At 71.7% G+C, this 56,201-nt stretch carries 52 protein-coding genes, 7 tRNA genes and 1 pseudogene (1 of these 60 only partly in view); 22 read left to right on the top strand and 38 right to left on the bottom strand.

The annotated features are described in order from the left end of the window. The first annotated feature begins 197 nt into the window (after window positions 1–197). Window positions 198–374: a hypothetical protein gene (locus tag TR49_RS43635; protein WP_160311555.1), complete on the top strand. Its 177-nt coding sequence runs from the start codon at window positions 198–200 to the stop codon at window positions 372–374. A gap of 326 nt (window positions 375–700) precedes the next feature. Here TR49_RS43635 and TR49_RS08530 read toward each other — a convergent pair whose 3' ends face one another. Continuing rightward, window positions 701–1,051: a metallopeptidase family protein gene (locus TR49_RS08530; protein WP_042378948.1), complete on the bottom strand. Its 351-nt coding sequence runs from the start codon at window positions 1,049–1,051 to the stop codon at window positions 701–703. Between the two features lie 114 nt (window positions 1,052–1,165). Between TR49_RS08530 and TR49_RS08525 the strand changes: the two genes are divergently transcribed. The 3 genes from TR49_RS08525 (at window position 1,166) to TR49_RS08515 (ending at window position 1,469) form a co-directional block, all read left to right on the top strand. Continuing rightward, window positions 1,166–1,238: transfer RNA gene (locus tag TR49_RS08525), tRNA-Glu, on the top strand. A gap of 56 nt (window positions 1,239–1,294) precedes the next feature. Continuing rightward, window positions 1,295–1,368, top strand: a tRNA-Asp gene (locus TR49_RS08520). Between the two features lie 27 nt (window positions 1,369–1,395). Then, window positions 1,396–1,469, top strand: a tRNA-Phe gene (locus TR49_RS08515). Between the two features lie 1,023 nt (window positions 1,470–2,492). On the opposite strand, the gene TR49_RS08510 is transcribed toward TR49_RS08515, so the two are convergent. The 3 genes from TR49_RS08510 to TR49_RS08500 all read right to left on the bottom strand — a co-directional run bounded on the left by TR49_RS08510 (window position 2,493) and on the right by TR49_RS08500 (window position 4,920). After that, window positions 2,493–3,479 (bottom strand): class I SAM-dependent methyltransferase, encoded by a 987-nt coding sequence (locus TR49_RS08510; RefSeq protein WP_042378946.1) that lies wholly within the window; start codon window positions 3,477–3,479, stop codon window positions 2,493–2,495. 253 nt (window positions 3,480–3,732) lie between these two features. Beyond that, window positions 3,733–4,056 (bottom strand): hypothetical protein, encoded by a 324-nt coding sequence (locus tag TR49_RS08505; protein ID WP_152627129.1) that lies wholly within the window; start codon window positions 4,054–4,056, stop codon window positions 3,733–3,735. A gap of 219 nt (window positions 4,057–4,275) precedes the next feature. Next, window positions 4,276–4,920 (bottom strand): TetR/AcrR family transcriptional regulator, encoded by a 645-nt coding sequence (locus TR49_RS08500; RefSeq protein ID WP_042378944.1) that lies wholly within the window; start codon window positions 4,918–4,920, stop codon window positions 4,276–4,278. Between the two features lie 74 nt (window positions 4,921–4,994). Between TR49_RS08500 and TR49_RS08495 the strand changes: the two genes are divergently transcribed. After that, the gene (locus TR49_RS08495) at window positions 4,995–5,687 is read left to right on the top strand and encodes an NAD(P)-dependent oxidoreductase (protein WP_042378942.1); all 693 of its coding nucleotides are present in this window, start codon (window positions 4,995–4,997) and stop codon (window positions 5,685–5,687) included. A 55-nt stretch (window positions 5,688–5,742) separates the two neighbouring features. Here TR49_RS08495 and TR49_RS08490 read toward each other — a convergent pair whose 3' ends face one another. Beyond that, a complete protein-coding gene (locus TR49_RS08490) occupies window positions 5,743–6,819 on the bottom strand; it encodes an alpha/beta hydrolase (protein ID WP_042378940.1) in 1,077 nt (358 codons plus the stop codon). Between the two features lie 164 nt (window positions 6,820–6,983). Then, window positions 6,984–7,712 (bottom strand): M23 family metallopeptidase, encoded by a 729-nt coding sequence (locus TR49_RS43630; RefSeq protein WP_084724681.1) that lies wholly within the window; start codon window positions 7,710–7,712, stop codon window positions 6,984–6,986. A 385-nt stretch (window positions 7,713–8,097) separates the two neighbouring features. Here TR49_RS43630 and TR49_RS08480 point away from each other — a divergent pair, with 385 nt between their 5' ends. Then, entirely contained in the window at window positions 8,098–8,835 is a 738-nt protein-coding gene (locus TR49_RS08480; protein WP_042378939.1) for a VIT1/CCC1 transporter family protein, read from the top strand. 96 nt (window positions 8,836–8,931) lie between these two features. Next, window positions 8,932–9,005 (top strand) — tRNA-Asp (locus tag TR49_RS08475). A 283-nt stretch (window positions 9,006–9,288) separates the two neighbouring features. Here the strand turns inward: TR49_RS08475 and bldC are convergent. Together bldC and TR49_RS08465 are read right to left on the bottom strand one after the other, a co-directional pair. Next, a complete protein-coding gene (bldC, locus tag TR49_RS08470; RefSeq protein WP_033321412.1) occupies window positions 9,289–9,495 on the bottom strand; it encodes a developmental transcriptional regulator BldC in 207 nt (68 codons plus the stop codon). Between the two features lie 675 nt (window positions 9,496–10,170). Then, window positions 10,171–11,193, bottom strand: a complete 1,023-nt coding sequence (locus TR49_RS08465; RefSeq protein ID WP_042378937.1) for a DUF8083 family protein — start codon at window positions 11,191–11,193, stop codon at window positions 10,171–10,173. A gap of 358 nt (window positions 11,194–11,551) precedes the next feature. Between TR49_RS08465 and TR49_RS08460 the strand changes: the two genes are divergently transcribed. Both TR49_RS08460 and TR49_RS08455 read left to right on the top strand, forming a co-directional pair. Continuing rightward, on the top strand, window positions 11,552–12,679 hold the full coding sequence (locus TR49_RS08460) for a Glu/Leu/Phe/Val dehydrogenase dimerization domain-containing protein (protein ID WP_042378932.1): 1,128 nt from the start codon (window positions 11,552–11,554) through the stop codon (window positions 12,677–12,679). A gap of 363 nt (window positions 12,680–13,042) precedes the next feature. Then, the gene (locus TR49_RS08455; RefSeq protein WP_042371685.1) at window positions 13,043–13,291 is read left to right on the top strand and encodes a DUF3073 domain-containing protein; all 249 of its coding nucleotides are present in this window, start codon (window positions 13,043–13,045) and stop codon (window positions 13,289–13,291) included. Window positions 13,292–13,455: 164 nt separating this feature from the next. Here TR49_RS08455 and purM read toward each other — a convergent pair whose 3' ends face one another. The 3 genes from purM to TR49_RS08440 form a co-directional block, all read right to left on the bottom strand. Next, a complete protein-coding gene (gene purM / locus TR49_RS08450; protein WP_042378931.1) occupies window positions 13,456–14,532 on the bottom strand; it encodes a phosphoribosylformylglycinamidine cyclo-ligase in 1,077 nt (358 codons plus the stop codon). Between the two features lie 48 nt (window positions 14,533–14,580). Continuing rightward, window positions 14,581–16,158, bottom strand: coding sequence for an amidophosphoribosyltransferase (gene purF, locus TR49_RS08445; RefSeq protein WP_042378929.1), 1,578 nt, complete (start codon window positions 16,156–16,158; stop codon window positions 14,581–14,583). A gap of 90 nt (window positions 16,159–16,248) precedes the next feature. Beyond that, entirely contained in the window at window positions 16,249–17,052 is an 804-nt protein-coding gene (locus TR49_RS08440) for a sterol carrier family protein (protein ID WP_042378926.1), read from the bottom strand. Window positions 17,053–17,201: 149 nt separating this feature from the next. On the opposite strand from TR49_RS08440, the gene TR49_RS08435 reads away from it, so the two are divergent. Continuing rightward, window positions 17,202–18,131, top strand: coding sequence for a DMT family transporter (locus tag TR49_RS08435; protein ID WP_063770045.1), 930 nt, complete (start codon window positions 17,202–17,204; stop codon window positions 18,129–18,131). A gap of 56 nt (window positions 18,132–18,187) precedes the next feature. Here TR49_RS08435 and TR49_RS08430 read toward each other — a convergent pair whose 3' ends face one another. The 5 genes from TR49_RS08430 to purS all read right to left on the bottom strand — a co-directional run bounded on the left by TR49_RS08430 (window position 18,188) and on the right by purS (window position 23,420). Further along, complete coding sequence (locus tag TR49_RS08430) at window positions 18,188–19,114, bottom strand: RNA polymerase sigma-70 factor (protein ID WP_042378925.1); 927 nt, start codon at window positions 19,112–19,114, stop codon at window positions 18,188–18,190. Beyond that, window positions 19,090–19,647, bottom strand: coding sequence for a carboxymuconolactone decarboxylase family protein (locus TR49_RS08425; RefSeq protein ID WP_042378921.1), 558 nt, complete (start codon window positions 19,645–19,647; stop codon window positions 19,090–19,092). The genes TR49_RS08430 and TR49_RS08425 overlap by 25 nt, the downstream gene beginning before the upstream one ends. Before the next feature lie 589 nt (window positions 19,648–20,236). Then, window positions 20,237–22,492: a phosphoribosylformylglycinamidine synthase subunit PurL gene (gene purL, locus TR49_RS08420; RefSeq protein ID WP_042378919.1), complete on the bottom strand. Its 2,256-nt coding sequence runs from the start codon at window positions 22,490–22,492 to the stop codon at window positions 20,237–20,239. Continuing rightward, window positions 22,492–23,172: a phosphoribosylformylglycinamidine synthase subunit PurQ gene (purQ, locus tag TR49_RS08415; RefSeq protein WP_042378916.1), complete on the bottom strand. Its 681-nt coding sequence runs from the start codon at window positions 23,170–23,172 to the stop codon at window positions 22,492–22,494. The genes purL and purQ overlap by 1 nt, the downstream gene beginning before the upstream one ends. Then, complete coding sequence (gene purS, locus TR49_RS08410) at window positions 23,169–23,420, bottom strand: phosphoribosylformylglycinamidine synthase subunit PurS (RefSeq protein WP_042378914.1); 252 nt, start codon at window positions 23,418–23,420, stop codon at window positions 23,169–23,171. The genes purQ and purS overlap by 4 nt, the downstream gene beginning before the upstream one ends. 352 nt (window positions 23,421–23,772) lie before the next feature. Between purS and TR49_RS08405 the strand changes: the two genes are divergently transcribed. The 4 genes from TR49_RS08405 to TR49_RS08390 all read left to right on the top strand — a co-directional run bounded on the left by TR49_RS08405 (window position 23,773) and on the right by TR49_RS08390 (window position 24,618). Beyond that, window positions 23,773–24,102: a histone-like nucleoid-structuring protein Lsr2 gene (locus TR49_RS08405; protein WP_042378912.1), complete on the top strand. Its 330-nt coding sequence runs from the start codon at window positions 23,773–23,775 to the stop codon at window positions 24,100–24,102. 155 nt (window positions 24,103–24,257) lie between these two features. Continuing rightward, window positions 24,258–24,329, top strand: a tRNA-Gly gene (locus tag TR49_RS08400). A gap of 96 nt (window positions 24,330–24,425) precedes the next feature. Then, window positions 24,426–24,501: transfer RNA gene (locus TR49_RS08395), tRNA-Gly, on the top strand. A 41-nt stretch (window positions 24,502–24,542) separates the two neighbouring features. After that, window positions 24,543–24,618 (top strand) — tRNA-Gly (locus TR49_RS08390). 116 nt (window positions 24,619–24,734) lie between these two features. On the opposite strand, the gene TR49_RS08385 is transcribed toward TR49_RS08390, so the two are convergent. From TR49_RS08385 to purD, 4 genes are all read right to left on the bottom strand, one after another. Further along, the gene (locus TR49_RS08385) at window positions 24,735–25,658 is read right to left on the bottom strand and encodes a phosphoribosylaminoimidazolesuccinocarboxamide synthase (RefSeq protein ID WP_042378910.1); all 924 of its coding nucleotides are present in this window, start codon (window positions 25,656–25,658) and stop codon (window positions 24,735–24,737) included. Between the two features lie 106 nt (window positions 25,659–25,764). After that, entirely contained in the window at window positions 25,765–27,261 is a 1,497-nt protein-coding gene (locus tag TR49_RS08380) for a N,N-dimethylformamidase beta subunit family domain-containing protein (RefSeq protein WP_042378908.1), read from the bottom strand. Window positions 27,262–27,546: 285 nt separating this feature from the next. Beyond that, on the bottom strand, window positions 27,547–29,085 hold the full coding sequence (locus TR49_RS08375; protein ID WP_042378907.1) for a hypothetical protein: 1,539 nt from the start codon (window positions 29,083–29,085) through the stop codon (window positions 27,547–27,549). Between the two features lie 608 nt (window positions 29,086–29,693). Further along, on the bottom strand, window positions 29,694–30,950 hold the full coding sequence (gene purD / locus TR49_RS08370; protein ID WP_042378905.1) for a phosphoribosylamine--glycine ligase: 1,257 nt from the start codon (window positions 30,948–30,950) through the stop codon (window positions 29,694–29,696). 365 nt (window positions 30,951–31,315) lie between these two features. On the opposite strand from purD, the gene TR49_RS08365 reads away from it, so the two are divergent. Beyond that, a complete protein-coding gene (locus TR49_RS08365; RefSeq protein WP_042378903.1) occupies window positions 31,316–32,107 on the top strand; it encodes an SLATT domain-containing protein in 792 nt (263 codons plus the stop codon). Between the two features lie 194 nt (window positions 32,108–32,301). On the opposite strand, the gene TR49_RS44450 is transcribed toward TR49_RS08365, so the two are convergent. The 6 genes from TR49_RS44450 to TR49_RS08335 all read right to left on the bottom strand — a co-directional run bounded on the left by TR49_RS44450 (window position 32,302) and on the right by TR49_RS08335 (window position 37,890). Then, window positions 32,302–32,949: a putative DNA-mimic protein gene (locus tag TR49_RS44450; protein ID WP_042378900.1), complete on the bottom strand. Its 648-nt coding sequence runs from the start codon at window positions 32,947–32,949 to the stop codon at window positions 32,302–32,304. Between the two features lie 68 nt (window positions 32,950–33,017). Further along, window positions 33,018–33,824: a GntR family transcriptional regulator gene (locus TR49_RS08355; protein ID WP_063770044.1), complete on the bottom strand. Its 807-nt coding sequence runs from the start codon at window positions 33,822–33,824 to the stop codon at window positions 33,018–33,020. A gap of 153 nt (window positions 33,825–33,977) precedes the next feature. Next, window positions 33,978–35,333, bottom strand: coding sequence for an aspartate aminotransferase family protein (locus TR49_RS08350; protein ID WP_042378898.1), 1,356 nt, complete (start codon window positions 35,331–35,333; stop codon window positions 33,978–33,980). Window positions 35,334–35,423: 90 nt separating this feature from the next. Then, window positions 35,424–35,870: a GNAT family N-acetyltransferase gene (locus tag TR49_RS08345; protein WP_042378895.1), complete on the bottom strand. Its 447-nt coding sequence runs from the start codon at window positions 35,868–35,870 to the stop codon at window positions 35,424–35,426. An 11-nt stretch (window positions 35,871–35,881) separates the two neighbouring features. Continuing rightward, window positions 35,882–36,478 (bottom strand): GNAT family N-acetyltransferase, encoded by a 597-nt coding sequence (locus tag TR49_RS08340; protein ID WP_042378893.1) that lies wholly within the window; start codon window positions 36,476–36,478, stop codon window positions 35,882–35,884. Window positions 36,479–36,606: 128 nt separating this feature from the next. Continuing rightward, a complete protein-coding gene (locus tag TR49_RS08335; protein ID WP_042378892.1) occupies window positions 36,607–37,890 on the bottom strand; it encodes an adenylosuccinate synthase in 1,284 nt (427 codons plus the stop codon). A gap of 132 nt (window positions 37,891–38,022) precedes the next feature. Here TR49_RS08335 and TR49_RS08330 point away from each other — a divergent pair, with 132 nt between their 5' ends. Beyond that, window positions 38,023–38,814 carry a hypothetical protein gene (locus TR49_RS08330; RefSeq protein ID WP_042378888.1) on the top strand — a complete coding sequence of 264 codons (792 nt, stop codon included), beginning with the start codon at window positions 38,023–38,025 and terminating at the stop codon, window positions 38,812–38,814. A 22-nt stretch (window positions 38,815–38,836) separates the two neighbouring features. On the opposite strand, the gene TR49_RS46995 is transcribed toward TR49_RS08330, so the two are convergent. From TR49_RS46995 to TR49_RS39750, 3 genes and pseudogenes are all read right to left on the bottom strand, one after another. Next, window positions 38,837–39,301, bottom strand: coding sequence for a Rieske (2Fe-2S) protein (locus TR49_RS46995; RefSeq protein WP_236653273.1), 465 nt, complete (start codon window positions 39,299–39,301; stop codon window positions 38,837–38,839). Between the two features lie 12 nt (window positions 39,302–39,313). Next, a pseudogene (locus TR49_RS46990) lies at window positions 39,314–39,901 on the bottom strand (DoxX family membrane protein); the annotation flags it as partial. Between the two features lie 25 nt (window positions 39,902–39,926). After that, window positions 39,927–41,024, bottom strand: coding sequence for a hypothetical protein (locus TR49_RS39750; RefSeq protein WP_052434112.1), 1,098 nt, complete (start codon window positions 41,022–41,024; stop codon window positions 39,927–39,929). A 140-nt stretch (window positions 41,025–41,164) separates the two neighbouring features. On the opposite strand from TR49_RS39750, the gene TR49_RS08315 reads away from it, so the two are divergent. Beyond that, on the top strand, window positions 41,165–41,584 hold the full coding sequence (locus TR49_RS08315) for a DUF3151 domain-containing protein (RefSeq protein ID WP_042378886.1): 420 nt from the start codon (window positions 41,165–41,167) through the stop codon (window positions 41,582–41,584). A gap of 83 nt (window positions 41,585–41,667) precedes the next feature. Here TR49_RS08315 and fbaA read toward each other — a convergent pair whose 3' ends face one another. Continuing rightward, window positions 41,668–42,690 carry a class II fructose-bisphosphate aldolase gene (gene fbaA, locus TR49_RS08310; RefSeq protein ID WP_042378884.1) on the bottom strand — a complete coding sequence of 341 codons (1,023 nt, stop codon included), beginning with the start codon at window positions 42,688–42,690 and terminating at the stop codon, window positions 41,668–41,670. A gap of 214 nt (window positions 42,691–42,904) precedes the next feature. On the opposite strand from fbaA, the gene TR49_RS08305 reads away from it, so the two are divergent. Further along, window positions 42,905–43,672 carry a DedA family protein gene (locus TR49_RS08305; protein WP_042378881.1) on the top strand — a complete coding sequence of 256 codons (768 nt, stop codon included), beginning with the start codon at window positions 42,905–42,907 and terminating at the stop codon, window positions 43,670–43,672. A gap of 19 nt (window positions 43,673–43,691) precedes the next feature. Here the strand turns inward: TR49_RS08305 and pyrE are convergent, their stop codons facing one another. The 5 genes from pyrE to TR49_RS08280 form a co-directional block, all read right to left on the bottom strand. Next, window positions 43,692–44,228 carry an orotate phosphoribosyltransferase gene (gene pyrE / locus TR49_RS08300; RefSeq protein WP_042378880.1) on the bottom strand — a complete coding sequence of 179 codons (537 nt, stop codon included), beginning with the start codon at window positions 44,226–44,228 and terminating at the stop codon, window positions 43,692–43,694. A gap of 11 nt (window positions 44,229–44,239) precedes the next feature. Then, entirely contained in the window at window positions 44,240–45,085 is an 846-nt protein-coding gene (locus tag TR49_RS08295) for an aldose epimerase family protein (protein ID WP_042378878.1), read from the bottom strand. A gap of 90 nt (window positions 45,086–45,175) precedes the next feature. Further along, window positions 45,176–46,084: an SRPBCC family protein gene (locus tag TR49_RS39745; protein WP_052434111.1), complete on the bottom strand. Its 909-nt coding sequence runs from the start codon at window positions 46,082–46,084 to the stop codon at window positions 45,176–45,178. Between the two features lie 92 nt (window positions 46,085–46,176). Next, window positions 46,177–47,667, bottom strand: a complete 1,491-nt coding sequence (locus tag TR49_RS08285) for a polyamine aminopropyltransferase (RefSeq protein ID WP_174501557.1) — start codon at window positions 47,665–47,667, stop codon at window positions 46,177–46,179. Window positions 47,668–47,780: 113 nt separating this feature from the next. Next, window positions 47,781–48,299 (bottom strand): DUF2617 family protein, encoded by a 519-nt coding sequence (locus TR49_RS08280; RefSeq protein ID WP_042378876.1) that lies wholly within the window; start codon window positions 48,297–48,299, stop codon window positions 47,781–47,783. A 484-nt stretch (window positions 48,300–48,783) separates the two neighbouring features. Here TR49_RS08280 and TR49_RS08275 point away from each other — a divergent pair, with 484 nt between their 5' ends. After that, the gene (locus tag TR49_RS08275; RefSeq protein WP_439654089.1) at window positions 48,784–49,452 is read left to right on the top strand and encodes an FHA domain-containing protein; all 669 of its coding nucleotides are present in this window, start codon (window positions 48,784–48,786) and stop codon (window positions 49,450–49,452) included. Here the strand turns inward: TR49_RS08275 and TR49_RS08270 are convergent. Continuing rightward, entirely contained in the window at window positions 49,376–50,458 is a 1,083-nt protein-coding gene (locus tag TR49_RS08270; RefSeq protein WP_042378870.1) for an Lrp/AsnC family transcriptional regulator, read from the bottom strand. The two genes, TR49_RS08275 and TR49_RS08270, sit on opposite strands and share 77 nt — an antisense overlap. A 222-nt stretch (window positions 50,459–50,680) precedes the next feature. Here TR49_RS08270 and TR49_RS08265 point away from each other — a divergent pair, with 222 nt between their 5' ends. Then, entirely contained in the window at window positions 50,681–52,114 is a 1,434-nt protein-coding gene (locus TR49_RS08265; RefSeq protein ID WP_042378866.1) for an MFS transporter, read from the top strand. 30 nt (window positions 52,115–52,144) lie between these two features. On the opposite strand, the gene TR49_RS08260 is transcribed toward TR49_RS08265, so the two are convergent. Then, the gene (locus TR49_RS08260) at window positions 52,145–53,311 is read right to left on the bottom strand and encodes a pyridoxal phosphate-dependent aminotransferase (protein WP_042378863.1); all 1,167 of its coding nucleotides are present in this window, start codon (window positions 53,309–53,311) and stop codon (window positions 52,145–52,147) included. 234 nt (window positions 53,312–53,545) lie between these two features. Here TR49_RS08260 and TR49_RS08255 point away from each other — a divergent pair, with 234 nt between their 5' ends. Further along, window positions 53,546–54,523 (top strand): zinc-binding dehydrogenase, encoded by a 978-nt coding sequence (locus TR49_RS08255; RefSeq protein WP_042378861.1) that lies wholly within the window; start codon window positions 53,546–53,548, stop codon window positions 54,521–54,523. 81 nt (window positions 54,524–54,604) lie between these two features. On the opposite strand, the gene TR49_RS08250 is transcribed toward TR49_RS08255, so the two are convergent. Then, entirely contained in the window at window positions 54,605–55,348 is a 744-nt protein-coding gene (locus TR49_RS08250) for a hypothetical protein (protein WP_152627127.1), read from the bottom strand. A gap of 213 nt (window positions 55,349–55,561) precedes the next feature. Here TR49_RS08250 and TR49_RS08245 point away from each other — a divergent pair, with 213 nt between their 5' ends. Beyond that, window positions 55,562–56,201, top strand: partial view of an N-6 DNA methylase gene (locus tag TR49_RS08245; RefSeq protein ID WP_042378855.1) — the start only. It continues 1,529 nt past the right edge of the window; the window shows 640 of its 2,169 coding nt (coding positions 1–640); it begins with the start codon at window positions 55,562–55,564; its stop codon lies beyond the right edge, outside the window.

The following is a 56,201-nucleotide window of genomic DNA, read 5'->3' as shown; positions in this document are numbered from 1 at the left end:
TACGGCGCCGGGCAAATTGAACACAACGATCTACCAAGATAGCGCAGCGAGGACACGACTGCCAAATGGTGCGCCAAAGGCGTCACATTACCCCGCCGGATCAGCCTGCGGAAGGGCTTGCCGACGGCGCGGGCGACGACGGGCTCGGGGACGCCGGTGGGCTCGTCACCACGGTGGGCGTGGGCGTGGGGTGTTCGGTGGGCCCACTGCTGGGCTGCGCCGGCGGAGTCGTCGGGCCCGCAGGCGTCGGCGTGCTCACGGGTGGGCTGACCACGACGGGCACCGGCACCGCCGCCGACGGCCCGGAGCTGGGTCGTGCCGCGCTCTCCCCCGCGCTCGGGCTCGCCCCGGCGTCGAGCCCCCCACCCGCGTAGTGCCGCAGACCCGCGTGGTGGCCGCCCGCGCCGTCCTGCGAGGTGCCACCCTCGCCTCCGGGGCCCACCGTCGCTCCGTCCGCGCCGACCGGCGCCGCGGCCGGCCCGACCTCCATGCACCCGGACAGCGCGCCGACCGCGGCCCCGGTCATCAGCGCCCACACCGCGACCCGACACGCCCCCGCTCCGACCTTGCCCATCGCGACCGGCCCCGCTTCCTCGCCTGACGTGCTGCTTCCCGCCCCCTCATCCCTCTCAACGCGACGGCCAGGCAAAGGACACGGCCGCACCGGACACGAACGTTCCGCCACCCAGGGACCCGGCGCTCACCCGTAGCCGAGCTCGTGCAGCCGCTCGTCCGGGATGCCGAAGTGGTGTCCGATCTCGTGCGCGACCGTCACCGCGACCTCCCGCACCACCTCGTCCTCGCTCGCACACATCCGCAGGGTCGGATACCGGTAGACGGTGATCCGGTCCGGCAGCACCCCGGCGTACCACTCACCGCGCTCGGTCAGCGGCGTTCCCTCGTACAGCCCGAGCAGCTCCGGACCGCCGCCGGGCGGCTCGTCCTCGACGAAGATCACCACGTTGTCCATCAAACGGGTGAGCTCGGTCGGAATCCGGTCCAGTGCGTCCCCGACCAGCTCTTCGAACCGTTCCCGGCCCATCCACAGCACGCCGTACCCCTGACCTCGTCGCCTGCCCGCGAAACCGATTTTGGTGTTCCCGCTCCCATCCCATATGCTTCTGAACGTCCCCGACGGCCGCAAGGAAGCCGGTACGGTCCACCAGCCCTCATCGTCTAGTGGCCCAGGACGCCGCCCTTTCAAGGCGGTAGCACGGGTTCGAATCCCGTTGGGGGCACGTAGTAACAGCAGTGCAAGCAGTACAGCAGGCCTACACACGCGGTTTGTGTGCATGGCCCCGTGGAGCAGTTGGTTAGCTCGCCACCCTGTCAAGGTGGAGGTCGCGGGTTCAAGTCCCGTCGGGGTCGCTCAGGCTCCCTCTCACGAGGGATCCTGGCCAGGTAGCTCAGTTGGTACGAGCGTCCGCCTGAAAAGCGGAAGGTCGCCGGTTCGACCCCGGCCCTGGCCACTCGTTTGACCAGCAGGAAGCCCCTAGCGGAGTAATCCGCCAGGGGCTTTTTCGTGTCCACCACGACAACCGGTTCGAGAACAGCTCAGCTCTGCGAGCGGCAGGACCGGGGCACCGTGCCTTGCCAGGAACAGGGCGGTGTCGATGAGTTGGGAGGCTGGCGTCGTGGACACCCCTTGCGGGACAGCGGATGGCGCTTCCCAGGGACCTGAAATCGGTGGCGGGGGCGGGCAGGCACGTGGAAGCGTGCGGCCCATGACGACATCTCTCGGGAGCGATGCCGCGTAGACGGCCTGCGGCCGTACGAGCCGCACTTCCTTTGCGCCCACGCCTGGGGCGGCGACTGTCAGTGATTGACGGCGTGTCCGCCCGCACGTTGGGCGAGATCCGCGCTTGGGAGCGCGCAGCGGGGTGCCCCGGCAAGGTCGAGCTGGACCTTCTCTGGTGGAGAGGGCAGGCCGCTCGGATGTGCAGCCGCCGTTGGCTCGGTCTGCCGGTGGGCACCTACGACGGCAGCTGTCTCACATGCCCATGCTGCGACGACGACCCCCCGGAGGGCCGCCTCGGCCTTGAAAGGGCGATGCACGCTCTCGGTCGGCGCAGCCGCCGTGAACTTGCCGCAGTCGTGGGAGCGATCGACGCGCGGGTCCTGGCCGCGACCTACGGCGAGGAACCTGCCAGTCCTGGATGGTGGGACCGACGGATGTGAGAGCGAGGTCCAGGCAGCGCGCCGCTGACCCGAGCCCCCCGGGGCTCGGGTCAGCGCCGGCCCGCCGTAACCGGCGCACGGGCGAGGCTTGAACTCGAAGCCGTGAGCGCGAGCCGCCAGTGGTCGACGGTCATGCTCTGTTGCCTGCCTGCGCCCGAACAGTCGCGACGCGCGACGGTACGGCGGGGCGACCGCGGGGTCGACCAGAGCCCCGTAGGAAGCCGGTGTCACGTGGAGGAGTAGCGCATCACCCCGGTGAAGCGATTTTGGCCGGCGTGAATCCCGGCGGGTTGGCCCGGCCCCAAGGACGGACGCTACGCCTGGGCACGGGACCGGGCGCGGGCGCGGAGTTTGCGCAGGGCACGGGCTGCCATCGGCGGGGTGAGGTCGGCGGCGAGGCGGCGGGCGCGGGCCGGGAGGCGCTGCTGGGCGGCGCGCTCGGCGCGCTTGCGCGCCTCCTGCTCGGCCTGGTGCTGGGCAAACCAGCGCGAGCGGGGCTGCTCCTGGGCCGGCAGTGCTCCCGCCCACAGACGCGGGACCTGCTCCTCGTAGACGACCTGCAGGTCGGGCGCCCGCGGATCGCGGCGGCGGCACTGCTCGATGAGTGCCTGCCGGGTGGACTCCGGATCGCCCCAGGTGCCGTAGAACTTCTGCGGCGTGAGCGCCACCGGCCGCAGCCCGTGCAACCGGACCGCCTCCCACGTCGCGGCGGCGACGCCGGGAGTGTGCTCGGAGCGGTAGTCGTCCAGGGCGACGATGCCGTCCTCGCGCAGCGCCTCGCGGGCGAACCGCAGGTCGGCGGCGACGTGCTCGTACAGGTGCGAGGCGTCGACGTGGATGAAGCGCTGGCTGCCCGGCGCGATCAGCTTCGTGTCGGCCAGCTCCTCGCTGGGGCCCTGGTGGATGCGCGGCAGCGTGTCGTGGAACGCGAGGTAGTTGGCCTCGAAGGCGCGACGCGTCAGCTTGCCCCGGTAACTGCCGCTCATCTCGGCCGAGTTCGCGCTGTCCGTGGCCTCGGATTCGAAGAGGTCGCAGACGGTGAAGGTCTCGCCCTCACGCATGTGCTGGCCCAGGAGGATGGCGCTGCGCCCGAGGTAGACGCCGATCTCCAGGATGTCGCCCGGGATCTTCCGCTCGCGCTGGTGCTCCAGCAGCCAGCAGAACAGACGGTGGTCGGTGACGGGGAACCACCCCGGTACGTCCTCAAGGGTGGCCGGACGGGGCGCGTCCGGATCGAGGACGGGATCGGCGGCGGCAGTGGAGGCGAGGGACGAGTCGTGGGCAGAGGCGGGGACGGCCATGGCGTGCTCCGGCGTGGCGGGACTGCGGACGGGCGACCGTAGGAGGCCGCCCTCGACCTGATCAACGCCAGGATGCGGCACGGGTCACTCATCCGTTCGGTTGACTCGCCGCACTACCGGTTAACGCCGCGGTCCCGTCGGCTCCCCGGAACCGACGGTGCCGGGCCGGTCACAGAACCCGCCGCCCCGGGAAATCCGCCACCGCGAGAACTCCGGCGACCGAGAACTCCGCCGACCACAGGACCCCGCGGGTTCAGCCGCGCCGTAGGGCCAGTCGCCCGCAGAGCGCCGCGATCGGCAGCTCCAGCAGCAGGGCCAGCACCCACGCCTGGGCCAGCTCCGCCCCGTGCGAGGTGGTGACGTCGAACCAGGCGTCGGTCAGCAGCAGCGCGGCCGTGGCCCCCGCCGTGGAGGCGGAGCGGGCATCCCCGCGACGCAACAGCAGACCGGTGCCGATCAGGCCCGTCGACTCCAGCACGTCGAGGCCCACCCACGGCCACTCCCCCTGTGAGGCCAGCAGGAGCATCCAGGGGATCAGCGCTATGCCCATGCCGACCAGCGCGACCGGCAAGGTCACCCGCCGAGCCCGAGCCCGGCCCCCCACGCCCGGACGGATCCGACCGTTCCGGTGCCCGGCTCCGGTCCAGGCCCCGCTGTGCAGTGCGAACGTGCTCGCCATGGCTCCCCCTGAGTCCCCGACTCTCCCCTGCCCGAGGCCTCTCGGGCACGGACTCAGCCTTCCGGGAAACGCTGGCCGAGTCGGTAGCTCCAACAGCCGAATCGGGGGTGGTGCCGACTACACCCCGGGGCGGGTGGCGCGTGCAGTACGGGGACCGCCGGCGGCCGGGGCGAGCGCCGCGCGCAGCGCCGGGGCGAGGGTCCGGCGGATCTCCTCGGAAGGGAGCGCCGCCGCCAGGGGCAGCGGGTTGAGGTAGCGGGTGAAGATCAGTCCGCCGATCAGCGTCACCGCGGCGAGCGCGCGCCGGGTCGCGTCGTGGCCGCCGAGATATTCGGCAAGGCGCGCCAGCACCTCCCCTTCCAGGTACTCGCGGAAGGCGCGCATCACCTCCTCGTTCTCCACCGCCAGGCGGTTCACCTCGGCCGCGTCCCAGAGCTCGGTGACGACGGCCAGCAGACGGTCGGCGAGGCCCTCGCGGCTGCCCGTGAACGCCCGCGTGAGGTCCAGCGCCCGGGCGCACTGGATCTGCGTGACTTCGCCGAACAGGCCGCGCTTGGACCCGAAGTGATAGCCGATCAGGGCCGAGTCGACCCCGGCCGCGGCCGCGACGGCGCGCAGGGTGGTGGCCCGGTAACCGTGTTCGAGGAAGAGCGGCTCGGCCGCGGCGACGATCCGGGCCTTGGTCTGCGGGTGCCCGTGCGGCCGTCCACGACGGCGGACGGCGCCCGTCGCCTGGCGCGCGGGGGTCTGGGTTTTATTCATCAGTGTTGAATATCTGCGCTCCGCGGTGCGACGGTCAAGCCCTCACCCGTTCGCCACGAACCAAGGGAGTCTCCGTGCATCTCGTCGTCCTCGGCGCCACCGGACCGACCGGCCGTGCCCTCACCGACCAGGCCCTCGCCGCAGGCCACCGCGTCACCGCCGTCGCCCGGCGCGCGGACACGCTGCCGGCGCGCCCGGGCCTCGCGACCGTCGCCGCCGACGCGACCCGCGAGGGCGTGCTCGACGCCGTCGTCGCGGACGCGGACGCGGTCCTGTCGGCGCTCGGCGTGCAGCCGAGCCGCGCGCCGGTCTCGCTCTACTCGACGGGAATCGCCAACGCCGTCGCCGCGATGGAGCGGCAGGGGGTCAAGCGCCTCCTGGCCGTCAGTTCCGCCGCGCTCGACCCGGCCTGGCGGCCCAGCGGCGAGTTCTTCTTCAACCACGTGCTCGACCCGTACGTGAACCGCGTCGTCGCGCGGAGCGCCCACGAGGACATGCGCCGGATGGAGGCCGTGCTCGCGGACAGCACCCTGGACTGGACCGTCGTCCGCCCCTCCGGACTCTTCGACCACGCCTCCGTCACCTCCTACCGGACTGCGCCCCGGAGCGCCGACGGCCTCTACACCGCTCGCGCCGACCTCGCCGCCGCGATGCTGCGCGAGACGGCGGAGAAGGCCCACCTGCGGGGCGCGATGGGTGTGGTCACCGTCGACGCCCGGCCCGGCTTCCTCAGGCTGCTGCGCGAGGAGGTCCTGCGGAAGCGCTGAACAGGGAGCGGCGGGGACGCGACGGCGACGGCAAGGCGACGACGGGCGGGGCTGGTCAGTTCAGCCGGGCTGAGAGCCAGAGCAGGGCGCCGGGCTGCATGGTGCGCCAGACGTTGGTCGTGTGTCCGCCGAACTGGACCGTCAGCAGCTGGTTGGGACCTCGGGTGTGCAGGACGGACAGCAGCTTCCTGGCCGCCGGGATCGTTCCCGGGTCCTGGGCGCTGCCGGCCATCAGCACGGCGATGTCGGGCTGGTGCTTCTCTCCCCGCAGGACCAGGTACGGGTCGTTGGCGTTCCTCAGCGCCGGGTTCCTGGCGACCAGCGGAGCCTCGGGGCCGTTGTATCCGGAGAGGCTCACGGCCGCGTGGAAGACGTCCGGGTGCTGGACAGTGAGGTTGACGGCGCAGTAGGCACCGGCCGAGTAACCCATGATCGCCCACTTGCGCGGGTTCTTCGCGGTACGGAAGTTGGCCGCGATCAGGCTCGGCACGTCCCGGTACAGCCACGTCGCCGTCCTGGCCCCGCCCGGAGCCGGTGTGTCCGCGCAGCCGGGGTCGACGCCGCCCGGGATGACGTTGAGCTTGGCTGCGACCAGGATCATCGGCTTGACCTTGCCCTGCGCCATCAGCTGGGCCATCTCGTCCTGCACCTTCATCGACCCGAACCACGCCTGCGGCGTGCCGGGCGTCCCGGGCAGCAGCTCCACGACGGGGAAGGCGGTGTTCGCATAGGCCGGGTCTTCGTACTGCGGCGGCAGCCAGACGTAGAGACTGCCGTCGATGCCGGACGCGGGCCCGTGGGCGACGGTCGTCCGCACGCCGGGCAGGTAGTTCGTGAACGTGAGCCTCTCGTGCGTCGCGCCGCCGGAGACGTCGGTCGCCGTGGCCGACTGGTTCGCGTCCCCGCCGAAGAGGTCCTGCCAGCTGTCGTAGAACGGCCCCATCGTGTTGTTCACGTAGACCAGCACCACGAGGACGGCGGTGATCTGACTGAGCATCGTCGCGCCCATCCGGCCCGCGTAGCGGACCGGCCGTGGCCCGGGTATTCGGTTCCAGACCAGGGCGAGCAGGGCCATGGCCCCGATCATCAGCGCCACGGTGAGGACGAAGAACGGCGTGCCGGTGAGGCTCATGGTCGGTCTGTGCTCCGTGGCTTCCGTGCGCTTTCGTTCATGTACGGGCGTGATGTGCCGTGTCCACGCCGAACGCAGCCTATCTGTGCGAATGCTGGGTGTTTCCTGCACGACCGGAAACTCTTGCCGACTTCTTCACCCACCCGGGTCCGGACCCGGGCGACTCATACCCGGCAGCCGTGGGCCCGCAGATACGGCAGCGGGTCGATGACCGCGCCGTAGTGGTTCTCGGTGCGGATCTCGAAGTGCAGATGCGGCCCGCGCGCGTTCCCCGACTCCCCGGAGAGCCCGAGCCGGCTGCCGGCCGCCACGCGGTCGCCCGCGTGCACGTCGAGGTGGGACATGTGCGCGTACAGGGCGAAGTGACCGTCCGGCAGCCGCAGCACGATCCAGTGGCCGTACGCGCCGCCCCAGCCGGCGACCTCGACGACCGCGTCGGCGATCGCGAGCAGCGGCGTGCCGCTGAAGACGGCGAAATCGACACCGGTGTGATAGCCGGCGGCGTACTCGGGGTCGGGGTTGCCGAAGATCTGACTGATCACCGCTCCGGGCGCCGGGCTGAACCACCCTGCCACTCCGCAGGAACCCGGGGCGAGCGACGGGGCCGACGCGGCCGGGACCGTGCTCGGCGCGGGCCGTGGCGCGTCCGCGTACGCGAGCAGCCGCGCCGGAGTGAGCCGCAGCCGTCCGCGCCCGAAGGCGAGCCACTCCGGGCCCACCTGCCGCACCACGGCATCCTGCGCGAGCCTCGGCACCCACTGGGCTCGCCCACCCGCGTGCAGCGCGCTGCCGGGCGCGAGCGCGACCGGCAGCAGCGCACCGAGGCAGAGGCCGAGGAGCGCACCCCACCCGGTCCGCGAGGAGGTCCCCAGGGGACCCACGAGTCGTGCCACGGCACACGTGTACCCGCCGCACACCTGCGGCACCAACGCCCCGCCACCCGTTCGGCGCAGCCCCCACCAGCGCGGATCGTCTCCGCGACGACAACTCCCCCTCCCGCCAACGCCCGAGGCTCCGCTCCCGGAGGCGGGCCCTTCCGCGGGGGGCTCCCCCGGACGGCGGGCTCCCGCCGCCACCTCGCGCGCCGGGCCAGGCGCCGGGTGACACCGCCTCAGGCGCCCCGGCCGCCCGGCCGACGCAGCAGCGCAGCAGCACAGCTGCGAAGTGGCCCACGCAGGGACCGCCTTCCGCCGCGTGACCGCGGTCGAGGCGGAGGACGTGGGGTCTCCCCCGCGCGTCGTGGGTGCAACAACCGGGCGGGTGGCAAAGACTGCGGACGTGAGCAGCGACGAGGACCGGTCCTCCGCGGGGGATCGTGGGCATGAGGGGGAGCCGCATCGGCAGGGGGAGTTGGGGTCGCGGCTGAACTGGCTGCGGGCCGGGGTGCTCGGGGCGAACGACGGGGTGGTGTCGACGGCGGGTCTGGTCGTGGGCGTCGCCGGAGCCGCAGCGACCTCCGCCGAGCTGCTGACGGCCGGCCTCGCCGGCCTCCTCGCGGGGTCGATGTCGATGGCGACGGGCGAGTACGTGTCCGTCAGCACCCAGCGGGACTCCGAGCTCGCCGCCCTGGACCAGGAGCGCCGCGAGCTGGCCCACACGCCCGAGGCGGAGCTGGAGGAGCTGACGGGCCTCTACATGGCGAAGGGGCTCCCCCGAGAACTGGCGCACGACGTCGCGGTGCAGCTGACCGAGCACGACGCGCTCGCGGCGCACGCGGAGACGGAGCTGGGCATCGATCCCGAGGAGCTGACCAACCCCTGGCACGCCGCCGGGGCCTCCTTCGTGGCCTTCACCGTGGGGGCGTTGCTGCCACTGCTGGCGATCGTGCTGCCCCCGTCCTCGATCCGGGTGCCGGTGACCGTCGGCTCGGTGATCGCCGCGCTCGTGCTGACGGGGTGGCTGAGCGCCAGGCTCGGCGCGGCCAAGGTCGCCCCTGCGGTGGCCCGGAACGTCCTCGGGGGTGCGATCGCGATGGCGATCACCTACACGGCGGGGGTGCTGCTCCACGCGGCCTGAGGACGACCCCGCTCACCTGCGGCGCACCGCCGGAACAGCGCTCGAAGGGCGATTCGACCGGGGCGGTCGGCATGCAGTAGAGTCTCACTCGCACAAGGCCCCGTGGAGCAGTTGGTTAGCTCGCCACCCTGTCAAGGTGGAGGTCGCGGGTTCAAGTCCCGTCGGGGTCGCTTGCACGATCAGCCCGGATCCAATCGGATCCGGGCTGATCTGTTTCTCCGCACGATGTGTGGGTCCCACGTGGGTCCCACGTGCGTTCGGCGTGGGGGATGTGGCGCATGTGACGCGAGTCACGTCCTTTTTCTTGACGACTGCTCACGTTCGGCACGCCGGGACACCTGCTCATTTTATATGTAAAATTGCACATCCCGAAAAAGGAACCCGAAAACAAAAAAGAACTGCACCGGACCCGGCGGAGTCCGGTGCAGTTCAAAGCTGTTACTCGAAGCCCTCTCAGGCCTCCGTGCGCTGCTGCGGAATGCCCGCAAGCAGGGCGCGCACCTCCGCCTCGCGGTAGCGGCGGTGACCCCCCAGCGTCCGGATCGAGGTGAGCTTGCCAGCCTTGGCCCAGCGAGTGACCGTCTTCGGGTCAACGCGGAACATGGTGGCGACCTCGGCCGGCGTCAGCAGGGGTTCGGCATCAGGGGTACGAGCGGTCATGAGCGGCCTCCTCGGGAGAACCGAACCAACACGGTTCTTTCCTAGAAATTCTGCACCTTGGTGTGCGATGTCCGAAATGGCCACCGCCTACCAAGTCGGTAATAGGACGAACGGCTTGTCCTTGGCACTACAACTACACCATCCGTCCAGTCCAATCAGCCAAACCGGCGGAATTGACCCCTGGGGGGCCAAGGTCGACGGATGACAATGGACCATGTCATAACGGACAGTCACCGCAAAGCGACCCCCCGTCACGGCATCAAGAACCCCCGCTTCCCCCGCGAAGGCCCCCGATGTCCGCAGAACCACCCTTACGTGGGCAGAGCAGTCCTGAGTGAGGCTGGTTGTCCTATTTTGACACCCAGTGCGACCTTCGCGTCAACGGTGAGTCACATCACGTTGATGGGGGATTGACCCGATCTGGGACCTAGGTCCCATGTGGAGACGGGATAAGCACCCCTGTGACGTCTGAGGAGATGGTGCCACGCATGTCCGACTGGTCCGGGGGCCGTCCATGGCGTGATCCGTCGTGGCGGAACTCCGCCAGGACTGGACGCGCGTAGACCCGTCGGCCGTGGCCGACCCGCCTCTGAGCTGTGCTGTTGCTGTGACCATTGGGAGTGGTGACAGCTCCTCAGGAGTACTTCCGGAGAGGGCTCTCGCAGCTCAGCGGGATCAGTTCGCGTACTGCAGCTCCTGGACCCGACGCCACCGATCGGTCAGCGCGCGGTAGCAGCGTCCGGCCCGGACCGGGTCGCCGGCGCGCAGCGCGGCGACGCCCTCCGCCACCTCCTCCGCAGAGCGGTCCCCCGCCAGCCCCTGCTCCGGGATCGCGTGGACCAGGCCGCCGTAGTCCAGCTCGACCAGCGAGCGCGGGTGGAACTCCTCCAACCAGCGCCCGACCTCCTCGACACCGTCGACCAGCGGGCCGGCGTCGAGCGTCTCGCGCAGGACCCGGAAGCCCCGGGCCACGCGGCGACGGGCCTGGGCCATGGGCGTGCGGTAGCGCAGCACCGGCGCGGGTCGCCGCTTCGCGCTCGCGCTCTCCTGCCGCGCGTCCGCCGCCGCGCCCTCGGCCGGGTCGTCCGGGCCCTCCGGGCCTGTGTCGCCGAAGCCCGTGTCCAAGCCTCCGTCGTAACCGCCACCGCTGTGACCGTCCGGCAGGCCGTCGGGATAGCCGTCCGTGCCCTCGACCGCCAGCTCGGAGCCGGAGGGGATGTACTCGCGCTCCTCGTCACCGAAGAGCAGGAACCAGCGCACCGGGATGCTCCAGGTGCTCGTCAGGATCCACGGGCGGCCGTCGGGATGCCGGGCCCGCCAGCTGTCCCAGTCCGCCTCGGCCTGGGCCCGCACCACCGGCGGCACCGCCGCGTCCAGCAACGGCGCGGGCAGCTCCTCGCGCAGCTCCGCCAGCGCGAGCCAGCTGCGCAGCCGGGTGCGCCAGGGGCAGAGGTAGAGGACGCCGTCGGCCTCGTGCACGAACGCGTCGCGGCTCTCCTGCTCCGGGACGGCCAGCGGCGGCACGGCGGTCAGGTCGGCCAGCCGGGCCCGGTGCTCGTCCACCGCGGTGAGTCTCGGGCCCTCGGCGGCGTAGCTCTGCCAGTACGAGCGCTCCGGCTCCGCGAAGGCGGCCAGCGGCTCGTAGACGCGCAAGTAGGCGGCGTAAGGAGGATGCACCGAGGTCCGCAAGGTAGGCACCTTGGCATCGTCGCACGCCCCACCCCTCCGGCGCCCCGGAAGCACGAGGTCCGTTCCCGCCGCCCGGCCCGGCGGCGTCCGGCCTGCTCCCCCGGCCTCCGCCCGAGCCTGTGCCCCACCGCCGGCCGGGCACAGGCCGCCCACGAGCGGGCCCCGCGCGACCGCCTCGTCGAGCCCGCACCGACCGGCCGCCGACCGCCCGGAACGCCGCGCGAGCAGCGCAGCGACCGGCTCGCGACCGCGGCACGACTGTCCGCCAGCCGGACCCCGTACCGCGCGGCCGGGCGGCCGTCCTACGCTTCAGACAGAACGTCCGCACCACAGCAAGCGGACGCCAGTCGACAATGGAGTCACCACCGTGACTGATGTCAGTGAGCGTTCCGGCGTACTCAGCCGGATCTTCGCGAGCGACCCCGATGCGGCGCCCGGCGACAGCCATGAGCAGGTCGTCCTGTGCCACGATCGCGACACCGGCCTCAAGGCCGTGATCGCGATCCACTCGACCGCTCTGGGCCCCGCCCTCGGCGGCACCCGGTTCCACCCCTACGCGACCGAGGAAGAGGCCGTCCAGGACGCCCTGAACCTCTCCCGCGGCATGTCCTACAAGAACGCCATGGCCGGGCTCGACCTCGGCGGCGGCAAGGCCGTCATCATCGGCGACCCGAACAAGATCAAGACCGAGGCCCTGCTGCGCGCCTACGGCCGCTTCGTGCAGTCCCTCGGCGGCCGCTACGTCACCGCCTGCGACGTCGGCACCTACGTCGCCGACATGGACGTGATCGCCCGCGAGTGCGACTTCGTCACCGGCCGCTCCCCCGAGTACGGCGGCGCCGGCGACTCCTCCGTCCTCACCTCCTTCGGCGTCTTCCAGGGCATGCGCGCCGCCGCGCAGCACAAGTGGGGCTCCCCCTCGCTCCAGGGCCGCCGCGTCGGCGTGGCCGGCATCGGCAAGGTCGGCCACTACCTGGTCGAGCACCTGATCGAGGACGGCGCGCAGGTCGTCGTCACCGACGTGCGCGAGGACGCGGTCAACCGCGTGCGCGCCGCGCACCCGGGCGTCGAGGTCGCCGCCGACACCGACGCGCTGATCCGCGCGAACCTGGACGTCTACGCCCCCTGCGCGCTCGGTGGCGCGCTCGACGACGTGACCGTCCCGGCCCTGACCGCGAAGATCGTCGCCGGCGCCGCGAACAACCAGCTGGCGCACCCGGGCGTCGAGAAGGACCTCGCGGACCGCGGCATCCTCTACGCCCCGGACTACGTGATCAACGCTGGTGGCGTGATCCAGGTCGCGGACGAGATCGAGGGCTTCAACTTCGACCGGGCCAAGGCCAAGGCGTCGAAGATCTTCGACACCACCCTGGAGATCTTCGCCCTTGCCGACTCGGACGGCGTCCCGCCGGCCGTCGCCGCGGACCGCCTCGCCGAGCGCCGGATGGCCGAGGTCGGCCGCCTCCGGACGATCCTGCTGCCGCGTTCGCGCTGACTTCGGCGTCACGAATCCCCTTGAAGGGATACCCCCGGACGGGAACGGCGTTCTCACCTGAAGCCCCCGTCCGGGGGATACCCCTTGCCCGTACGGGGGATAATCGTGTCGGAACGGTCACTTGGGGCACGCGGTCCACACCGCCGCTCATCGCCCATTTTGCGGCCCTGACCTGCATCAATATGGTCACAACCAAGGGTGGCGTGCGCCACGTCGCACAGGCGGCGTACCGTACGGCGCTGGAAGCAGGTACCGTTGTTGCTCTAAGGACCGGCTCTCTCATCTTCGGCGAGGAGCCGTTCCGAATCATGAACGCGTGACAAGACTCGGAGCCAGAGGCTCCGTCGTTGAGGGGGTCGAGCCATGGGGCGCGGCCGGGCCAAGGCCAAGCAGACAAAGGTCGCCCGCCAGCTGAAGTACAACAGCGGCGGCTTCGACGCGTCACGCCTGGCTAATGAGCTGGGCGTGTCGGATACGAACGACACGGTCAATCCGGAGCCGTTCGACGACGAGGACGAGGACGACGATCCGTACGCCTCGTACGCACAGCTATACAACGACGTGGACGACGACGAGGACGTGGACGAGAGTCCCTCGCGCAAACGGGCCTGACGTCACCACACCCTGAAAACGACGAAGCCGATCCGGTCTGACCGGGTCGGCCTTTCGTCGTCACCACGATCGGCGTCGTCACCAGGTTCGGCGTCGTCACCAGGTTCGGTTCTGCCGCCCGTTCCGGGGCACGGGAGTGGTCCGCGCCCCGGAGGGGGTCGGTGCTAGGCGTACGCGCCGTACAGGGCCGCGCCGTCGGCCTTCGCGTAGTCGCCGGCGCGCTCGACGATGTCGCCGAGGATCCAGGCCTCCACGTCGCGGTCCTCCAGGATGGCGAGGACGGCGTCGACGGACTCCTGCGGCACCACGGCGACCATGCCGATGCCCATGTTGAGCGTCTTCTCGATCTCCAGCGTCTCCATCCGGCCGACCCCGGCCACCGTCTGGAAGACCGGCATCGGGGTCCACGTGCCGCGGTCCAGGCGGGCGTGGAGGGTGTCGGGGATGACCCGGGCCAGGTTGGCCGCCAGGCCGCCGCCGGTGACGTGGGAGAAGGCGTGGATCTCGGTGGCCCGCGCCAGCGCCAGGCAGTCGAGCGAGTAGATGCGGGTGGGCTCCAGCAGCTCCTCGCCCAGCGTGCGGCCGAACTCCGGGACCTCCCGGTCCAGCTGCCAGCCGGCCTGGTTCAGCAGGACGTGGCGGACCAGCGAGTAGCCGTTGGAGTGCAGCCCGGAGGCCGCCATGGCGATGACCACGTCGCCCGCGCGGACCCGGTCCGGGCCGAGCAGCCGGTCGGCCTCGACCACGCCCGTGCCGGCGCCCGCCACGTCGTACTCGTCCGGTCCGAGCAGGCCGGGGTGCTCCGCGGTCTCGCCGCCGACCAGCGCGCAGCCGGCGAGCACGCAGCCCTCGGCGATGCCCTTGACGATCTGCGCGACCCGCTCCGGGTGGACCTTGCCGACGCAGATGTAGTCGGTCATGAACAGCGGCTCGGCACCGCAGACCACGAGGTCGTCGACGACCATGCCGACCAGGTCGTGGCCGATGGTGTCGTGCTTGTCCATGGCCGCGGCCAGCGCGACCTTGGTGCCGACGCCGTCGGTGGCCGTCGCGAGGAGCGGGCGCTCGTAGCGCTTGAACGCGCTGGCGTCGAAGAGGCCGGCGAAGCCGCCGAGGCCGCCGACGACCTCGGGACGCTTGGTCTTGCCGACCCACTTCTTCATCAGCTCGACGGCCAGGTCCCCGGCCTCGATGGAGACGCCGGCGGCGGCGTAGGTGGCACCGGTGGACTGGTCAGACACGGGACGGCCCTTTCGGGTCAGAGCTTGTTACGGGAAAACTCGCAGGGCTCACGGACGCCGCAGGGCGTCCGCCGCGCCGGGGCCGCCGAGCAGCGTCTGCACGCCGTCGACGTCCGAGCGGTTGCCGCCACGGGTGGCCGGGGGCTGCTTCGCGGCGGAGATCTCCGCCTCCAGCAGGTGCTTGCCCAGCAGCTCGGGGTCGGGCAGCTCGACGGGGTACTCCCCGTCGAAGCAGGCCCGGCAGAGCCGGTCCTTGGGCTGGTCGGTGGCGGCGATCATGCCGTCGATGGAGATGTAGGCCAGCGAGTCCGCGCCCAGCGAGGCGGCGATCTCGTCGACGGACAGGCCGTTGGCGATCAGCTCCGCGCGGGTGGCGAAGTCGATGCCGTAGAAGCAGGGCCACTTGACCGGCGGCGAGGAGATCCGGATGTGGACCTCGGCCGCGCCCGCCTCGCGCAGCATGCGGACCAGGGCGCGCTGGGTGTTGCCGCGCACGATCGAGTCGTCCACGACGACGAGGCGCTTGCCCCGGATGACGTCCTTCAGCGGGTTCAGCTTGAGCCGGATGCCGAGCTGGCGGATGGTCTGGTTGGGCTGGATGAAGGTCCGGCCCACGTAGGCGTTCTTGACCAGGCCGGAGCCGAACGGGATGCCGCTGGCCTCGGCGTAGCCGATCGCGGCCGGGGTGCCGGACTCCGGCGTCGCTATCACCAGGTCGGCCTCGACCGGGGACTCCTTGGCGAGCGTGCGGCCCATCTCCACACGGGAGAGGTGCACGTTGCGGCCGGCGATGGTGGTGTCCGGCCGGGCCAGGTAGACGTACTCGAAGACGCAGCCCTTGGGCGCGGCCTCGGCGAAGCGGGAGGTGCGCAGGCCGTTCTCGTCGACGGCGATGAGCTCGCCCGGCTCGACCTCGCGGATGAAGGAGGCGCCGACGATGTCGAGGGCGGCGGTCTCCGACGCCACGACCCAGCCGCGCTCCAGGCGGCCGAGGACCAGCGGACGGATGCCCTGCGGGTCGCGGGCTGCGTAGAGGGTCTGCTCGTCCATGAAGACCAGCGAGAAGGCGCCCTTGACCTTCGGCAGGACCGCGCGCGCGGTCTCCTCGACGGAGAGGTCCGGCTGGCCCGCGATCAGGGCGGTCAGCAGGTCGGTGTCGTTGGTGACGACCGGGCGGCCGGAGCGGGAGACGTGCTCCTCGCCGGGCAGCTCGGAGACCAGCTTGGCCAGCTCGGCGGTGTTGACCAGGTTGCCGTTGTGGCCGAGCGCGAGACTGCCGTGGGCGGTCGCGCGGAAGGTCGGCTGGGCGTTCTCCCACACCGAGGAGCCGGTCGTGGAGTAGCGGCAGTGGCCGACCGCGATGTGGCCCTGGAGGGAGTTCAGCGAGGTCTCGTCGAACACCTGGGAGACCAGGCCCATGTCCTTGTAGACCAGGATCTGGGAGCCGTTGCTCACCGCGATGCCCGCGGACTCCTGTCCGCGGTGCTGCAGAGCGTAAAGGGCGAAATAAGAGAGCTTGGCTACCTCTTCACCGGGGGCCCAGACTCCGAAGACTCCGCAGGCGTCCTGCGGGCCCTTCTCGCCGGGGAGGAGGTCATGGCTGAGTCGTCCGTCACCGCGTGGCACGACATCGAGTCTAGGGCAGGTCGACACGCCGGGCCGACGAGCGATGGTCGCCGTGGACCCGGAGCCGCCCCGGACGCGCGTAGACCGACCTCAGGTCATCACGGGCAGTAGCGATGACAGATCACTGCGCTCACCACTGGCCGTGAGTTCCGCCACGTCCAGCGCGTCCGCCCAGGTCAGACGCCCGGTCGCGAGCCGGATCCAGGGCAGCGGCATGGTCTCGACGACATTGGGCGGCGTGCCCCGGGTGTGCCGGGGGCCCTCGACGCACTGCACGACCGCGAAGGGCGGGACCCGGAGCTCCACGGCCCCGCCGGGGGCCTTGGTCGCGAGGGCGTCGGCGAGGACCCGGCAGGTGGTCGCGAGGGCGTGCCGGTCGTGCGGGAAGGCGTCCAGCGCGAGCGCGTCGGCGAGGTCGTCGGCGTGGACCACCGTCTCGACCAGGCGGGTGACCAGGTAGTCGTCCAGCAGCATGGCGCCGCGGCGGTGGACGATCCGCCGTTCCGGCGCATGGTCGGCGTCCACGACGGCCAGCGCGGCGTCGACGGCCCCTGCGAACACCTCCCGTGGGTCGCCCGCGGCGGCGGCCCGCTCGAAGGCGTCCTCCTCGATCGCCGCGGCCCCCGCACGGGTGCCGGCGGCCCAGTCCCCGATCGTGGACGTGGGCCCCCCGTCGTCGGGCGCGGCCAGGAACCGCGGCAGCGCGTCCAGCGCGCCGGCCAGGTGCACGACCAGCTCCCGCACCCGCCATCCCCCGAGCCGGGTCGGCAGGTCCAGCGAAGCGTCGTCCAGCCCCGCGACGACGGCCCCGATCGCCCCTGCCTCCGCGCGCAGCGCGGCGCGGGACTTGAGCCGGTCGTAGGTGCGGGCACGGGAACGCGAGACTGGCGGCATGCCCGGCACTCTAGTGACCCGCACCGACACGGGGACGGGAACCGCAGGCCCGGACGCGGGTGGGCGCAGGGTGAGGTTGGCGGGATGTCAGTAGTGTCATGGCGGTTTACCGCTTGCCGCACCCCTCCCCTCGCCGGAACCCTTGAGGCGTGACCACCGAAAGCACCGCCGCACCGACCGTCGCCGAATCCGCCGTCGCCTCCCCCGCCTCCCCCAGGTCCGCGCGTCTCGCCGCCGTCGCGGCGGGCGTGACCGTCGTGCTGTGGGCCTCCGCCTTCGTCGGGATCCGGTCGGCGGGTCACGACCTCTCCGCCGGGCCGCTGGCCCTGCTGCGGCTCGCCGTCGGGACGGTGCTGCTCGGCGCGATGGTGCTGGTCCGGCGCGAGGCCTGGCCCGCGCGGCGCGATCTGCCGCGCATCGTGATCGTCGGCGTGCTGTGGTTCGGCGCGTACAACGTGATGCTGAACGCCGCCGAGCAGCGGGTGGACGCGGGGACCGCGTCGATGCTGGTGAACGTGAGCCCGATCCTGATCGCGGTCATCGCCGGGCTGGTGCTCAAGGAGGGCCTGCCCAGGTCGCTGCTGCTCGGCATGCTGGTCTCGTTCAGCGGCGTTCTCGTCATCGGCTTCGGGTCCTCGCACCACGGCGGAGCCGACTTCCTCGGGGCGCTGCTCTGCTTCGCCTCGGCCGTCGCCTACGCCACCGCGACGATCATCCAGAAGCCGGTGCTGAGCCGGGTCTCCGCGCTGCAGATGACGTTCCTCGCCTGCGCCGTCGGCATGATCGCGTGCCTGCCGTTCGCGCCGCAGCTGGCGCACGAGATGCCCAAGGCACCCGCCTCGGCGATCGCCTGGGCGGTCTACCTCGGCGCGGTGCCGACCGCGATCGCGTTCACCACCTGGGCCTACGCGCTCGCCCGCACCAAGGCGGGCAAGCTGGGCGTGACGACCTACCTGGTGCCGCCGATCTCGATCCTCCTCGGCTGGCTGATGCTCGGCGAGACGCCGACCTGGATGGCGGTCGGCGGAGGCGTGCTGTGCCTCGGCGGCGTGGCGGTGGCCCGCTTCACCCGGCGCTGAACCCTCCGACCTGCACGGGGTCTCACGCGGCGCCGGAGTTCACCCTGCGCCGCGTCTCACCCTTCTCGGCCGCCCGGCCGGCCCTCGTCCGGCACGGTGACGTGCCGGAGCTTGTCCGGGTTGCGGACCAGACGCACCTCCGTGATCAGCCCCGCCTCGTCCAGCTCGACGGTGATCACGTCGTCGGGGACTCCCGCCGTGGTGAGCAACAGGCCGAACCTGCCGTTGACGTCCACCGGGTGCGCACCGAGGTCCTGCGGCATGTAGCGCTCGAGAATGCCCAGGATCCAGCGGGAGACCTTGTCCGCGCCGTGCAGGGGGCGCAGCGCGGCGCGGATCTTGCCGCCGCCGTCGGACCAGACCGTGACGTCGGGGGCGAGCAGCTCCATCATCCGGTTCAGGTCGCCGCCGAGGCAGGCGGCGAGGAACTCCTCCGTCGCCTGCCTCCGCGTCTCCGCCGGGGCGTCGTAACGGGGGCGCCGCGCCTGCACGTGGGAACGGGCGCGGCTGCCGACCTGGCGGACCGCCGCCTCGGAGCGGTCCGTCATCTCGCCGATCTCGGCGTAGGAGAACCCGAAGACCTCCTTGAGCAGGAACACGGCCCGCTCCAACGGCGAGAGCGTCTCCAGCACGACGAGCATGGCCAGCGAGACGGTCTCCTCCTGCTCGACGCCGCCGGCGGCATCCGGCGCGGTCACCAGGGGCTCCGGCAGCCACGGGCCGACGTAGGACTCACGCTGCACGGCCGCGGACCGAAGGCGGTTGAGGGAGAGGTTGGTGACGGTCCGCGCCAGGTAGGCGCGCGGCTGGGAGATCTTCCCGACATCGACGGCGCTCCACTTCAGCCACGCGTCCTGCACGATGTCCTCGGCATCGGCCACGCTGCTGAGCATGCGGTAGGCGATGCCGAAGAGCGTGGGACGGTGCTCCTCGAAGGTCGTAAGGACAGCGCTGTCGGTCACGCTTTCGACGGTACCGCGCATCGGTCCTTGAATCCCTGCCCCACGAGCCCGACAGCGGAGTTGACGCGGGATCGGAGGTTCTCCACGGCCACGATCGCGGTCAGCTCGACGAAGGCCTTCTCGCCCAGCAGCTTGATCAGCTTCTGTGCCATCTCATCGGTGACGGTGGGCTCCGTCTCGGTCATCGCCTCGGCATACTCCAGCACGGACAGCTCCAGGGGCGCGAACAGCTCCGGCTGTTCCCGCCACATCGGCACAGCCCGCAGCTTCTCCTGCGGGATGCCCAGCCTGTGCGCCTCCCAGTAACCGAAGTCCATGCACCACGAACACCCGATCCGCGCCGCCGCCGCCATCACGGCCAGCTCCTTGAGTTGCGGGTCGAGCGCCTTCCACCTGGCGACCTTGCGCTCGAACCCTGCGTAGGCGAGCAGCACCTTGGTGTTGTGCCCGTACACCTTCCCGGGGTCGAGCACGTCGCCGTACATGCGCTTGGAGTACCACTCCGCGATCCGGTAGACGATCGTCCGGGGCGGGGTGAGCGAGATGCGGGCCATGGTCGTTTCCGCCTTCCTGCGAGCCGGTATTCGGGCTTCCAGAGAGGAGACAGGCGGGCGGCCGAGAACGTGACATCGCGCTGTGCAGCACCCCGCGAACCATGAGTTGGCGGCAGCCGTCGCTTCGGCACTCGTCACGGGGGCGGGGCAATAGCGACGGGGGCGGGGCAATAGCGCCGCGAAGTGAACCCAGCAGCCATCCGGACGGTCGGCCCGCCGGGTTTCCCACTGTCCAGGGTCAAACCTGGCGAACCTCGACGAGAAGAGCAGGCGGACGAGAAGAGCAGGCGACGGTCCCGATCCTCGGCCACCTCATCCAGTTCGAGCACCATCCGCGTCGCCCCCGCGACCAAAACGACGCTGCCCCGGCAGCAGACGGCGGCTCATCGCCCTGCACGCGGGGATCAACTGTCCGGTCGGCACGTAGGCCGCCGCCACCCCGTAACCCCGGTGCTCGACCTCGTCGACGAAAACGTGGTGCGCCACCTGCCGCTCAACCGCTCCGGGTGACCCGAGGTCACCTCTTGGCGCAATACGCCCAGGGCCCGGTGACGGAACGTCACCGGGCCCTGGGCGTACGCGAAAGGACTTACGCGAGCAGCGCCTCGATCACGCCCGTGTTCGCCTCGCGGAGCTCGGCGAGCGGGAGGGTGAACTGGCCCTGGAGCTCGATGACGTCGCCGTCGACGACGCCGATGCGGGTGGCCGGGAGGCCCCGGACGCCGCACATCTCGGTGAAGCGGAGCTCCTCGCTGCGCGGCACGGAGACGATCGCGCGGCCGGTCGACTCGGAGAAGAGGAACACGAAGGCGTCCAGACCGTCCGGGACGATCAGGCGGATGCCCTGCTCACCCTTGAGCGCACTCTCCACCAGCGCCTGGATCAGGCCGCCGTCGGAGAGGTCGTGCGCCGCGTCGATCATGCCGTCGCGCGAGGCGGCGATCAGGATCTCGGCGAGCAGCTTCTCGCGGTCGAGGTCCAGCTTCGGCGGCAGGCCGCCGAGGTGGTCGTGGGCCACCTGCGCCCACGCCGAACCGCCGAGCTCGTCCTCGGTGGTGCCGAGGAGGTAGACCAGCTGGCCCTCCTCCGCGAACGCCATCGGGGTGCGGCGGGTGACGTCGTCGATCACGCCGAGCACGGCCACGACCGGCGTCGGGTGGATCGCCTCGGTGCCCGTCTGGTTGTAGAGCGAGACGTTGCCGCCGGTGACCGGGGTGCCGAGCTCCAGGCAGCCGTCCGCCAGGCCACGGGTGGCCTCGGCGAACTGCCACATGACCTCCGGGTCCTCCGGGGAGCCGAAGTTGAGGCAGTCGGAGACGGCCAGCGGCTTGGCGCCGGTGGCGGCGACGTTGCGGTAGGCCTCGGCCAGTGCCAGCTGCGATCCGGTGTACGGGTCGAGCTTGGTGTAGCGGCCGTTGCCGTCCGTGGCGATCGCGACGCCCAGGTTGGTGGACTCGTCGACGCGGATCATGCCGGAGTCCTCCGGCATGGCCAGCACGGTGTTGCCGAGCACGAAGCGGTCGTACTGGCTGGTGATCCAGCTCTTGTCGGCCTGGTTGACCGAGCCGACCAGCTGCAGCACGGCCGCGCGCAGCTCGTCGCCGCTCGCCGGACGCGCGAGGCGCTCGGCGGTCGGGGCGTCGGCCTGCAGGGCGTCCTGCCAGCTCGGGCGGTGGTACGGGCGCTCGTAGACCGGGCCGTCGTGGGCGACGGTGCGCGGGTCGACGTCGACGATCTTCTCGCCGTGCCAGAAGATCTCCAGGCGGTCGCCGTCGGTGACCTCACCGATGACGGTCGCGGTGACGTCCCACTTCTCGCAGATGGCGAGGAAGGCGTCGACCTTCTCGGGCTCGACGACCGCGCACATGCGCTCCTGCGACTCGCTCATGAGGATCTCCTCAGGAGTGAGCGTGTTGTCGCGCAGTGGGACGTCGTCCAGGTCACAGCGCATGCCACCGGAGCCGTTGGACGCGAGCTCGCTGGTCGCGCAGGACAGACCGGCCGCGCCGAGGTCCTGGATGCCGACGACGAGCTGCGCCCGGAAGGCCTCCAGGGTGCACTCGATCAGCAGCTTCTCCTGGAACGGGTCGCCGACCTGGACTGCGGGGCGCTTGGTGGGCGTGCCGCCCTCGAAGGTCTCCGAGGCGAGGATCGACGCGCCGCCGATGCCGTCGCCGCCGGTGCGGGCGCCGTAGAGGACGACCTTGTTCCCGGCGCCGGACGCCTTGGCCAGGTGGATGTCCTCGTGCTTCATGACGCCCACGGCCAGCGCGTTGACCAGCGGGTTGCCCTGGTAGCAGGAGTCGAAGACGACCTCGCCGCCGATGTTGGGCAGGCCCAGGCAGTTGCCGTAGCCGCCGATGCCGGCGACGACGCCGGGCAGCACGCGCTTGGTGTCCGGGTGGTCCGGCGCGCCGAAGCGCAGCGGGTCCATCACGGCGACCGGGCGGGCGCCCATGGAGATGATGTCGCGGACGATGCCGCCGACGCCGGTGGCCGCGCCCTGGTAGGGCTCGACGTACGACGGGTGGTTGTGCGACTCGATCTTGAAGGTGACCGCGTAGCCCTGGCCCACGTCGACGACGCCGGCGTTCTCGCCGATGCCGACGAGCATGGCGTCGGACTGCGGGGCCTTCTCGCCGAACTGGCGCAGGTGCACCTTGCTCGACTTGTAGGAGCAGTGCTCGGACCACATCACCGAGTACATGGCCAGCTCGGCGCCGGTGGGACGACGGCCCAGGATCTCCCGGATCCGGAGGTACTCGTCCTCCTTGAGGCCCAGCGCGGCCCAGGGCAGCTCGACGTCGGGCGTCTGCTCAGCGTTCTTAACCGTGTCGAGCGTCATTACGCATTCACCAGCCGCTTGAGGATCGAGGTGAAGAAGCCGGTGCCGTCCGTGCCGCCGGTGCCGACGATCGGGTCGACCGCGTGCTCCGGGTGCGGCATCAGGCCGACGACGTTGCCGGCGGCGTTGGTGATGCCGGCGATGTCGTCGATCGAGCCGTTCGGGTTGCCGTCCAGGTAGCGGAAGACGACCCGGCCCTCGGCCTCGAGCTCGTCGATGGTGCGGCGGTCGGCGGTGAAGCGGCCGTCCATGTTCTTCAGCGGGATCATGATCTCCTGGCCCGGCGCGTAGTCGCTGGTCCAGGCCGTCCCGTTGTTCTCCACCCGCAGCTTCTGGTCCTTGCAGACGAAGTGCAGGTGGTTGTTGCGCAGCATGGCGCCGGGCAGCAGGTGCGACTCGGTCAGCACCTGGAAGCCGTTGCAGATGCCCAGGACCGGCATGCCGCCCCTGGCCTGCTCGATGATCGTCTCCATCACCGGCGAGAAGCGGGAGATGGCACCGGCACGCAGGTAGTCGCCGTAGGAGAAGCCGCCGGGCAGGACCACGGCGTCGACCTGGTGCAGGTCCTTGTCGCGGTGCCACAGCGCGACCGGCTCGGCGCCGGCCAGCTTCACCGCGCGCAGTGCGTCACGGTCGTCGAGACTGCCGGGGAAGGTGACGACGCCGACGCGGGCGGTCACTGGCCCTCCTCGACGTGGACCGTGAAGTCCTCGATGACGGTGTTGGCGAGGAAGGTCTCGGCTGCCTGGTGGATGCGGGCGAGCGCGGCCGCGTCGACCGGACCCTCCACCTCCAGCTCGAAGCGCTTGCCCTGACGGACGTCGGCGATCCCCTCGAAGCCCAGCCGCGGCAGTGCGCGCTGCACCGCCTGGCCCTGCGGGTCGAGGATCTCGGGCTTGAGCATGACGTCGACCACGACGCGTGCCACGGGTACTCCCGGTGATAAGTGGTGCGGGGACTTCCCAGCCTACCGGGACGAAAATGCGATCTTGGAGACTCATCCAGCGTGACGCGCGTAGATCTGCGGATCGTGCGGAGGTTCACACAAAGACCCCACCGCCGGCCTGTCGCCCCGCGGCCGCCGAAGTGCGGCGACACGCCTGCCGAAAATGCACGATTCTGAGGTTTCGCACCGGTATCGGCGCGGTACCGAAACGACACGGAAATAGAGACCGAAAAACCTGCCTCTTCGATTCCGGGGCCCCCGGAGGGCAGAATGGCAACGCCGGTCGCGGCCAGCACCTGCGGTCGCACGGCAAAGCCCGAGAGGATTGGCTTCCATGGCTCAGCGCGTTGTGGTCACGCTCTCCGACGATCTGGACGGAGGCGTCGCCGAGGAAACGGTTCAGTTCGGTCTCGACGGAAAGTCGTACGAGATCGACCTGTCGGCCCAGAACGCGGAAAAACTCCGCTCCGCCCTCGCTCCGTATGTGCAGGCGGGCCGGAAGCAGGCCCGCGCCGCCGCGGCCCTGAAGGCCCACCCGCGCCGGACCGAGATCGCACCCGACCCCGCGACGGTCCGCGCCTGGGCCCAGTCGCGCGGAATCGACCTGCCGGCCCGCGGACGCCTGCCCAAGCACGTCTACGAGGCCTTCGCCCAGGCGAGCTGACGCAATCTCTCCGCGTCCTCGTCTATGACTTTTCGGGGCAATGCGGACATACCGCCCCGCCGTGGTGATCACGGCCCGCGAGATGGGCTAATGTTCTTCTCAGCGGAACGCACCGCAGGCACGAGCCGAAAGGCCAGGTCAGCGGGGCGGCTCTCGCAGGTGTAGCTCAGTAGTAGAGCGTCCCTCTTCCAGAGGGAAGGCACAGCGTGCGATCCCTGTCACCTGCTCTTGTCCGCTCGGTCTCACCAAAAGGGTGGCGAAAGCACTCCTGGCGATGAGGTAGAGTGGACTGCACACCGAGGCCCAAGGGTCCCGGGGCACATGCGGACGTGGCTCAGTTGGTAGAGCATCACCTTGCCAAGGTGAGGGTCGCGAGTTCGAATCTCGTCGTCCGCTCCAATTCGGGAGCACCCCTCTGGCGGTGTTGCCGTTCATATCGTGCGGACGTGGCTCAGTTGGTAGAGCATCACCTTGCCAAGGTGAGGGTCGCGAGTTCGAATCTCGTCGTCCGCTCCACGTGAAGGGCGCCTCTTCGGAGGCGCCCTTCATCGTTTTCCGGTTTCCCGGCACGACGACGGGCTGACGTACGGGCTGAGGGGCGCGGGAAGCGCTGCGCCCCTCAGCCCGTACGACTAGGACCAGGCCAGCCCGGTCAGACGCTCGTAGGCCTCGACGTAGCGGGCCTGGACCCGCTCCACGATCTCCGCGGGCAACGCGGGGGGCGGCGTCTCGCCGGCCGGGTCCCAGCCGGACTCCGGGGACTTCAGCCAGTTGCGGATGATCTGCTTGTCGAAGGAGGGCTGGGTCCGGCCCGGCTCCCACTCGTCCGCGGGCCAGAAGCGGGAGGAGTCCGGCGTCAGCACCTCGTCGCCGATGACCAGCGTCGGCCCTGCCTCGGCGCTCTCGCCGTCCTCGTCGAGGCCGAACTCGAACTTCGTGTCCGCCAGGATGATCCCCCGCTCCCGGGCGATGTCCCGAGCACGGCCGTAGACGGCCAGCGTGGTCTGCCGCAGCTGGGCGGCGGTCTCCGCGCCGACGCGGCGGGCGACCTCCTCGTAGGGGACGTTCTCGTCGTGCTCGCCGACCTCGGCCTTCAGGGCCGGTGTGAAGATCGGGGCGGGCAGCTCCGAGCCGTCGACCAGGCCCTCGGGGAGGGTGATGCCGCAGACCGTGCGCTGCTCGTCGTACTCCAGCAGGCCGGAACCGGTCAGGTAGCCGCGGGCGACGCACTCGACGGGCAGCATGCGCAGGTTGCGGCAGATGAGTGTGCGCCCCTCCCAGTCGGCAGGGGCGCCGGCCGGGACCTCGGTGGAGACGACATGGTTGGGCACCAGGTCGGCCAGACGCTCGAACCACCAGAGCGAGAGCTGGGTGAGGATCTTGCCCTTGTCGGGGATGTCCGTCGGCAGCACCCAGTCGAAAGCGGAGGTGCGGTCACTGGCGACCATCACCAGCAGGCCCGCCTCGTCCCGATAAAGGTCGCGCACCTTTCCTGTGTGCAGGTGGATCAGGCCGGGCACCTGCACCGGCTGGGGCTTCTCGACAAATCCGCTCAAGGTGGTTCCCTCGGACTTCGCGACGTGGCCGTCTTGGGGGCCCCCGGCCGAAGCTGGGGGAGAGTGGTGACCACACCGAGTCTTTCATGAGGCCGTCCGGACGGATTCAGTGCACCTTGCAGATACGATCCAGCAGGTTGGCCGTGGCTCGTTGAATGCGCTCGTCGGTATGTCCCGGGCGGTCCAGCGCCGGGGACCAGGCGAAGGTGCCGCTGGCGAAAACGTGGGCGCCGCTGGGCGCACGGTAGAGCGACGTCTCCTGATGTCGCGGCGCGCCTTTCGCATCCCGGTAGGGCGAGTGCGCGAGCAGGACCCGCTCCGTCGACTCCGGCAGCGGGACCCGGGGGAAGTAGCGGTCCGACTCCCCCGCCACCAGGCCAGGCACCGGGTCGCCGTCACGCAGGCCGGTGCCCTCCCACAGCCAGTGGTCGGTGTTGTGGACGATCATCGGCACCGGCTCCGGCACCCGGCCCGAATACTGGATGCCCAGGAGCTGCTGCTCCGGCTCGCCCAGCTCGCGCCACAGCACGCTCGCCGGGGTGTCGGCCTGGCGCTTGGTGCAGCTGAGCAGCCGGTCGGGCTGGCCGTCGGGGCCGGGATAGAGCTGGACCTGCCAGTACATGGTGTTGGCGGAGAGGAACACGAGCGAGGTGCCGCCGTCGCGGGCTCGCTCGACGGCCCTGCGCATCGGCACGGACCAGTACTCGTCGTGGCCGGGGAAGACGATGCCCCGGTAGCGGGTCGGGTCGATCCGGCCCGCGTGCAGGTCGGTGGCGTTGGCGTAGGCGATGTCGTAGCCGTAGCGCTCGGCCCAGCGGATGAAGTCGTAGGCGTGGCCGATGTGCAGGGGCAGACCCGCGCCCGCGTAGGGGCGGTCGAAGGAGACGGTGGTGGCCGCCGCCTCCTCGCCGAGCAGCTCGCCCTTCTCGTTCCAGGCGTGGTAGAGGCTGGCGCCGGTGCGGCCGTCCTCGGGGTAGAGGTTGTAGGCCTGCCAGGTCACGTCCGGCAGGAGCAGCAGCAGGTCGGCCGCCCGCCCGGCGCGGACGGTGAACGGGATGTGGCTGCGGTACCGGTGGTCGGCCGTGGTCAGCACGGCGACGTGCGCGCCGGGCGTCCAGTGCACGGGGATCTGCAGCCGCCAGGACATCCACCAGTGGTGGCAGGAGACCGTCCGGCCGGCGACCAGCGGGGCCTGCTGGACCAGCCCGGAGACACGCGGACTCGCGGCGACGTGCCGGGCGCCGGCCCCGCCGTAGTGGCCGATGCGGTAGACGTCGACGGTGAACTCCTGCGGCGGGTTCACGCTGACCCTCAGGTCCAGCGAGCCGCCGAGGTCGGTGGCCCCGGCCGCGAATCCCTTGATCTGACCGCCCACGTCCTCGGAGGTGCGCGGCCGCCCGAGAGCGGGCCGGGGGTCCTGTTCCGGTGCCCGCCGGGCGCCCGGCAGCAGCGCCGGGTCGACGTACCAGGGCACCATCAGGCCGGTGTCGTCGAAGTACTGGTCGGTGCCCCGCAGCCACGGCAGCGGGCCGAGGCCGAACGGGTCGGTCACCCCGTGTGCGAGCGCGCCGGACTCCCAACGGCGGGTCTGCTCTGCACCCAATGCCCCCGACCCCCTCCTGGGACTGCCTGCCGGACCTGCCTGCTGACGAGTCGTCACGGTACCGACCGGCTCGGCCTGCGACCGAACTGCCGTCCCGCGCTCCGTCACGGTGCGCGTCCGGAATCTCACCGGACGTGCATCACCATCGTAGGCACTGGCACGTCATCGCAGCAGGGGTCGGTTCGGTCGTTGACGCTCCGTCATGATCGTTCGCTGCCCGCCGTGGCAACCGCTGCTCCGTCACCGCAGCCGCCACCGGGATCCCCCACCCCGGCCACCGGCCCCTCACCGCAGCCGGGCCGGCCGGTCGAACCGGTCCACCGGGATGCCGAACTCCTCCAGCCAGGCGCGCAGCGGCTGTTCGTCGCCGTGCTCGACCGCGAGCGCGATGGGCGCCCCGAGATCCGTGCAGCGGACCCCGTCCACCAGCAGCACCGGCCCGTCCAGCCAGTCCAGCCCTGGCTCGGCTCGGCCCGATGCGACGGCCGCGCGGCAGACCAGCGCGTACAGGCCGTCGCCGAGCGCGTCTCTGCCGGTGCGCACGGCGAGGGCTCCGCGTTGCGCCTGGGCCTGTGCCTCCAGCCGGGCTGCGAGCGTCTCGGCGCCGAGCCGTGCGCCGGGCTCGCGCAGCGTCCGCAGCGCTGCCCCCAGGGCGGCCAGCGGGGCGGTCTCCGGGGGGAGCCGCAGCACGGCGAGCAGCGCGGAGGACTGGTGACGCCACTGGCCCACCACGACCTCGTCCGGGTAGGCGGCCCAGTCCAGCGCCGTCTCACCGCCGGCCGACGGGGGCGCGGCCGGCGGGCCGGCGTAGAAGAGACGGGCGGCCAGCCGCGAGGCGGCCTCGTCGATCCGGCCGGGCTCCTCCAGCAGATCGCAGGCCGGGCGCTCGCCGAGGCGCGTCTCGAAGCCCTCGGCCGCGAGCCGGTCGCGCCGGGAGAGCTCGGTGAGCGCGGAGACCACGCCCGCATTGAGCCTCGTCGGCGTCCGGCCGAGCCGCCAGGCGGGCAGGGCGACCCTGGTCAGCAGCCGGTCCCACCCCGCGTAGGCGAGGCCGACCTGCTCCTGTGCCACGATCCGCTGCCCGTAGTCGACCTGCCGTGCGCGCTCGGACGCCCAGGCCGCGACGGCGCGCTCCATCTCCGCCGCGTGGCCGCGCGAGCGGCGCAGCAGCGACGCCGCGGGTATGGAGGCCCAGGCACCACGCCGCCCCGGGTGCGCGGCGATGACCGCGTCGAGGCCGTGCGTGAAACGCCGGGCCGCGGAGATCTCCGGATCCATCGCGCAGGCCGCGCCGGCCACGACGGGCGCGAGCAGGGCGCGCAGCTCGGCGACGCGCATCCACCACAGGAACGGGGAGCCGACCACCAGCGTCGGCGGCGCGGGCTCGCGCCCGGCGGGCGTGCTCTCGTCCTCGAGCCAGCTGTCGCAGTCCGGCGTGAGCGCGATGGCGCCGGGCGACGGCGCCTCCATCCGCCCCGCGAGGTCCCGCACCAGCCGGTAGAGCTCCGGGGCGTCCCGCTCGGCGAGCGGGACGTTGGGCGTCCGGTGCGGCCGGGCGCGGCGCAGCGCGACGGCGAAGGCGGCGGCCCAGGCGAGCGTCAGCAGGGCCACGCCGGTGACGGCCCAGCGGGCCGCGTCCCAGACCCCGGCGTCCGGCGCCCCGGACGCGCCCAGGCGACCCGTGAACCGGCCCGCCCACAGCACGGCCGCGACGGCCGCCGGCAGGGCGGCCACGGCGAGCGCGAACCCGCGCAGCCGCAGGATCGCCGCGGCGCGGGCGCCGGCGGCGTCCGCGACCGTGTCGACCTCCGAGTCTCCTCGCATGGATCGGTTCACCCCCTGTCGCCTACCGAATCCGACCGCTGTCGAACTTCCGCACTTGTTCAGCCCCTGTCCGGTCCGACGCACGAGCCCCGTCCGGTGTTCCTGCCGAGGTCCGGAACCACTCGGATCGGTGATTCCCCGTGGACCGCAGCTTCCCCCTTGGCAGGTGGCCGCACCCGCGCAGCGCCTGCGCACTCCTGGGACGAGTGCGCCGGTCCTGGGCACGATACGACCGGAGGCCGGGATACGTCAGGTGGATGCCCCCGCCATCACCCGAAGGAATGTGCGGGTACGGCAAACGCTGCGCGAGGGCAGCGAATCTGCTTGGGTCGTGACGATTGAGCCGTGCGGGGTGCGCCCCTCCGCACGGGCGAACGGCTGCCATGGCCGAATGGTGAGAGGTCGAGGTGACCCCGGCCATCACGCAGAGCCCATACCGCGGAGCCGAGTGCGAAGAGCCCGGAGCGAAGAGCTCAGACCGGAGAGCTCAGACCCAAGGGCCCAGAGCGCAGGACCCATAACGCTGAGGGGCGCGGGTCCGTGCGAGTCGCCACCGGTGGTGGCTCGTCGCGCGGCTCCCGCGCCCCTCGGGCGGTGCTGTGTGCGCCCTACTCCGCCTGGGCCGCCTTCAGGGCGATGTCGCCGCGGTGGTGGCTGCCGCGGAGGGTGATCTTGTCGACGGCCGCATAGGCGCGGTCCCGGGCCTGGGTGAGGTCCGAGCCGGTGGCCGTGACGGAGAGGACGCGGCCGCCGGCGCTGAGCACGGTCTCGCCGTCGTCCGCGAGTCGGGTGCCCGCGTGGAGGACGTAGGCCGTGCCGTCCTCGGCCTCCGCCTCGGCGAGGCCGAGGATCGGGTCGCCGGAGACGGGCGCGGCCGGGTAGCCCTCGGAGGCGACGACGACGGTGACCGCCGCACCGTCGCGCCAGCGCAGCTCGGGGAAGTCCGCCAGGTGGCCCGTGGCCGCCGCGTGCAGCAGGCCGCAGAGAGGGGTCCGCAGGCGGGCGAGGACGACCTGCGTCTCCGGGTCGCCGAACCGCGCGTTGAACTCGATCACCCGCACGCCGCGCGACGTGATCGCCAGACCGGCGTAGAGCAGGCCCGAGAAGGGCGTGCCACGGCGCCGCAGCTCGTCGACGGTGGGCTGCAGGACGGTGTCGAGGACCTCCTCGACCAGCTTCGGGTCGGCCCAGGGCAGCGGCGAGTAGGCGCCCATGCCGCCGGTGTTCGGGCCGGCGTCGTCGTCGCCGACGCGCTTGAAGTCCTGCGCAGGTGAAAGCGGCACGACCGTCGTACCGTCGGTGACCGCGAAGAGGGAGACCTCGGGACCGTCGAGGTACTCCTCGATGACCACGCGGTCGCAGGCGGCGGCGTGGTCGACGGCGGCCTGGAGGTCGTCCGTCACGACGACGCCCTTGCCGGCGGCGAGGCCGTCGTCCTTGACGACGTAGGGCGCGCCGAAGGCGTCCAGCGCCTCGGCGACCTCCTCGGGGGTGGTGCAGACGTAGGAGCGCGCGGTGGGGACGCCGGCTGCGGCCATGACGTCCTTGGCGAACGCCTTGCTGCCCTCCAGCTGGGCTGCCTCCGCGCCCGGGCCGAAGACGGGGATGCCGCGCTCGCGCACGGCGTCCGCGACGCCGGCGACGAGGGGGGCCTCCGGGCCGACGACGACGAACTCGGCGCCGAGTTCGACGGCCAGGTCGGCCACGGCTCGGCCGTCGAGCTGGTCGACGGGGTGGACCTGGGCGACCGACGCGATGCCGGCGTTGCCGGGCGCGCAGTGCAGAGAGGTGACTTCGGGATCGAGCGAGAGCGCTCGGCACAGGGCGTGTTCGCGGGCGCCGCCGCCGATGACAAGGACCTTCACGGTTCTAGAGCCTAGTGCCTGCCCCCGGGGAGGGCTTGCGCGGACCACAGGCCGGACCGCAGGGCGGACCACCGGACAGGCCGCGGCCGAGGGCCAGACGCCCGAAACGGATCAGTAACGGCGAATGCCATATTTGGCAACAATTCGACCACAGGTCAGATCGGCTCCCCGGAAGCACCCACCCGTAGGAGTGAGATTTGAATCGGCGGCGGAGGGCCGGAAACGGCCGCCCACTTGCGAAACCCTCACCGTTTCGCACAACAATCCGGCTCGAACCGCCACCACGGTCAGCCATTTGGCGGTAAGAAGTAGCTCTTGGAAGCCAGCAGGGCCGAAGGACCGGCCGAAGGACAGGGAGTTCCACGGTGAGCCAGCCGGAGATGCAGCCCGAGGAGACACCCTGGGGCAAGGAGCCCGGGGCTGAGGACACATCAGCCACGGCCGCTCCGGCCGTGCCCGCGCCCCGCGAGCCGCGCCCGGGGCGCGATCTGAGTGTGCGGCAGTTCCCGCTGGGCGACTGGGGCGAGCCGGCCGAGCGGCTGGAGGAGCTCTACCGCTGGTCCGAGGAGCGCGCGGTCGAGGCCATCGACTGGTACCACCGCGACCGCCGCTGGAAGCGCCGTGGAGCGAGGCTGCTGCGTGTGCTCGCCACCCTGCTCGGCATGGGCGGAGCGGTACTGCCGCTGGTCGCCCTGACCGGCATCTGGAAAGCCGGGCAGGACTGGGGCTACGTGCTGCTGCTGCTCTCCGGGTGCTGCCTGCTGGCCGACCGCGTCTTCGGCCTCACCAGCGGCTGGATGCGGGACGTCTCGACCGCCCAGGCGCTGCAGCGCAGGCTCGAGGCGTTCCAGTTCGACTGGGCCTCGGAGTGCGTGCGCGAGGTGCTCGGCCCGACGGAGGGCACGGCGAGCGAGGCGGCCGAGCGGTGCCTCGGCGTCCTGCGCCGCTTCTGCGAGGACATCTCCGACATGGTCCGCACCGAGACCTCGGAGTGGATGCTCGCGTTCCGCGCCTCGATGACCCAACTCCCGACCCAGGCCGCGGGCGCGTGGGGCGGCCGGGCCGAGGGCACCGGCGCGCAGGTCCGCGTGCTCCCCTCGGTCGGCAGTCGCCCGACCATGCCGCGGCAGCGGCCGCCGGAGTCCCCGCTGCGCTGAGCGCGCGGCACGATCCGCCTGGTCGGCCGTACAGCCACCCACACCCCCGCCAGCCGCCAAGTCGGCTTCGGGGGTGACCTTTTGGGGCCTTCGCCGGGCTGCTGGGCGCGGATGTCCGCAGAGGATGTCCGCGGAGGTTTCTGCGGAGGATGTCCGTGAAGGATGTCCTAGGGGCGGGCGCAGGGAAAGCGGTCTCAGGCGAAGACGATCATCGAGCCCTGGGCCAGGGCCCGCGTCGCGGCCGCGTAGAGGCCGACCCAGGCGTGGCGCTCGCGGGCGTACGGGCCGTCCTGGCCCGGAGGCGGGTAGGCCGGGCCCTCCAACGTGGTCGGGGCGACCGGGCGGACCGGGACCGGGGGCAGCTGGTAGTCGATGCCGATGTGCGGGGCGACTGCCTCCAGCTCCTTGAGGAGCCGCTGCACCGAGCCCAGCGGGCCGCCGGTCGCCAGCAGGGCGTCGTCGACGACGGGAGTCTCGAAGTCCAGCGGGACGTACGCGCCGGCATGGTCGAAGTGCCACACCAGGTGGCTCTGCTCCGCCGTGGCCTCGAACATCTCCAGCAGCTGCTCGTAGTCGCCGCCCAGTTCGTCGACGGGGGTGACGTCCAGGCCGGTCAGCTGGAGCAGGTAGGCACGGCGCAGGAAGTGCAGCGAGTCGTAGTCGAAGGCCGCGACCGGCTCGACGTCGCCGCTCAGGCCGGGCATGTACGGGAAGACCGGGAGCTGCGGCAGGCCCGAGGCGTGCAGCGAGGCGTTGTAGATCGCCAGGTCCTCGGCGAAGGGGTTGTCCGGGCTGAGCACCAGCAGGTCGACCAAGGGGACGAGCCAGATGTCACAAGCCAAGACACTCTCCAGACCAGTGGTGCGCGGCGTGTCGCGCGGGTGCGCAATGGTGTTCCGGGTGATCCACCCTACTGCGTCGCCGCAGGCCGCGGGTCGGCTTCCCGCGGGGGCGGGACCTGGCCCGGCTGCTGCCGGGCCGGGGGCCCGGCGGTCGTCTGCCCCTCGGGCAGAGCACGCCCGCAGAGCGCGGACATCTGTTCCAGGGACTCCTGGTTGTAGGCGAGGAGCATCGCGTGCACGCCGGGCTGGTCGCGGGCCTCGATCAGGTCGACCAGTTCCAGGTGCCGGGCCCAGCAGAAGCTCGCCGCGTCGTCGCGACCGCGCAGGTAGCCGGCCGCGAAGATCCAGTACTGGACCCGGAGCCAGTCCAGATAGTCGCCGATGCGGCGGTTGCCGGCGAACGCACCGAGCTCGGCCCAGAAGCGGCGGTCGCAGCCGACCAGCACGTCGAGCCGGCCCGCGCGGGCGGCGCGGACGGCGGCGTCGGCGCGGCGCCGCAGGGAGGCGACGGCCTCGGCGTCGAGGGCGGAGAGGCGTCCGGTGAGGCGGCGGAAGATGCCGTCGATGACGAGCGAGCGGGCCTCGACGATGTCGACGAAGTCGTCCCAGGTGAAGCGGGGCACGGAGAAGCCGCGGCCGGGGTCGACGACGAGCATGCCCTGCGCGGCCAGGTCCACCAGGGCCTCGCGCACGGGCGTCGCGGAGACGCCGTAGAGCTCGGCGATCTCCTTGACGGTGAAGTGACGACCGGCGGCCAGCCGACCGGCCATCAACTCGTCGCGCAGCGCGCCCGCGACCTGCTCGCGCAGCGAACTGCGCTGGACGACGGGGGACCCGGTGAGGTGCCGGCCGGAGGCGGCGGCGCCGAACGGCATGGCGGATCCTCCACTCCGGTTTCGTCGGGACTGACCGGGTTCCGTCCCAGATTTCAGGATTTGATCCGCATACTGCCGGTCCGATCCCCCCAATGGTAAGGCCCCGCACCCCCCGATCGGAGGGGGTGCGGGGCCTTGAAGGTATAGACCAAGTCAGGCGGTGTGCTGGTCGGTGAAGGTCAGCACCTCGTCGAGGATGGCGAGGCCCTCCTTGACCTCGGTCTCCGAGACGTTGCACGGCGGCACGACGTGGAACCGGTTCATGTTGGTGAACGGCCACAGGCCGCGCTTCTTGCACTCCGCGGCCAGCTCGGCCATCGGCGCGTTGGCGGGGCCCGCCGCGTTGTACGGGGTCAGCGGCTCGCGGGTCTCACGGTTCCGCACCAGCTCGACGGCCCAGAAGACGCCGAGGCCGCGGACCTCGCCGATGGACGGGTGACGCTCGGCCATGGCGCGCAGCTCGGGGCCGATCACCGTCTCGCCGATGTGCTTGGCGTTCTCGACGATGCCCTCCTCGGCCATCGCGTTGAGGGTCGCGACGGCGGAGGCGCAGGCCAGCGGGTGGCCCGAGTAGGTCAGACCGCCCGGGAAGGGGCGCTCCGCGAAGGTCTCGGCGATCTTGCCGCTGATGGCGACACCGCCCAGCGGCACGTAGCCGGAGTTGACGCCCTTGGCAAAGGTCAGCAGGTCCGGGGTGACGCCCCAGTGGTCCGCGGCGAACCACTCACCGGTGCGGCCGAAGCCGGCCATGACCTCGTCCAGGATGAAGACGATCCCGTAGCGGTCGCAGATCTCGCGGACGCCCGCGAGGTAGCCCGCCGGCGGGATCAGGATGCCGGCGGTGCCGACGACGGTCTCCAGGATGATCGCGGCGACGGTCTGCGGACCCTCGAACGCGATGACCTGCTCCAGGTGCGCCAGCGCGCGCTCGCACTCCTGCGCCTCGTTCTCGGCGTGGAAGTTGGAGCGGTAGGGGTACGGACCCCAGAAGTGGACGATGCCGGAGACGCCGGTCTCGTTGGGCCAGCGGCGCGGGTCGCCGGTCAGCGCGATCGCGTTGGCGGTGGCGCCGTGGTACGAGCGGTAGGTGGAGAGCACCTTCTGGCGGCCGGTGTGCAGTCGCGCCATGCGGATGGCGTTCTCGTTGGCCTCGGCGCCGCCGTTGGTGAAGAAGATCTTGTCGAGGTCGCCCGGGGTGCGCTCGGCGATCAGGCGCGCGGCCTCGGAGCGGGCCTCGATGGCGAAGGCCGGCGCGAAGGTGCAGAGCTTGGCGGCCTGCTCCTGGATCGCGGCGACGACCTTCGGGTGCTGGTGCCCGATGTTGGTGTTGACCAGCTGGGAGGAGAAGTCGAGGTACCGCTTGCCCTCGTAGTCCCAGAAGTACGAGCCCTCCGCCCCGGCCACGGCGAGGGGATCGATCAGGGACTGCGCGGACCACGAGTGGAAGACGTGGGCACGGTCGGCAGCCTTGACCGCCTGGCCGGCAACGGGGTCTGGGGAGATCGTCATGTCGGCCAGCGTATTTTCGGACGCGTCGCCCCCGGAACCGACAGCCTGTCTGGCGATCCGGGGGCAGGGCGACAGCCTGTCAGTCGCTCGTCAGCAGGGCATCACGTAGAGCAGGAACGGCGTCTTCTCCCCGTTGCGGTCGTAGACGGCGCGGGCGCGGTAGTTGTCGTCGGCGGTGTTCCAGCGGATCTGGTACCAGCCGCGCTCGCGGCCGAGCCGGCGAAGCTCGGCGAGGATCGCGTCCACGGTCCCGCTGCCGCGGTGGGCGGGGTCGACGAAGAGGTCGTGCAGGAAGCCGCGGGTGCCGCGCAGCGGCGAGTGGTCCGGGGCGAAGTGGGCCAGTCCGATCGCCCGACCGTCAGCGTCACGCGCCAGAAGGCACTCGACGGGGTGGTTTGCGTCGTGGATCCAGGCCCAGGACTGTGCGAACCGTTCCTCCGTCAGTTCCACGTGGTAGAACTCGGCATAGCCGGTGAACAGCTCGCGCCAGCGCGGGTGGTCGGCTTCCGTCGGGGCGGAGATGGTGATGTCAGCCATGGTGATGACCTTCAGCCCTTCCTGAGTCGCTCGGTCAGGCGCGCCTTCGCCTCGGGCCACTCCTCGATGTTCATGCCGAAGTAGACGCTGTCGCGCCAGCTGCCGTCGCCGCGCCGCACCTGGCGGCGGAGCACCCCCTCCCGCCGGGCGCCCAGGCGGGCGATGGCGCGCTGCGAGCGCTCGTTGTTGATGTCCGTCTTCCACTGGACCCGGCCGTAGCCGAGCTCCTCGAAGGCGTGGGTGAGCAGGAGCAGCTTGGCCTCGGTGTTGGCGGCGGTGCGCCAGTGGGAGCGGGCGTACCAGGTCCACCCGATCTCCAGGCGCTCGTGCTCCTCCTGGATGTCCAGGTAGGTGGTCCAGCCGACGGGGTGCCCGGCCGCCAGGTCGACGACGGCGAAAGCGAGGTAGCGCGTGGGTCCGTGCAGCAGGTCGTCGGCGTACCCGGCCAGCTCCTCGGCGCTCCGGGGCGCCGGGCGGATCCACCGGAAGACCTCCTCCGCGTCCGGCTCCAACGCTTCCCACAGAGCGGGCGCGTGGTCGAGGGTGAGCGGCTCGAGCCGGACGTGGCGTCCGGTGAGCACGACGGGGAGAGGGGTCTTCGCGGTCATGCCCGAAACATAGCCCTGCTTTGCACTAGAAGCAATCAGTATCTGCCTTAGTACAAATCAGAGAGAGGAGTCCTGGACATGAAAAAGCCCCCGCCCGGAAGGGGCGAGGGCTTGATCAGAAGCCACTGCTACAGCAGCGAGTGCACCTGGATCGTCTCGGTACGGCCGGGGCCGACGCCGATGGCGGAGATGCGGCAGCGGGAGAGCTCCTCCAGCGCCTTCACGTAGTCCTGGGCGTTCTTCGGCAGGTCCTCGAAGGTCTGCGCCTTGGTGATGTCCTCGGACCAGCCCGGGAGCATCTCGTAGATCGGCTTCGCGTGGTGGAAGTCGCTCTGCGAGTGCGGCACCTCGTCGACGCGCGTGCCGTCGACGTCGTAGGCGACGCAGACCGGGATCTGCTCCCAGCCGGTCAGCACGTCCAGCTTGGTGAGGAAGATGTCGGTCAGACCGTTGATCCGGGTCGCGTAGCGAGCGATCGGGGCATCGAACCAGCCGCAGCGGCGGTCGCGGCCGGTGGTCACGCCGCGCTCGCCGCCGATGCGGCGCAGCGCCTCTCCGTCCTCGTCGAACAGCTCGGTCGGGAAGGGGCCCGAACCGACGCGGGTGGTGTAGGCCTTGAGGATGCCGATCACGCGGTCGATCTTGGTGGGACCGATGCCGGTGCCGGTGCAGGCGCCGCCCGAGGTCGGGTTGGACGAGGTGACGAACGGGTACGTGCCGTGGTCGACGTCGAGCAGGGTGCCCTGGCCGCCCTCCATAAGGACGACCTTGCCGTCCTCCAGCGCCTGGTTCAGGATCAGCGCGGTGTCGGCGACGAACGGGCGCAGCTTCTCGGCGTAGCCCAGGTACTCCTCGACGACCAGCTCGGCCGGCATCGCCCGCCGGTTGTAGAGCTTGACCAGGATCTGGTTCTTGTCATTGAGGGCCGCGTCGACCTTCTGCCGCAGGATGCTCTCGTCGAAGAGGTCCTGCACCCGGATGCCGATGCGGTTGATCTTGTCGGCGTAGGAGGGGCCGATGCCGCGTCCGGTGGTGCCGATCTTGCGCTTGCCCAGGAACCGCTCGGAGACCTTGTCCAGGGTCCGGTGGTAGGGGGTGATCAGGTGCGCGTTGCCCGAGATCAGCAGCTTGGACGTGTCGACGCCACGGTCCTGCAGCCCGGCCAGCTCGGAGAGGAGCACGGCCGGGTCGATGACCACGCCGTTGCCGATCACCGGGACGCAGTTCGGGCTGAGAATGCCGGAGGGGAGCAGGTGAAGTGCGTACTTCTGGTCGCCTACGACCACCGTGTGACCGGCGTTGTTGCCGCCCTGATAGCGGACCACGTAGTCGACCGAGCCGCCGAGAAGGTCGGTCGCCTTCCCCTTGCCCTCGTCTCCCCACTGAGCGCCGACCAGCACGAGTGCGGGCACAGGCGTACACCCCTTTCGGGCGGGGCAAAACTCACGGCGGAAGGCCGCCGCACTGGCCCCGGATAGACCAAGCCCCTGGCGCAAAAGCGCAAGGGGCTCTTACACCGAGAGATTACCCGAGGAAGGACCACGGTGTCGGCTGAGCGTTCGGCGGGCGAGCCCGTGTTGGTCCTGGTCTCCCCCGCGGCGCTGGCCCTGGACGGCGAGTCGGTGCGGGTCGCCAAGGACGTGCTCGGCGCCGCCCTGACAGTGAAGACGGCGGTCCCGGAGAGCCTGTCCGACCTTGATCGCCTGCTGGCGCGGCGCGGCCGCAGGCGACCGGTCGTGATCGGTGATGACAGATATCTGCAACTCGTCGTTCAACTTCTCCATCAGCAGGCCACGCTGGGCGCCGCCCCCGTCGCGGTCATCCCCGTCGGCCGCGGACCGCGCACCGAGCTGGCCCGCGCGCTGGGCGCGGAGGTCCGTCCGGTGCAGGCGGCGCGCGCCGTGGTCAGCGGCACGGACCGGCCGCTCGACCTGCTCGTCGACGACGGCGGCGGGGTCGTCCTCGGCGGCGTCCGCATCCCGGGGCAGCGTTCGCCCAGGGCGAACATGTTGCCGTCCACCTGGTGGACAGATCTCGCCGGGCGGGTTGCCAGGGCCCTTGCAACGCGCACGCTCCCGGAGCCGCAACCCCTCCGCGTCGAGGCCGACGGGCAGGTCCTGGCCGATCTCGCACACCCCATCCGCGCACTGGCGCTCTCCAGCCACGACGGCGCGGCCCAACTGCGCATCGACGCCGCCGTCCCGGTCCAGGCGCGCCGCGTCACGGTCGGCGGTTCGATCTTCACCTACGAGGCGGACCACGCGCTGAGTGCGCCGGTGCGCGAGCGCACCTGGACGGTGGAGCCCTCCGCCTGGTCCCTGCGCGTGCCGCGGTAGCGGGCCGCGTCCGCGGCCGGACCTACTCGGGCTTCGCCGCCACCCGGAGCACGCCGCCCGACTCCGTCACCGCGTAGCGGGGCAGTGCCTCGGTGGCCGGACCGCGCAGCACCGCTCCGGTCGCGGCGTCGAAGGCGGAGTCGTGGCAGGGGCAGACGAACGAGCCGTTCTTCGGGGGCAGGACGGTGCAGCCGGCATGGGTGCACGCCCCGGAGAACGCGCAGAACGTGCCCGGCTTCGGCTGGACGACGAAGATCGGGTCGCCGCTCCCCGGTGCGCTGAGCTGGACCGCCCCGCCGACCGGCACCTTCGCGGCGGCGACGCTCGCACCGCTGGTCGCGTCGCCGCTGTCGGGTCGGCGTGCCGCTGGAGCGGTCGTCCGGCCGCGGGTTCGCGCCGTCAGCGCGCCCGCCAGCAGACCGCCGCCGGCGACGGCCAGGGCCGCCGTGCCCGTTTCGAGCAGCGCCCGGCGTCGGCCCGGCAGCATGCTGGCCGCACGCCGGGTCGCGCGTCGGGCTGCCAGCCGGGCGTCGAGCGACAGCGACGGCGCCCCGGCCAGGACCAGCGGGGTCCAGGCGGCCAGGTAGGCCAGGTCGTTGCCGAGGAAGTACGGGTGGGTCCGCCAGCTGACCGTCAGGAACAGCGTCAGGCTGAGCAACGCGCCCCCGGCCGCCGCGATCCGGCCGAACAGCCCGAGCAGGGTGCCCAGCCCCACCGCCAGCTCCCCGAAGGCCAGCGCCGTGCCGGTCGCCGTCGGCGCGTGCTGCGCCAGCCGCAGCAGGGGAGCGGCGGGGCTGTGCGCGGCGAGGGCCGCATGGAGCTGGGACAGATAGGACGCCGGATCGGCCGCCCCGGCCAGGTAGTGCGGGTCGCCGAGCTTGTTCAGCCCCGCGTAACAGAAGGTGACGCCGAGGAAGATCCGCAGCGGCAGCAGTGACTGGCGACGCAGGGTCGCACGCCACCCGGACGACGCAGACGCATCGGGCACCTCGAACGGCTTCGGCGCCTCGAACGGCTCGGGCGTATCACGCCAGTCCGGCGACTCGGGCGCCTCGTGCCACTCGGACGACTCGGGAAACAAGTTCATGATCCTTCTTCTCCGCGCGTCTCGGTCAGTCCTCGGAGCTGCTGCCGCCGGAGGAGGCCCGGCACTCGACCGCGGCCTCACCGGACAGCTGCGGGCACAGCTTGGTCCGCGCGGACTTGTCATGGAAGTTGACGTTCCAGTAGCTGACCATCCCGCCCACGCAGGCCGGCCGCTGCCACTCCCGCGGGGCCGCCTCGCACTGCGCCGCCGTCCACACGGGCCGGTCGATGTTGTACTTGATCAGCCGCGAGCCGGTCCCCCGGGTGCACGACTGCTGCCCTGCCGACGTCGGCGCCTTCAGACACCACCGCAGCGCCTGCACGAAGCTCTCCGGGTGGTTCACGTAATCGTGCGTCTGCAGGTAGTAGATCGGGGCGTAGAAGTAACACGCCGACTGGAAGATCGACGGCTGCTCCGGGCACGGGTACAGCGGCTCCGCCGCGAGCCGGGCCGAAGGGAGCTGGACCAGGGCCGCCGGATCGTCCTCGTCCGGCTCGAAGAGCTGCATGAACACACCCTCGGAGCAGGCCACCACCTGGTAGGTCTGCCCGAAGCGGTCGCACAGCCGCTCCGCCTTCGGGACGTTCAGACGCGAGACGAACATCGCGCCGTGGCCGATGCCGTGGATGCACGACGCCGACATCTGCGGGGCGCACAGCGTGGTGACGGCGGCCACCGGGTCGGGGCTCTGCGCCAGCGTCTCCTCGACGACGCCGTGCAGGTAGCCGGAGCCGCAGACGTCGTTGCGGAAGGCCACGGCCTTGCCGAAGCTGCCGTACTTCTTCAGGGCCGCGTGCCCGAGGTCGTGGGCGACGGGGTGGCAGAACCGGCTGACCTGCGGCTGGACCCGGGTGATGTGCTCCAGGTCGTCGAGGGCGACACCGGGATCGGTCCGGTTCAGCTCGGCGACGAGGTACGTGCGCAGGGTGCTCTGGGTCCACAGCGCCGGTGTGGCGCTGGACGACGGCGCCGGTGCGGGCGCCGTCGTCGTGGGCGTGGCGGTCGGAGCCGCGGCCTCGGCCGCCACGGTGGACCAGCTGGTCGTCGCGACAGCCCAGACCCCGCCCACGAACACACAGAACGCGGCAACGAACGCCGCCGGCCAGGCGAACCTCCCGCCCACAGTCGTCCTCCCGTGACGTGCGGTGATGTGATGACGGAACGGAGGATGCCTTCTCGCCGCTGCGGAGTTCCCACCGCACGCGAACCTTCGTCGAACCGTGACATCGATCCGCCGACTGCCGAAGTGGCAGACTGGCAGCCATGTCCATTCACGAGAACCTGCTCGGCGGACCGGAGCCGACCCTGCTGCCCGAGGACGAGCAGCCGTACCAGCAGATGGCAGAGCAGTCCGCCTCCCCCGCGCAGATCGCGGCGGCGCACCCGACCTTCTCCCTGGCCTGGGCGCAGCTCGCGGACGAGTCCTTCGCCGCGGGCCGGGTCGTCGAGTCCTACGCCTACGCCCGCACCGGCTACCACCGCGGCCTGGACCAGCTGCGTCGCGCCGGGTGGAAGGGCCACGGGCCGGTCCCGTGGGAGCACCGCGGCAACCGCGGCTTCCTGCGCTGCCTGGCCGCGCTGGCCCGCGCCGCCGACACCATCGGCGAGACCGACGAGGCGGCGCGCTGCTGGCAGTTCCTGAAGGACAGCAGCCCCGAGGCCTACACCGAGCTGAAGCAGTAGCCGGACGACGGCAAGGACGAGGGCCCCGTAACCGCCAGGCGGTTCCGGGGCCCTCGTCGTGCGCGGGGTGCGTGCCGCCGGGCTTACTTCAGCTTGTTGCCCGCCGAGCGCAGCTGCTTCGCGGCCTCGAGGACGCGGGCGGCCATGCCGGCCTCGGCCAGCTTGCCCCAAGTGCGCGGGTCGTAGGTGGACTTCTTGCCGACCTCGCCGTCGACCTTCAGGACACCGTCGTAGTTCCGGAACATGTGGTCCACCACGGGGCGGGTGAAGGCGTACTGGGTGTCGGTGTCGAGGTTCATCTTGACCACGCCGTTCTCCAGCGCGGTCTCGATCTCCTCGGTGGTCGAGCCGGAGCCGCCGTGGAAGACGAAGTCGAACGGGTCGGTCTTGCCGTACTGCTTGCCGATCGCGTCCTGCAGCTCGCGCAGCAGCTCCGGCTTGAGCACGACGTTGCCCGGCTTGTAGACGCCGTGGACGTTGCCGAAGGAGGCGGCCAGCAGGTAGCGGCCCTTCTCGCCCAGGCCCAGAGCCTCGGCGGTGCGGACGGCGTCGTTGACCGTGGTGTAGAGGGAGTCGTTGATCTCGTGGGAGACGCCGTCCTCCTCACCGCCGGTCGGGGTGATCTCGACCTCGAGGATGATCTTCGCCGCGCGGGCCTGGGCCAGCAGCTCCTCGGCGATGGCGAGGTTGTCGTTCAGGGTCTCGGCGGAGCCGTCCCACATGTGCGACTGGAACAGCGGGTTCTCGCCGCGGGCCACGCGCTCGGCGGAGATCGCCAGCAGCGGGCGGACGTAGCCGTCCAGCTTGTCCTTCGGGCAGTGGTCCGTGTGCAGGGCGATGTTGACGTCGTACTTCGAGGCCACGATGTACGCGAACTCGGCGAGGGCCACCGCGCCCGTCACCATGTCCTTGCTGTGCTGGCCGCCCAGGAACTCGGCGCCGCCGGTCGAGATCTGGATGATGCCGTCGCTCTCGGCCTCGGCGAAGCCGCGCAGGGCCGCGTGCAGGGTCTGCGAGGAGGTGACGTTGATGGCGGGGTAGGCGAACTTGCCTGCCTTGGCCCGGTCCAGCATCTCGTTGTAGACCTCGGGCGTTGCGATAGGCATTCGAATCCGCTCCTGTCGTGGGCGTCTACGCATGGGGATGGGGTGCTGACGCCGGACGTCGTCGACCGGGCACCGAGCGCCATTCTCGCACTGCGGCGCAAGCCCCTCATCACGCCGGGCGGCAGGTCACGGGGGGAGCCCGGCGGACGAAAGGGTCCCTGCGGGGCAACGGGCGCCACAGCGTCCGGACACCTGCGCCCGCTACTCTGCGCGGGTGACCCAGAATCTCGCGCTCAACCTGAGCACCCTGCTGGACGCCAAGGCGCTGATCGCGCAGGTCGGCGTCTACGGGCTGCTGGCGATCGTCTTCGCCGAGACGGGCCTGCTCATCGGCTTCTTCCTGCCCGGCGACTCGCTGCTGATCCTGGGCGGCGTGGCCGCGTCCGGAGCGGGCAAGGCGCTGCTCGGCACGCAGATGTCGATCGGGACGCTGCTGGTCGGCGCGCCGCTCTGCGCGATCGCGGGCGCGCAGCTGGGTCACCTGCTGGGCGCGAAGGTCGGCTCGCGGATGTTCGACCGGCCGAACTCGAAGCTGTTCAAGCGGGACCACGTGGTCAAGGCGGAGCAGTACTTCAACCGCTTCGGCCCGGCCAAGGCCGTGGTGATGGCGCGCTTCGTGCCGGTGGTGCGCACCTTCCTCAACCCGGTCGCCGGGACGCTGGAGATGCCCGCCCGCACGTTCCTGCTGTGGAACGCGGTCGGTGGCCTGGTCTGGACCGAGGCCATGCTGCTGATCGGCTACAAGTTCGGCGACTCCATGGCGCCCGTGATCGACAAGTACCTGATCCCGGCGGTGCTGCTGATCGTGCTGCTCTCGGTGATCCCGATCGCCATCGAGATGCTGCGCGGCCGTCGCGAGGCCGCGCACGGTGTGGCCGAGACAGCCGCCGTGGGCGACGGCGACGCGAGCCTGGCGCAGGGCCCGTCCTCGGTCGCGGCGGGCCAGGGTGCGGGCCGCGGGGGACGCCACCGCAGGCGGTGACGCCCCGGACGTCCGCGCGTCAGAGCCCCAGGTCGCTCAGCTGGTAGGCGAAGAGGTAGGGCAGGCCCGCGTCCGCGATCGCCTGGGCGGCGCTGCGCTCGACGATGGTGGCCACGGCCACGACCTCGCCGCCGGCCTCGCGGACGGCCTCGACCGCGGTCAGCGGGGAGCCGCCGGTGGTGGAGGTGTCCTCGACGACCAGGACGCGGCGGCCCTTGACGTCGGCGCCCTCGATCCGGCGCTGCATGCCGTGGGCCTTCTGCGCCTTGCGCACCACGAAGGCGTCCAGCCGCTGACCGCGCGCGGCCGAGGCGTGCAGCATGGCGGTGGCGACCGGGTCGGCGCCGAGGGTGAGCCCGCCGACGGCGTCGAAGTCGAGGTCGGCGGCGAGGTCGAGCATGACCTGGCCGACCAGCGGCGCGGCCACGCCGTCCAGCGTCACGCGCCGAAGGTCGATGTAGTAGTCCGACTCGAGGCCGGAGGACAGGGTCACTTTGCCGTGGACGACGGCCTTGGTCTTGATCTCTTCGAGAAGCGCGTCACGTGAGGTGCTCATGAGGCTCCAGCCTAACTGGTGCGGGTCCAGCTCCAGGTGGTCGTGACCTCGAGCGGCTCGATCGGGGTGACCAGGTGCGGGGCGGTGTTCAGTCCGTTGGGCGGGCCGGACTGGGGCTCGACGCACAGGGCGTCGGCCTGCTCGTCGAAGACGACGGCGAAGGCGCAGTCGCTGGAGATGCGCAGCGCCAGCTCGTCGCCCCAGCGCAGGGTCGCCTCCATGCCGTCGGGGAAGCCGAAGCAGTCGTCCCAGGGGCCCGGCGCCGGATCGATGCGACGCCCGGTGGGCAGGTGGTCCGGGCCGCGCTCCTCCTGCCAGGCGGGCGCGAAGTCCAGCGCGGCCTGCGGCCCGTCCTCGCGCAGCCACTTGCGGAACCACGGGTGCCAGCCGGCCTGCGCCGGGAACGAGTCGCGCGTCGCCTCGACCGAGAGCGTGATCTGCAGCCGGTCCGGCGAGAGCTCGAACAGCTGGGACACCCGGCCGGGGTAGGGCCACGGCTCGGCCAGCTCGTGGACGAAGGCGGCGGTCATGCCCGCGTCCGTGACGGCGGGCGCGGCGGCGACACGCCAGCGGCCGCGCAGCGCGGTGCCGTGCGCGGCGTGCGGGACGAGGTCGAGGGGCAGTTGGTGCCGCACCGGGCCGTTGTTGAACCGGCCGCGGTCCGTCCGGCCGGCCCACGGCGCCATCGGGAAGGAGCCGTACCCGAAGACGTCACCGGCCGGATCCGCGATGTCCTGCGCGGTGCGCAGGAGTTCCACATCGCCGAGGCGCAGACTGCCGAGGCGGCAGCCCGCGTCGGGCAGGACGGTCAGGGCCGCGTCGCCCGCGGAGAGCAGGACGGGGGCGAGGTCGAGCACGGGTGGTTCTTCCTTCCGGAGGGTTCTGGCGTCATGACGGGTTCTGGCGTCATGACGGGTTCGGGCACGCGTCGGCCGGGCGGCATCGTGTCAGCGGGAGCGGCGCAGGGCCCGGACGAGCACCACGGCTCCGCCGAGCAGGACGACCCCGCCGCCGACCAGCCACGGCGTCGGGATGCGCTCCGGCGCGACGACGGGCGGCTCCCCCATTCTCGGCTCCGGGCTCCCCCAGCGCGCCGACGCCCGCGAGCGCGCGCTGCGGGCGGGCAGGGCCGGTGCGTAGCGTCCGCGCGGCGGGGCGTGGTCCACCTCCTCGGCGGAGCGGCCCACGATGTGCCGCCGGGCAGGATCGGCGGTCGCGCCGGCCGAGGAGTCCGCGGTCGCCTCGGCGGGCGCGGGGAGGTCGTCCAGCTCGGAGAACTCGGGCAGTCCGGCGAGGTCCTGGAGTTCGTCCTCGAGCGGGCCGAGGTCGTTGAGGTCGCCCAGGCCCTCGACGAGGAAGAAGTCGGAGCCGTCCGTGCCGTCCTCCGTCTCGTCCTCCACCGCGACGTCCTCCTCCGCGCGCTCGGCGAGTTCGAGGCAGAAGCGGTCCAGCAGACGGCGGATCGCCGTGTGGACGGCAGCGGCGGACAGCTCCTCGATCCTGCCCGTTCCCTGAAGGGACGTCAGGAACAGGATGCGCGTCTCCAGCCCCGGCTCGGTCGTGTCGGCGTCCAGACGCAGGCGCACCGTCCCCGCGACGCCCCCGGCGCCGACGGCCTGGTGGGCGTCGAGCGCGAAGAGGAACTCGTCCGGGTCGTCGCCCGCGTCGAGCCGGTGCAGCTCGCCGCGGTAGGTGATGGAGGTGCTGCCGATCCGCAGCTTCAGCCGCCCTTCGAGCGGGTTCTCCCCGCCCTCGTCGGACGTGAAGCCGGGCATGCACACACCCAGCAGCTCGGGCCGGTCCATGGACCGCCGGAAGGCCTGCGGCGAGAGTGGTACCAGTACCTCATGCTCCATGCCTGGTGAGCCTACCGAGCCCTCGGCCCGTAGGAGCCGATTCGCACGCGGGGATCACGCGGGGATGTCGCACCCCGGCCGTCGGCCTCCCCTCAGAGCGGCCCCAGCAGGGTCGCGACGCGCTGCGGCGCGTCCGAGGGTTCCCGCAGACGCTTCACGCCGCGCAGTGAGCCAGGGGCCAGGGGCGCAGCCGAGGCCAGCACGAAGTGCCACGAGGCGTCTCCCGTCGCCGGCTCGCCGCACGCGGCCGCGTCACGGCCGACCGCTTCGTAGCCGTACGGGGTGAGGCCCACCGCGCGGACGGTGTCCGCGACGGACCAGAGGCGGTCGCCCGCGTGGACGACCAGACGGCCGCCGGGCGCGAGCATCCGGCGGACCAGGCCGTAGAACTCGCGGGTGTAGAGCTTGTCCGCCGCGTCGAGCCCGGCCGAGGGCAGATCGGCGACGATGACGTCGTAGGGGTGCTCCTGAAGCGGCGCGGTGCGGAGCCAGCCGAAGGCGTCCGCGGTCACGGTCTGCACCCGCGGATCGTCCAACGCGCCGCCGTTCAGGGAGTGCAGCACCGGATCCTCGGTGGCGAGGCGCAGCAGGACCGGGTCCTGGTCGACGACGGTGACCCGGGCGACGCCTGGCGTGTCGAGGATGTGACGGGCCGCCAGGCCGTCGCCGCCGCCGAGGACGAGGACCCGCGCCCGGCGGCCGCCGCTCAGTGCCGGGTCGGTGAGGGCCGCGTGGTAGGCGGCCTGGTCGCGGCCGCAGACGGCGAGGCGGCCGCCGAGGTAGAGACGGGCCGCGTCCTCGCCCCCACCGGGGCCGCCCGGTCCCCCGGTGAGGATGATCTGCTGGAACCTGCTCTGCGCGCTGACGCGGACCGGCGCCCCGTACAGCCGTCGCTGTGCGGCGCGCTCGAACGCGCCGCTGCCGGCCCAGGCGACGCCGAGCACCAGGACCACCGCCCCGCTGCAGAGTCCGAGCAGCAGCCGCTCCCGCCGCGCCGGCTCGGCACGGAACAGCCAGAAGGCGATCAGCCCGCCGGAGACGGTGTTGACGACGCCGGTCAGCAGCGCTCCGGTCAGCTGGCCGAGGGTGGGCAGCAGCAGGAACGGGAAGGCGAGCCCGCCGACGAGCGCGCCGACGTAGTCGGCGGCGAACAGGTCGGCGACCGCGCGGCCCGCCTCCTGCCGGCGGATGCGCTGCATCAGCGTCATCAGCAGCGGGATCTCGGCGCCGATCAGCAGACCGATGAGGGAGGCGAAGCCGACCAGGGCGGCCTGGTAGTGGCCGAGCCAGACATAGCAGCCGTAGAGGCCGATCACGGAGAGGCCGCCGACGAGCGCGAGCAGGCTCTCCACCACGGCGAAGGAGGCGGCCGGCCGCAGAGTGAACCGTTTGGCCAGCAGGGAGCCGACGCCCATGGCGCAGACCATGACGGAGAGGACGACGGAGGCCTCGGTGACGGAGTCGCCCAACAGGTAGCTGCCGAGGGCGACCAGTTCCAGCTCGTAGACCAACCCGCAGGCGGCGCACACGAAGGCCGCAAGCAGCACCAGCAAACGGGCGGCTCGAGGGGTGGGGTTGATCACGCAGAAACGCTAGGCGACGGACCCGTCCGGGTTCTGCGCCCGGACGGGTGATCCGCACATCGTCACATTGACGTTGCGGACACCTGACCCAATCATCCGACGAGTTGTCCGGGCTACCAGTCCCGGCGCCGCAAAGTCGATCGCGTGCACACCAAGCGACCCTCCTGCGGATAGGCGTGCCAGGTGCGCCACAGGATGCCCTCCTCGTCACCGCCGGCGAGCAGCGCGGTGAACGCATTCGGGTCGCCGGGGAAGACACCGGCCAGCCCGTGCGGGTGGTTCTCGACCAGGGCCAGCAACTCCTGGGCCCGGCAGTCGAAATCATGTTTCGTCAGTTTTTCGATGCGTGCAGCGAATTCGTACTCCCAGCCCCGCACGTGCTCCGCGGCGCGGGCCGGGAGCGGCGTGCGGCGGCCCGGCATGCAGGCGACCGTCTCCACACAGGCGTCCTGCCCCTGCTCGCTCTGGTCCAGGACGACCTGGTGGGAGGCGCCGAGAAGGCGCAGCTGAAGGCCGCCCGGGCCGAGTTCGAGGTCGAGCACGGCGAGCGCAGGGAGCAGGCCGCTCCCCAGGCACCAAGCCAGATCTCCGGCACGGGTGTCGGTGTAGGTCGTATTGAGAGTGGTGAGCATTCTCGGCTCCGCGTACTCGGGTCACTCGACAACGCCGGGGCGCGGCCCCGGCATGCCGTGTCACGGCGCGACACGGCAAAGAAGTGACATGTCAACGGCATGAATGGCATGAACGGACCGAAGGGGCACCGCGGCGGAGAGACATTCGGGGACTCAGGGAGCAGCGAAGCACGAATGCTCCGTGTCCGTAGGGGATTTACCCATTTTCGCCACCGGTCCCCCATCCGACCCGCAAATGGAACGAGTTTCCTGGCATCCTGGCGAAGACGGCTTTGACGTGCCGCGATTCCCGGTGAACTCACCTGCGATCTCGGTGACATGTGCCGGGCGATCATTCTGTGGGCATATCCGGCATTTTTCGGACCCTCAGGATCACCCGTCCGTGTGCCACCCGAACGGAGCCATGGGTCGTCAGCCCGACCGCGCCCGCTCCCTCCTTCGACGGATCTGGACGGGCCCGGCGGCAGAGATGACAATCTGCTCCATGAGCAACCCCGCCGCGCGACCGCAACCGGAACCGCGTACCGCCGTACTCCGCATGGACGAACTCCTTCCGGACAGCCCACCGGAGGAGCACCTGCCCGGCGAGCGCCTCTCCGATTCGGACCGGGAGCGGGTGGTCGACCGCCTGCGCGAGCACGCCGTGCAGGGGCGGCTCTCCCACGACACCTTCCTGCGCCGGATGGAGCTGGCCTTCGCCGCCCGCGCCCGGCACGAACTCGACGCCCTCACCGCGGACCTGCCCAGCGACGGGCCGTTCACCCGCGCCCTGACCCGGGCCGTCGAGGCTGTCGCCACCCTCAAGGTGCGCCTCGACAACGCCTGGCGCACGCCGCAGTTGCCCGCATTGCCGCTGCCGCGCAACCCGGCCGGGCCGGTGAAGATCGGACGGCTGCCCGGTTGCGATCTCAAGCTCGGCGACGAGTCGGTCTCCCGCGTCCACGCCGAACTGCGGCTCGAAGGCGGCATCTGGCTGCTGCGCGACCTGGGCTCGACCAACGGGACCCAGGTCAACGGCTGGCGGGTGATCGGCACGGTTCCCGTGCGTGCGGGCGACCGGGTGAGCTTCGGCTCCGTCAGCTTTCGGCTCGCCGTGACGGGCGTGCCGCGCGCGGGCGCACCGTTCGCGGACGGCTCGGCCGCACCGGCGTGACCAAGGGCCCCGGGCCCTTCACGGTGCGCATCACCGGCGCCGACTCGATCCGCCGCACCGCGGGCAACGCGGCGATCCTGGTGGTCAGATAGGTGTAGAGGGCCGACACGTCAGCGCCGAGCACGACGGCGTTGAGATTGCTCGGCCCGGTGACGGCCGCGACGTAGCCGATCTCCGGGTGCGTGGCCAACGCCTCGCCCGTGGCCGCCAGTTCGGCCGGAGCCACGTCGAGCCAGAGCTCCGTGACCGCCTGCACGCCGAAGCGCCGCCAGTCGAGGTCGAGGTCGAAGTAGAGCGCCCCGCAGCGGTACAGCTCGTCCATCCGGCGGCGCACCGTGCTGGCCGACCAGCCCGTGGCGGCGGCGAGTTCGGGGAAGCCGGCGCGGCCGTCGGCGCCCAGCGCGGCGAACAGCCGCCGGTCGCCGTCGTCCAGCGCCATCGGCAGTCCCGGCGTGGACGAGCCCGGCGCGACCTCCGGCGCACCGGACTGCGCGCGCAGCCACGCGACCTGCTCGGCGTCCAGCGCACCGGACTTGAGCGCGAGGCTCTGCGCCCCGCCGAAGTAGGTGTGCAGCACGCAGTGCGCGACGATGCCCACCACGGCCGACGTCCGCGGCAGGCGCTGCAGCAGCAGGTCGTCGTGGCGGTCCGGGTGCGCCCGGGTGGAGCAGTTGATCTCCGCGCCACCGGAACAGACGTTGACCCAGGCCGTGTCCGGGCGCCGGGCCAGCGCCTCGGCCAGGTCCATGGCCGCCGCGGGCGCGCACTGCACCCGCACCATCCAGCGCACCTCGCCGAGGGCCTCCGGCGAACTGAGGCCCAGCACGCGGAGCCCGGTGGACCGCAGTCGGGCGTAGCGCCGGGCGACGGTCTGGTCGGAGACGCCGAGCAGCTCGGCGAGACGACTGAAGGGCGCCCGCGCGTCGAGCTGCAGCGCCTGGATCAACTGGCGGTCGAGCGGGTCGAAGGCGCCGCCGCGTACCGTGGTGGCGATGTCGGATTCCACCCTCCCAGGCTACGGAATGTCGAGATCCACCGCAGCAGCGGGTGATGGCGGGGCCTGTGACCCCGACCGGGCGCACGCTGAGACCCAGGGCCGGTCCTGTGGATCAGACCGGTCAGCCCCGCGGCACGCAGGGGCACGCCCGTGGGGCGCCTCACCCGGCGCCGCGGGCCCGACCCGATCCCGTGACCGACCCAAGCCCAGTCCTTTCAACCGGAGCCCACCGTGCGTAAGTGGATACCGCTCACAGCCATCTGCCTCGGCGCCTTCATGCTGCTCGTCGACGTCAGCATCGTGAACGTCGCCCTTCCCAAGATGTCCGCCGACCTGAACTCGTCGTTCACCTCCCTGCAGTGGGTGGTGGACATCTACGCGCTGACGCTGGCCGCGCTGCTGATGGTCTGCGGCTCGTTCGGGGACCGGCTCGGCCACCGCCGGCTCTACCTCTCCGGCCTGGTGCTCTTCGCGGCCGCCTCACTCGTGTGCGCGCTCGCCCCGGACGCGGCCACGCTCATCACCGCCCGCGCCGTCCAGGGCGTCGGCGGGGCCGCCATGATGACCTCCACCACGGCCCTGATAGCCGGCGCCTACCAGGGGCGCGACCGGGGCGCCGCGTTCGGCGTCTGGGGCGCCGTCAACGGCGCGGCCGCCGCCGTCGGCCCCGTCCTCGGCGGGCTGCTCACCGACCAGTTCGGCTGGCGTTCCATCTTCCTGGTCAACCTGCCGATCGCGGCCGTCGCGCTCACCATGACGCTGGGCAAGGGCCTGAGGCTGCCGCGTCCGCAGGCCGTCGAGGGCCGCGTGGACGCGGCCGGGGCACTCGCCTTCACCGTCTTCGCCGCAGCGCTGACCTACGGACTGATCGAGAGCGGAAGCCACGGCTGGGGCAGCACGGTCGTCCAGGTCTCCCTGAGCGGCGCCGCCGCCGCGCTGATCGTCTTCACCGTGGTCGAACTGCGGGTCCGCCGCCCGTTGCTGGACCTGTCGCTGCTGCGCAACCGCAGCTTCACGGGCCTGCTGGTCGGCGGCCTGCTGATGAACGCGGCGGCGTTCGCCGAGCTGACCTACACCTCGCTCTGGCTCCAGCAGGCCCTTGGCCTCTCACCCCTGGACGCGGGTCTGGCCGTCTCGCCGATGGCCGCGACCGCCTTCGTCGTCGCCCTGGCCACCGGCCGTTCCCTGCACCGGTTCCCGCCGCAACTCCCCATCGGTGTGGGCCTGCTGTTCATCGGTACCGGCACGCTGCTGCTCACCGCCGTCTCCGCGACCTCCGGCTGGTCCGCGCTGCTGCCCGGCATGCTCGTCACCGGCGTCGGCGTCGGCCTGTCCACCCCGACGCTGATGGCGACCGCCCTGGGCTCCGTCGCGCCGCAGCGCGCGGGCATGGCCTCCGGCGCCCTCAACACCTCCCGGCAGCTCGGCTACGCCCTCGGCATCGCCGTCCTCGGCACGATCTTCCAGCAGCACGCCCACGGCCACTCCGCGCGCTCGGCCTTCGCCGCCGGCCTCCACCCCGTCTTCCTGACGGCGGGCATCACCGGCCTCGTCGCCGGCCTGCTCGTCCTCCTCGCCGTTCGCCGCCCCCACAGCACCGCCCCGGCCACCCCGGTGGCCACCTCCGAGGTGGCCGGTGCGCCCGCGGACAACATCGCCCGCTGACGCAGCGCGGGCCGGTCTCAGTGGCCGGTCTCAATGCAGCGCGGCGAGGCGGGAGGCGGCGTCCTCCAGGACGTGGTCCTGCTTGCAGAAGGTGAAGCGCACCTGGGAGCGGCCCGCGTCGGGGTCGTCGTAGAAGACGGAGTTGGGGATGGCCACCACGCCGCAGCGGGCCGGGAGTTCGCGGCAGAAGGCGTAGGCGTCCTTCTCCCCGAAGGGGGCGATGTCGGTGGTGATGAAGTACGTGCCCTGGGGTTCGTAGACCTCGAAACCCGCTGCGCGCAGGCCGTCCGCGAGGAGGTCGCGCTTGCGCGTGAGGTCGGCGCGGAGGGTGGTGAAGTAGGAGTCCGGCAGGCGGAGCGCGTCCGCGACGGCGTACTGGAAGGGGCCGGCGCTGACGTACGTCAGGTACTGCTTGGCGGTGCGGACCGCGGCGACGAGCTCGGGCGTGCCGGTGACCCAGCCGACCTTCCAGCCCGTGAAGGAGAAGGTCTTGCCGGCCGAGGAGATGGAGACCGTCCGCTCGCGCATGCCAGGGAACGAGGCGAGCGGCCGGTGCGCGGCCGGGGCGAAGACCAGGTGCTCGTAGACCTCGTCCGTGACGACCAGCAGGTCGTGCTCGACGGCAAGTGCGGCGATGGCGGCGAGCTCGTCGCCGGTCAGCACCATGCCGGTCGGGTTGTGCGGGGAGTTGAGCAGCAGCAGCCGGGTGCGCGGCGTGATCAGCGCACGGAGCCGGTCCAGGTCCGGACGGAAGGACGGCGCGCGCAGCGTCAGGGGCACGCGGGTGGCCCCGGCCATGGCGATGCAGGCGGCGTAGGAGTCGTAGAACGGCTCGAAGGCGATCACCTCGTCGCCCGGCTCCAGCAGGGCCAGCAGCGCGGCGGCGAGGGCCTCGGTCGCGCCGGCGGTCACCAGCACCTCGGTGTCGGGGTCGTAGCCGAGGCCGTGGAAGCGCCGCTGGTGTTCGGCGATCGCGGCGCGCAGCTCCGGGATGCCGGGCCCCGGCGGGTACTGGTTGCCCCGCCCCGCCAGCACCGCGTCGGCCGCGGCCTGGGCGATCTCGCGCGGACCGTCGGTGTCCGGGAAGCCCTGGCCCAGATTGATCGAGCCCGTGGCGGTGGCGAGCGCGGACATCTCCGCGAAGATCGTCGTCCCCATGCCCGCCAGTCGGCGGTTCAGCAGCGGCCTGTCGCTCATGACCGCAGCATAGGCGGTCGGTTCACGCCGGTGATCGGATTCCGTGGACGTGGCCGGAACGGCGGGACCGACAGGGGAGGCGCAAAGGCGGAGGCGCAGACGCGAACGTGCAGCGGCGGAGGCGCAAAGGCGGAGGCGGACTGCGACCGCGGACCGAGGCGGCAGCCGCGCGGTCCCGCCTAGCCTCGGGCATCGGTAGCGGGACGAGGACGATTCGAGTCGAGGGAGTGGACCGTGCGGGCGAGCGTGCTGCGGGAGTACGGCGGGCCGGAGGTGCTGCGGCTGGAGGCCGTGACGGATCCGGAGCCCGGGGACGGGCAGGTGCTGGTGCGGGTCGCGGCCGCCGGGGTGCAGTTCGTCGAGACACAGGTCCGCTCCGGAGCGCTGGCGGGAACGCCGCTCGCGCCCGCCGCGCTGCCCTGGACGCCGGGCCGGGAGGTGTCAGGCGAGGTGGTGGCCGTCGGAACGGGCGCGGACCCGGCTCTGCTCGGGAGCCTGGTCGCTGGGCAGACTCCTCGGGCGGGCGGCTACGCGGAGCTCGCCGTGCTGGACGCGGCGGCGGCTCATCCCGTCCCCGACGGCCTGAGCGCGGCCGAGGCCGTCTCGCTGCTGGGCACCGGGCGGACCGCGGTGGCGCTGGACGAACTCGCGGGCGTCGGCCCGGACGACGTGGTGTTGGTGGAGTCGGCGGCTGGGGCGGTGGGGGTGCTGCTGCTCCAACTGGCCCGCGCGGCGGGGGCGTCCCGGGTGATCGGGCTGGCCCGTGGCTCGCGGAAGCTGCGCCTGGCCGAGGAGTTCGGGGCGGACACGGTGCTGGACTACGGTGCTCCCGGTTGGTCGGCCGCGCTGGGGGCCGCGAAGGTGAGCGTGGTCTTCGACGGCGTGGGCGGCAGCGTGGGGCGGGAGGCCTTCGAACTGCTGGGTCCGGGTGGGCGGTTCGTGACCTTCGGCTTCGCCTCCGGGGCGGTCACCGAGCTGGGCGCGGAGGAGGCGGCGGGGCGGGGCGTCGAGGTGCTCTCCTACTGGGGCCCGCCGGTCGGGCCGCGCGGCCCCGAGGCGCAGCTGCGGCAGACGCGTACGGCGCTCGGCCTGGCGGCGGCGGGCAGGCTGCGGCCGTTCGTCGGCGCGACGTTCCCGCTCCCGGACGCCGACGCCGCACACCGGGCGATCGAGCGACGCGAGACCGTCGGCAAGACGGTGCTGCTGCCGTAGCCCGCGCGGGGCCGACGAGCCCCCGCGGCGGCAACCGTCCTGAGCGCTACCCCCGTGCGCTCAGGACGGTCGACCGAGCCGTCAGCCGGCGTCGGCCGGTGCCGCGGGGACGTTCTTCAGCAGGCGGCGCGCCAGGGTCAGCGCCTTGGCGCCGCTGCCGTTCTGGTCGTCGTACATCGTCGTGACCAGGATCTTGCCCGAGCGGATCACGACCAGCGTCGTACCGCCCTGGATGTCGGGCGAGGACATGACCGCCTCGACGGCCTCGTCGCCGAGGCCGGTGAGGGTCCTGGTCTTGAGGTGCATCGTGTAGGAGTTGCCGGCGACCTTGGCAGGGAAGGCCTTGCACTCGGCGAAGACCTTCGTCAGGGCGGCGAACTCCTGTGCGGCACGGGTCGTCCGATAGGCGTTGAGCTGCTGGTAGTACTCGTTGCCGTACTCGTCGGCGAAGTCGTCGCCCGCGGTGGACGAAGGGCCGATTCCGCCCGCCTCCATCCAGTTCGTCGCGCCCAGCTGGTCGCAGGCCTTCGCCCTGGGGATCGTCGTGTCGGTCGGCTTCACGTAGGTGTCGGCGGAGTTCTCCGCGGCCTGACTGTCGGCCTTGAGGGTCGGGACCGCACTCGCGGGCAGCAGCCAGCCGGTCATCTTGGTGCCGTCGGGCAGGCCCGCGTCGGGGTCCGCCGTGGCGGTGGGCGACGACGTGGCGGCAGCCGGAGCGGCCGTGCCGGCGGTCGCCGTGCCGCCGGCGGAGGAGCAGGCCGTCAGGGCCAGGGCGGCTCCGGCGCACAGAGCGGCGGCGAGCACGCGACGAACGTGGGGGGTCATGGCGGGACGCCTCTTCCGAGCTGGGGGATGGCAGGTGAGGGCGCAGAACACACGCCGTGAGCGCTCGCATCGAGCGCTTCTCGTGTGCAGCGAGAGAATCACAGCATGAGCTGTTAAGTCAGTCAACACGGGTCATGTGTGTGAAGCGTGAAATCAAGGTTCGGTGTGTATGATCGCCGCGGATCCACGGGGGGATCCCGAAGGAGGCGTGAGATGGCCCAGCCGCGCAAGGCCCGTCAGCCCGCACAGCAGCCGCCGCGACAGGCCGAGGTGACCGCCACGGCGATCGCCCGCCTGGCGGGGGTCGGCCCGGCCGCGGTCAGCAACTGGCGCCGGCGTCACGCCGACTTCCCCAAACCCGTCGGCGGCACGCCCAGCAGCCCGACGTTCGACCTCGCCGAGGTGGAGGGCTGGCTGCGCGCCCAGGGCAAGCTCACGCAGGTCCCCCTGCGCGAACGGGCCTGGCAGGAGGTCGAGCAGTACCCGATCGGCCCCTCCGCCGCCCTGATCCGGCTCGGCTCCGCGCTCACTCTGGGCCCCGATCCGGGGGCGGCGGGCACCCCGCTGTTGACGAGGGGGCTCGAACTGGCGGAGGAGGCCGGCCCCGCCGAGGCGTTCGCCTTCCTGCTGGGCCGTCAACTCGAGTCCGTCTCACGCCAGTACGCCTCGACGCCGCCCGAACTGTCGGCGCTCATGGCCGATCTGGGCGGCTCGGCGACCGAGGTCCTCGACCCGGCGTGCGGCTTCGGCGGCCTCCTCGAAGCGGCCCGCACGCGGAACCCAGACGCCCGTCTCTGCGGCCAGGACGCCGAGCCGGAGCTCGCGGCTCTCGCCGAACTCCGCCTGACGCTTG

It is taken from the genome of Streptacidiphilus melanogenes (assembly GCF_000787835.1).
GTDB lineage: Bacteria > Actinomycetota > Actinomycetes > Streptomycetales > Streptomycetaceae > Streptacidiphilus > Streptacidiphilus melanogenes.
Note: the sequence above shows the minus strand (reverse complement) of the source record. Positions and strands in the feature narration are given on the sequence as shown.

Coding starts and splice junctions, on each gene's coding strand:
- TR49_RS08510 (WP_042378946.1), bottom strand. CDS start 3,479: ATGGCCGTCCCCGCCTCTGCCCACGACTCGTCCCTCGCCTCCACTGCC.
- TR49_RS08500 (WP_042378944.1), bottom strand. CDS start 4,920: ATGAATAAAACCCAGACCCCCGCGCGCCAGGCGACGGGCGCCGTCCGC.
- TR49_RS08490 (WP_042378940.1), bottom strand. CDS start 6,819: ATGAGCCTCACCGGCACGCCGTTCTTCGTCCTCACCGTGGCGCTGATG.
- bldC (WP_033321412.1), bottom strand. CDS start 9,495: ATGACCGCTCGTACCCCTGATGCCGAACCCCTGCTGACGCCGGCCGAG.
- TR49_RS08455 (WP_042371685.1), top strand. CDS start 13,043: ATGGGGCGCGGCCGGGCCAAGGCCAAGCAGACAAAGGTCGCCCGCCAG.
- TR49_RS08440 (WP_042378926.1), bottom strand. CDS start 17,052: ATGCCGCCAGTCTCGCGTTCCCGTGCCCGCACCTACGACCGGCTCAAG.
- TR49_RS08430 (WP_042378925.1), bottom strand. CDS start 19,114: ATGCGCGGTACCGTCGAAAGCGTGACCGACAGCGCTGTCCTTACGACC.
- TR49_RS08425 (WP_042378921.1), bottom strand. CDS start 19,647: ATGGCCCGCATCTCGCTCACCCCGCCCCGGACGATCGTCTACCGGATC.
- purL (WP_042378919.1), bottom strand. CDS start 22,492: ATGACGCTCGACACGGTTAAGAACGCTGAGCAGACGCCCGACGTCGAG.
- TR49_RS08405 (WP_042378912.1), top strand. CDS start 23,773: ATGGCTCAGCGCGTTGTGGTCACGCTCTCCGACGATCTGGACGGAGGC.
- TR49_RS08375 (WP_042378907.1), bottom strand. CDS start 29,085: ATGCGAGGAGACTCGGAGGTCGACACGGTCGCGGACGCCGCCGGCGCC.
- TR49_RS08355 (WP_063770044.1), bottom strand. CDS start 33,824: ATGCCGTTCGGCGCCGCCGCCTCCGGCCGGCACCTCACCGGGTCCCCC.
- TR49_RS08350 (WP_042378898.1), bottom strand. CDS start 35,333: ATGACGATCTCCCCAGACCCCGTTGCCGGCCAGGCGGTCAAGGCTGCC.
- TR49_RS08345 (WP_042378895.1), bottom strand. CDS start 35,870: ATGGCTGACATCACCATCTCCGCCCCGACGGAAGCCGACCACCCGCGC.
- TR49_RS08340 (WP_042378893.1), bottom strand. CDS start 36,478: ATGACCGCGAAGACCCCTCTCCCCGTCGTGCTCACCGGACGCCACGTC.
- TR49_RS46995 (WP_236653273.1), bottom strand. CDS start 39,301: ATGCTGCCGGGCCGACGCCGGGCGCTGCTCGAAACGGGCACGGCGGCC.
- TR49_RS08315 (WP_042378886.1), top strand. CDS start 41,165: ATGTCCATTCACGAGAACCTGCTCGGCGGACCGGAGCCGACCCTGCTG.
- fbaA (WP_042378884.1), bottom strand. CDS start 42,690: ATGCCTATCGCAACGCCCGAGGTCTACAACGAGATGCTGGACCGGGCC.
- pyrE (WP_042378880.1), bottom strand. CDS start 44,228: ATGAGCACCTCACGTGACGCGCTTCTCGAAGAGATCAAGACCAAGGCC.
- TR49_RS39745 (WP_052434111.1), bottom strand. CDS start 46,084: ATGGAGCATGAGGTACTGGTACCACTCTCGCCGCAGGCCTTCCGGCGG.
- TR49_RS08280 (WP_042378876.1), bottom strand. CDS start 48,299: ATGCTCACCACTCTCAATACGACCTACACCGACACCCGTGCCGGAGAT.
- TR49_RS08275 (WP_439654089.1), top strand. CDS start 48,784: ATGAGCAACCCCGCCGCGCGACCGCAACCGGAACCGCGTACCGCCGTA.
- TR49_RS08260 (WP_042378863.1), bottom strand. CDS start 53,311: ATGAGCGACAGGCCGCTGCTGAACCGCCGACTGGCGGGCATGGGGACG.
- TR49_RS08250 (WP_152627127.1), bottom strand. CDS start 55,348: ATGACCCCCCACGTTCGTCGCGTGCTCGCCGCCGCTCTGTGCGCCGGA.